At 68.5% G+C, this 55,105-nt stretch carries 57 protein-coding genes (2 of these 57 only partly in view); 34 read left to right on the top strand and 23 right to left on the bottom strand.

The genetic code is table 11. The features are described 5' to 3' along the window. Positions 1 to 714: the 5' portion of a transketolase gene (locus SJY11_RS23155; RefSeq protein WP_305692257.1), read on the bottom strand. 123 nt of this gene lie to the left of the window's left edge; only the first 714 of its 837 coding nucleotides appear in the window; it begins with the start codon at positions 712 to 714; the stop codon falls past the left edge of the window. Beyond that, positions 707 to 1,459: an SDR family NAD(P)-dependent oxidoreductase gene (locus SJY11_RS23150; RefSeq protein ID WP_326909149.1), complete on the bottom strand. Its 753-nt coding sequence runs from the start codon at positions 1,457 to 1,459 to the stop codon at positions 707 to 709. Before SJY11_RS23150 ends, SJY11_RS23155 begins: the two co-directional genes overlap by 8 nt. A gap of 214 nt (positions 1,460 to 1,673) precedes the next feature. Here SJY11_RS23150 and SJY11_RS23145 point away from each other — a divergent pair, with 214 nt between their 5' ends. Then, positions 1,674 to 2,570, top strand: coding sequence for a LysR substrate-binding domain-containing protein (locus SJY11_RS23145; protein ID WP_376989065.1), 897 nt, complete (start codon positions 1,674 to 1,676; stop codon positions 2,568 to 2,570). Between the two features lie 24 nt (positions 2,571 to 2,594). On the opposite strand, the gene SJY11_RS23140 is transcribed toward SJY11_RS23145, so the two are convergent. Continuing rightward, positions 2,595 to 3,488: a LysR family transcriptional regulator gene (locus tag SJY11_RS23140; protein WP_376989064.1), complete on the bottom strand. Its 894-nt coding sequence runs from the start codon at positions 3,486 to 3,488 to the stop codon at positions 2,595 to 2,597. 111 nt (positions 3,489 to 3,599) lie between these two features. On the opposite strand from SJY11_RS23140, the gene SJY11_RS23135 reads away from it, so the two are divergent. After that, on the top strand, positions 3,600 to 4,316 hold the full coding sequence (locus SJY11_RS23135) for an SDR family oxidoreductase (protein WP_376989063.1): 717 nt from the start codon (positions 3,600 to 3,602) through the stop codon (positions 4,314 to 4,316). Between the two features lie 13 nt (positions 4,317 to 4,329). Further along, positions 4,330 to 4,686 (top strand): Atu4866 domain-containing protein, encoded by a 357-nt coding sequence (locus tag SJY11_RS23130; protein WP_376989062.1) that lies wholly within the window; start codon positions 4,330 to 4,332, stop codon positions 4,684 to 4,686. 21 nt (positions 4,687 to 4,707) lie between these two features. Here SJY11_RS23130 and SJY11_RS23125 read toward each other — a convergent pair whose 3' ends face one another. Further along, positions 4,708 to 5,589 carry a LysR substrate-binding domain-containing protein gene (locus tag SJY11_RS23125; protein ID WP_376989061.1) on the bottom strand — a complete coding sequence of 294 codons (882 nt, stop codon included), beginning with the start codon at positions 5,587 to 5,589 and terminating at the stop codon, positions 4,708 to 4,710. Between the two features lie 238 nt (positions 5,590 to 5,827). On the opposite strand from SJY11_RS23125, the gene SJY11_RS23120 reads away from it, so the two are divergent. The 15 genes from SJY11_RS23120 to SJY11_RS23050 all read left to right on the top strand — a co-directional run bounded on the left by SJY11_RS23120 (position 5,828) and on the right by SJY11_RS23050 (position 23,796). Beyond that, positions 5,828 to 6,622, top strand: coding sequence for an SDR family NAD(P)-dependent oxidoreductase (locus SJY11_RS23120; protein ID WP_376989060.1), 795 nt, complete (start codon positions 5,828 to 5,830; stop codon positions 6,620 to 6,622). A gap of 13 nt (positions 6,623 to 6,635) precedes the next feature. Then, a complete protein-coding gene (locus SJY11_RS23115) occupies positions 6,636 to 7,895 on the top strand; it encodes a ribulose-bisphosphate carboxylase large subunit family protein (RefSeq protein WP_376989059.1) in 1,260 nt (419 codons plus the stop codon). Beyond that, a complete protein-coding gene (locus SJY11_RS23110) occupies positions 7,892 to 9,262 on the top strand; it encodes a four-carbon acid sugar kinase family protein (RefSeq protein ID WP_376989058.1) in 1,371 nt (456 codons plus the stop codon). Before SJY11_RS23115 ends, SJY11_RS23110 begins: the two co-directional genes overlap by 4 nt. After that, entirely contained in the window at positions 9,259 to 9,393 is a 135-nt protein-coding gene (locus SJY11_RS23105; RefSeq protein ID WP_376989057.1) for a hypothetical protein, read from the top strand. Before SJY11_RS23110 ends, SJY11_RS23105 begins: the two co-directional genes overlap by 4 nt. Positions 9,394 to 9,610: 217 nt before the next feature. Then, the gene (locus SJY11_RS23100) at positions 9,611 to 12,292 is read left to right on the top strand and encodes a methyl-accepting chemotaxis protein (protein WP_376989056.1); all 2,682 of its coding nucleotides are present in this window, start codon (positions 9,611 to 9,613) and stop codon (positions 12,290 to 12,292) included. A gap of 245 nt (positions 12,293 to 12,537) precedes the next feature. Beyond that, entirely contained in the window at positions 12,538 to 14,997 is a 2,460-nt protein-coding gene (locus SJY11_RS23095) for a methyl-accepting chemotaxis protein (RefSeq protein ID WP_376989055.1), read from the top strand. Positions 14,998 to 15,186: 189 nt separating this feature from the next. Beyond that, positions 15,187 to 16,332, top strand: coding sequence for an AGE family epimerase/isomerase (locus SJY11_RS23090; protein WP_376989054.1), 1,146 nt, complete (start codon positions 15,187 to 15,189; stop codon positions 16,330 to 16,332). Positions 16,333 to 16,461: 129 nt separating this feature from the next. After that, on the top strand, positions 16,462 to 17,505 hold the full coding sequence (locus tag SJY11_RS23085) for an ABC transporter ATP-binding protein (RefSeq protein WP_376989053.1): 1,044 nt from the start codon (positions 16,462 to 16,464) through the stop codon (positions 17,503 to 17,505). Positions 17,506 to 17,555: 50 nt separating this feature from the next. After that, positions 17,556 to 18,848 (top strand): ABC transporter substrate-binding protein, encoded by a 1,293-nt coding sequence (locus tag SJY11_RS23080; RefSeq protein ID WP_376989052.1) that lies wholly within the window; start codon positions 17,556 to 17,558, stop codon positions 18,846 to 18,848. A 20-nt stretch (positions 18,849 to 18,868) separates the two neighbouring features. Next, complete coding sequence (locus tag SJY11_RS23075) at positions 18,869 to 19,747, top strand: carbohydrate ABC transporter permease (RefSeq protein ID WP_376989051.1); 879 nt, start codon at positions 18,869 to 18,871, stop codon at positions 19,745 to 19,747. Next, positions 19,744 to 20,607 (top strand): carbohydrate ABC transporter permease, encoded by an 864-nt coding sequence (locus SJY11_RS23070; RefSeq protein ID WP_376989049.1) that lies wholly within the window; start codon positions 19,744 to 19,746, stop codon positions 20,605 to 20,607. The genes SJY11_RS23075 and SJY11_RS23070 overlap by 4 nt, the downstream gene beginning before the upstream one ends. A 30-nt stretch (positions 20,608 to 20,637) precedes the next feature. Next, positions 20,638 to 21,480, top strand: a complete 843-nt coding sequence (locus tag SJY11_RS23065) for an endonuclease/exonuclease/phosphatase family protein (protein WP_376989048.1) — start codon at positions 20,638 to 20,640, stop codon at positions 21,478 to 21,480. Between the two features lie 21 nt (positions 21,481 to 21,501). Then, a complete protein-coding gene (locus tag SJY11_RS23060; RefSeq protein WP_376989047.1) occupies positions 21,502 to 22,326 on the top strand; it encodes an inositol monophosphatase family protein in 825 nt (274 codons plus the stop codon). Positions 22,327 to 22,642: 316 nt separating this feature from the next. Then, entirely contained in the window at positions 22,643 to 23,215 is a 573-nt protein-coding gene (locus tag SJY11_RS23055) for a peroxiredoxin-like family protein (RefSeq protein WP_376989046.1), read from the top strand. 5 nt (positions 23,216 to 23,220) lie between these two features. Then, a complete protein-coding gene (locus tag SJY11_RS23050; protein ID WP_376989045.1) occupies positions 23,221 to 23,796 on the top strand; it encodes a TlpA disulfide reductase family protein in 576 nt (191 codons plus the stop codon). Between the two features lie 110 nt (positions 23,797 to 23,906). Here SJY11_RS23050 and SJY11_RS23045 read toward each other — a convergent pair whose 3' ends face one another. Together SJY11_RS23045 and SJY11_RS23040 are read right to left on the bottom strand one after the other, a co-directional pair. Continuing rightward, positions 23,907 to 24,737, bottom strand: a complete 831-nt coding sequence (locus tag SJY11_RS23045; RefSeq protein ID WP_376989044.1) for a hypothetical protein — start codon at positions 24,735 to 24,737, stop codon at positions 23,907 to 23,909. Between the two features lie 12 nt (positions 24,738 to 24,749). Further along, on the bottom strand, positions 24,750 to 25,274 hold the full coding sequence (locus SJY11_RS23040; protein WP_376989043.1) for a DUF302 domain-containing protein: 525 nt from the start codon (positions 25,272 to 25,274) through the stop codon (positions 24,750 to 24,752). A gap of 213 nt (positions 25,275 to 25,487) precedes the next feature. Between SJY11_RS23040 and SJY11_RS23035 the strand changes: the two genes are divergently transcribed. Together SJY11_RS23035 and SJY11_RS23030 are read left to right on the top strand one after the other, a co-directional pair. Beyond that, a complete protein-coding gene (locus tag SJY11_RS23035; RefSeq protein WP_376989042.1) occupies positions 25,488 to 25,640 on the top strand; it encodes an NrsF family protein in 153 nt (50 codons plus the stop codon). Between the two features lie 98 nt (positions 25,641 to 25,738). Continuing rightward, entirely contained in the window at positions 25,739 to 26,839 is a 1,101-nt protein-coding gene (locus tag SJY11_RS23030; RefSeq protein ID WP_376989041.1) for a YeeE/YedE family protein, read from the top strand. Positions 26,840 to 26,921: 82 nt separating this feature from the next. Here the strand turns inward: SJY11_RS23030 and treY are convergent, their stop codons facing one another. The 6 genes from treY to SJY11_RS23000 all read right to left on the bottom strand — a co-directional run bounded on the left by treY (position 26,922) and on the right by SJY11_RS23000 (position 35,689). Then, positions 26,922 to 29,735, bottom strand: coding sequence for a malto-oligosyltrehalose synthase (treY, locus tag SJY11_RS23025; RefSeq protein WP_376989040.1), 2,814 nt, complete (start codon positions 29,733 to 29,735; stop codon positions 26,922 to 26,924). Positions 29,736 to 29,755: 20 nt separating this feature from the next. Continuing rightward, on the bottom strand, positions 29,756 to 31,549 hold the full coding sequence (gene treZ, locus SJY11_RS23020) for a malto-oligosyltrehalose trehalohydrolase (protein WP_376989039.1): 1,794 nt from the start codon (positions 31,547 to 31,549) through the stop codon (positions 29,756 to 29,758). Positions 31,550 to 31,797: 248 nt separating this feature from the next. After that, positions 31,798 to 32,028 carry a hypothetical protein gene (locus SJY11_RS23015; RefSeq protein WP_376989038.1) on the bottom strand — a complete coding sequence of 77 codons (231 nt, stop codon included), beginning with the start codon at positions 32,026 to 32,028 and terminating at the stop codon, positions 31,798 to 31,800. Between the two features lie 129 nt (positions 32,029 to 32,157). Continuing rightward, positions 32,158 to 32,484: a hypothetical protein gene (locus SJY11_RS23010; protein ID WP_376989037.1), complete on the bottom strand. Its 327-nt coding sequence runs from the start codon at positions 32,482 to 32,484 to the stop codon at positions 32,158 to 32,160. Further along, positions 32,472 to 34,973, bottom strand: a complete 2,502-nt coding sequence (gene ctaD, locus SJY11_RS23005) for a cytochrome c oxidase subunit I (protein ID WP_376989036.1) — start codon at positions 34,971 to 34,973, stop codon at positions 32,472 to 32,474. The genes SJY11_RS23010 and ctaD overlap by 13 nt, the downstream gene beginning before the upstream one ends. Beyond that, complete coding sequence (locus tag SJY11_RS23000) at positions 34,970 to 35,689, bottom strand: cytochrome c oxidase subunit II (protein WP_376989035.1); 720 nt, start codon at positions 35,687 to 35,689, stop codon at positions 34,970 to 34,972. Before SJY11_RS23000 ends, ctaD begins: the two co-directional genes overlap by 4 nt. Between SJY11_RS23000 and SJY11_RS22995 the strand changes: the two genes are divergently transcribed. Next, the gene (locus SJY11_RS22995; RefSeq protein WP_376989034.1) at positions 35,636 to 36,154 is read left to right on the top strand and encodes a DUF2231 domain-containing protein; all 519 of its coding nucleotides are present in this window, start codon (positions 35,636 to 35,638) and stop codon (positions 36,152 to 36,154) included. The two genes, SJY11_RS23000 and SJY11_RS22995, sit on opposite strands and share 54 nt — an antisense overlap. Here the strand turns inward: SJY11_RS22995 and SJY11_RS22990 are convergent. Beyond that, positions 36,121 to 36,615: a CopD family protein gene (locus tag SJY11_RS22990; protein ID WP_376989033.1), complete on the bottom strand. Its 495-nt coding sequence runs from the start codon at positions 36,613 to 36,615 to the stop codon at positions 36,121 to 36,123. The genes SJY11_RS22995 and SJY11_RS22990 overlap by 34 nt on opposite strands. After that, positions 36,612 to 37,325, bottom strand: coding sequence for a cytochrome c oxidase assembly protein (locus SJY11_RS22985; protein WP_376989032.1), 714 nt, complete (start codon positions 37,323 to 37,325; stop codon positions 36,612 to 36,614). Before SJY11_RS22985 ends, SJY11_RS22990 begins: the two co-directional genes overlap by 4 nt. A gap of 253 nt (positions 37,326 to 37,578) precedes the next feature. Here SJY11_RS22985 and SJY11_RS22980 point away from each other — a divergent pair, with 253 nt between their 5' ends. Next, on the top strand, positions 37,579 to 37,701 hold the full coding sequence (locus SJY11_RS22980) for a hypothetical protein (protein ID WP_376989031.1): 123 nt from the start codon (positions 37,579 to 37,581) through the stop codon (positions 37,699 to 37,701). Positions 37,702 to 37,776: 75 nt separating this feature from the next. Here SJY11_RS22980 and SJY11_RS22975 read toward each other — a convergent pair whose 3' ends face one another. The 4 genes from SJY11_RS22975 to SJY11_RS22960 form a co-directional block, all read right to left on the bottom strand. Beyond that, positions 37,777 to 38,319 carry a Crp/Fnr family transcriptional regulator gene (locus SJY11_RS22975; RefSeq protein WP_376989030.1) on the bottom strand — a complete coding sequence of 181 codons (543 nt, stop codon included), beginning with the start codon at positions 38,317 to 38,319 and terminating at the stop codon, positions 37,777 to 37,779. Between the two features lie 284 nt (positions 38,320 to 38,603). Then, positions 38,604 to 39,335 carry a phosphonate ABC transporter ATP-binding protein gene (locus SJY11_RS22970; RefSeq protein WP_376989029.1) on the bottom strand — a complete coding sequence of 244 codons (732 nt, stop codon included), beginning with the start codon at positions 39,333 to 39,335 and terminating at the stop codon, positions 38,604 to 38,606. Next, the gene (phnE, locus tag SJY11_RS22965) at positions 39,332 to 40,156 is read right to left on the bottom strand and encodes a phosphonate ABC transporter, permease protein PhnE (RefSeq protein ID WP_376989028.1); all 825 of its coding nucleotides are present in this window, start codon (positions 40,154 to 40,156) and stop codon (positions 39,332 to 39,334) included. Before phnE ends, SJY11_RS22970 begins: the two co-directional genes overlap by 4 nt. A gap of 5 nt (positions 40,157 to 40,161) precedes the next feature. Next, entirely contained in the window at positions 40,162 to 41,025 is an 864-nt protein-coding gene (locus SJY11_RS22960) for a phosphate/phosphite/phosphonate ABC transporter substrate-binding protein (protein ID WP_376989027.1), read from the bottom strand. A gap of 147 nt (positions 41,026 to 41,172) precedes the next feature. Between SJY11_RS22960 and SJY11_RS22955 the strand changes: the two genes are divergently transcribed. After that, a complete protein-coding gene (locus SJY11_RS22955; protein WP_376989026.1) occupies positions 41,173 to 42,027 on the top strand; it encodes a metallophosphoesterase family protein in 855 nt (284 codons plus the stop codon). Between the two features lie 6 nt (positions 42,028 to 42,033). Here the strand turns inward: SJY11_RS22955 and SJY11_RS22950 are convergent, their stop codons facing one another. Together SJY11_RS22950 and SJY11_RS22945 are read right to left on the bottom strand one after the other, a co-directional pair. Beyond that, positions 42,034 to 42,663 (bottom strand): glycosyltransferase, encoded by a 630-nt coding sequence (locus tag SJY11_RS22950; RefSeq protein ID WP_376989025.1) that lies wholly within the window; start codon positions 42,661 to 42,663, stop codon positions 42,034 to 42,036. Positions 42,664 to 42,843: 180 nt separating this feature from the next. Next, entirely contained in the window at positions 42,844 to 43,785 is a 942-nt protein-coding gene (locus tag SJY11_RS22945; RefSeq protein WP_376989024.1) for a hypothetical protein, read from the bottom strand. 210 nt (positions 43,786 to 43,995) lie between these two features. Between SJY11_RS22945 and SJY11_RS22940 the strand changes: the two genes are divergently transcribed. The 9 genes from SJY11_RS22940 to SJY11_RS22900 all read left to right on the top strand — a co-directional run bounded on the left by SJY11_RS22940 (position 43,996) and on the right by SJY11_RS22900 (position 51,655). Further along, positions 43,996 to 45,474 carry a dihydrolipoyl dehydrogenase family protein gene (locus SJY11_RS22940; RefSeq protein ID WP_376989023.1) on the top strand — a complete coding sequence of 493 codons (1,479 nt, stop codon included), beginning with the start codon at positions 43,996 to 43,998 and terminating at the stop codon, positions 45,472 to 45,474. 16 nt (positions 45,475 to 45,490) lie between these two features. Continuing rightward, entirely contained in the window at positions 45,491 to 46,216 is a 726-nt protein-coding gene (locus SJY11_RS22935) for a TVP38/TMEM64 family protein (protein WP_376989022.1), read from the top strand. Between the two features lie 34 nt (positions 46,217 to 46,250). Next, positions 46,251 to 47,084, top strand: a complete 834-nt coding sequence (locus SJY11_RS22930) for a DUF547 domain-containing protein (protein ID WP_376989021.1) — start codon at positions 46,251 to 46,253, stop codon at positions 47,082 to 47,084. An 83-nt stretch (positions 47,085 to 47,167) separates the two neighbouring features. After that, positions 47,168 to 47,695 (top strand): rhodanese-like domain-containing protein, encoded by a 528-nt coding sequence (locus tag SJY11_RS22925; protein WP_376989020.1) that lies wholly within the window; start codon positions 47,168 to 47,170, stop codon positions 47,693 to 47,695. Between the two features lie 59 nt (positions 47,696 to 47,754). Then, the gene (locus tag SJY11_RS22920) at positions 47,755 to 49,113 is read left to right on the top strand and encodes a glycosyltransferase 87 family protein (RefSeq protein ID WP_376989019.1); all 1,359 of its coding nucleotides are present in this window, start codon (positions 47,755 to 47,757) and stop codon (positions 49,111 to 49,113) included. Further along, on the top strand, positions 49,110 to 49,292 hold the full coding sequence (locus SJY11_RS22915; protein ID WP_376989018.1) for a hypothetical protein: 183 nt from the start codon (positions 49,110 to 49,112) through the stop codon (positions 49,290 to 49,292). The genes SJY11_RS22920 and SJY11_RS22915 overlap by 4 nt, the downstream gene beginning before the upstream one ends. Next, on the top strand, positions 49,279 to 49,821 hold the full coding sequence (locus SJY11_RS22910; RefSeq protein ID WP_376989017.1) for a glycosyltransferase family protein: 543 nt from the start codon (positions 49,279 to 49,281) through the stop codon (positions 49,819 to 49,821). The genes SJY11_RS22915 and SJY11_RS22910 overlap by 14 nt, the downstream gene beginning before the upstream one ends. Further along, on the top strand, positions 49,821 to 50,525 hold the full coding sequence (locus tag SJY11_RS22905) for a TIGR04282 family arsenosugar biosynthesis glycosyltransferase (RefSeq protein ID WP_376989016.1): 705 nt from the start codon (positions 49,821 to 49,823) through the stop codon (positions 50,523 to 50,525). The genes SJY11_RS22910 and SJY11_RS22905 overlap by 1 nt, the downstream gene beginning before the upstream one ends. After that, the gene (locus SJY11_RS22900; RefSeq protein WP_376989015.1) at positions 50,522 to 51,655 is read left to right on the top strand and encodes an FAD-dependent oxidoreductase; all 1,134 of its coding nucleotides are present in this window, start codon (positions 50,522 to 50,524) and stop codon (positions 51,653 to 51,655) included. The genes SJY11_RS22905 and SJY11_RS22900 overlap by 4 nt, the downstream gene beginning before the upstream one ends. Positions 51,656 to 51,731: 76 nt before the next feature. Here the strand turns inward: SJY11_RS22900 and SJY11_RS22895 are convergent, their stop codons facing one another. Continuing rightward, a complete protein-coding gene (locus tag SJY11_RS22895) occupies positions 51,732 to 52,367 on the bottom strand; it encodes an NrsF family protein (RefSeq protein WP_376989014.1) in 636 nt (211 codons plus the stop codon). Further along, entirely contained in the window at positions 52,357 to 52,938 is a 582-nt protein-coding gene (locus SJY11_RS22890) for a sigma-70 family RNA polymerase sigma factor (protein ID WP_376989013.1), read from the bottom strand. The genes SJY11_RS22895 and SJY11_RS22890 overlap by 11 nt, the downstream gene beginning before the upstream one ends. Positions 52,939 to 53,154: 216 nt before the next feature. On the opposite strand from SJY11_RS22890, the gene SJY11_RS22885 reads away from it, so the two are divergent. Both SJY11_RS22885 and SJY11_RS22880 read left to right on the top strand, forming a co-directional pair. Continuing rightward, positions 53,155 to 54,102, top strand: a complete 948-nt coding sequence (locus tag SJY11_RS22885) for a radical SAM protein (RefSeq protein WP_376989012.1) — start codon at positions 53,155 to 53,157, stop codon at positions 54,100 to 54,102. Positions 54,103 to 54,133: 31 nt separating this feature from the next. Next, positions 54,134 to 54,586, top strand: coding sequence for a DUF302 domain-containing protein (locus SJY11_RS22880; RefSeq protein ID WP_376989011.1), 453 nt, complete (start codon positions 54,134 to 54,136; stop codon positions 54,584 to 54,586). 442 nt (positions 54,587 to 55,028) lie between these two features. Here SJY11_RS22880 and SJY11_RS22875 read toward each other — a convergent pair whose 3' ends face one another. Next, positions 55,029 to 55,105, bottom strand: partial view of an inositol monophosphatase family protein gene (locus SJY11_RS22875; RefSeq protein ID WP_376989010.1) — the final stretch only. It continues 718 nt past the right edge of the window; only the last 77 of its 795 coding nucleotides appear in the window; the start codon falls outside the window, past its right edge; the stop codon is at positions 55,029 to 55,031.

Genomic DNA, 55,105 nt, shown 5'->3' with positions numbered 1-55,105 from the left:
CGCCACGATCATGCGCGGCTGCGGGAGCGGATGCTGGCGCGCCCGGTCGAAGGCCTCGCGCACCGCCTCGATGTCGTTGCCGTCGACGCGCTGGGCATACCAGCCGAAGGCCTCGAGCTTCGGCACCAGCGGCTCGAAGCCCATCATCTGGGTCGAAGGCCCGTCGGCCTGCATGTTGTTGATGTCGACGATGGCGATCAGGTTGTCGAGCTTGTGGTGGGCGGCGGCCATGATCGCCTCCCAGACCGAGCCCTCGTCGAGCTCGCCATCCGAGAACAGGGTGTAGACGAAGCTGGGCGAGCCCTTCCGCTTGAGGCCGAGGCATTTGCCGACCGCGATCGACAGGCCGATGCCGAGCGACCCGCCGGACATCTCCATGCCCGGCGTGTACTGGGCCATGCCCGACATCGGCAGGCGGCTGTCGTCGGTGCCGTAGCTCTCCAGCTCCTCCTCGGGAATCACGCCCGCCTCGATCAGCGCCGCATAGAGCGCGATGGCGTAGTGGCCGTTCGAGAGCAGGAAGCGGTCCCGCCCCTCCCAGTCCGGATCCTCCGGCCGGTAGGTCATGGCATGGAAATAGGCGACCGAGAGAACGTCGGCGATGTCGAGCGCCTGGGCGATGTAGCCCTGGCCCTGCACCTCGCCCATCAGCACCGCGTTGCGGCGGATGCGATAGGCCCGGTCGGCCAGCGATGTATTCGGGCGGTCAGCCATGGATCAGCATGCCTCCGTTCACGTCGATCACGGCCCCCGTCACATAGGCCGACAGGTCGGAGGCCAGGAAGAGGTAGCAGCCGGCGACATCCGAGGCATCGCCGAGGCGACCGAGCGGAATGCCCTTGATGATGTCGGCCCGCATCGCGTCGGTCAGCTTGCCCTGCGTGATGTCGGTCTGGATCAGGCCGGGCGTGATGCAGTTGACGCGGATCCCGTCGGGTCCGAACTCCCGCGCCATCGCCTTGGCCAGGCCGAGGACGCCCGCCTTGGCGGCGGAATAATGCGGTCCGCCGAAGATGCCGCCGCCGCGCTGCGCCGAGACCGACGACATGCAGGCGATCGAACCTCGGCGACGGGCCTGCATGCTCGGCAGGAAGGCCTGGCTGAGGAACAGCACGCCCTTGGTGTTGATGTCGAGGATGCGGTTCCAGCTGCGCTCGTCGATCTCGAGCGTCTTCACCGGCTGGGTCACGCCCGCATTGTTGATGAGGATGTCGAGATGGCCGAAGGCGGCGAGGACGGTCGCGGCAGCAGCCTCGCAGGAGGCCTTGTCGGCGACATCGCAGGCGACCCCGAGATGCTCGGGGCCGAGTTCGGCCGCCGCGCTGTGCGCCGCCGCGGCATCGATGTCGAGAATGGCGACGCGCGCACCGTGGCGGGCGAAGAGCTTCGCGGTCGCGAGCCCGATGCCGCGCAGGCTGGCCGCACCCGAGATGGCGGCCGTCTTGCCCTCAAGGAGCATGCTGTTTCCTCCATTGAACCGCGCCCCTGGCGGAGCGTCTTCTTGGCATCAGAGAAGCAGCAGGCAGCCGGCATGGACAAACGGTCGTTTTTCAACCTAACGTGAATTGAATTCATCTGAAGGCGGCATTGCGTGCACGGATCACGTCGATTGGTGCCGGTGGCGTGAGTTGGCTGCAATCCTGACTTCCCGCTGGAAGCGAGATCAATCGTCCGTGCTGAACCAGATCTCCCTGTCGGCCCTTCGCGCCTTCGAGGCCGTGGCGCGGCGCGGCTCGCAGAAGGCCGCGGCGGACGAACTGCGGCTCTCGCCCAGCGCCGTCTCGCACGCGGTCAAGAACCTCGAACGGGCCATGGGCGTCCAGCTGATCGAACGCGACGGCCGCAATGTCCGGCTCACCGTCAATGGCGATCTCCTGATGCGCCATGTCTCGGCCGCCTTCGAGCATCTCGGCCGCGGCGTCGAGGCGGTGTCCGCCCGCTCGGGCCAGCGCGTCCTGCGCCTGCATGCGGCGCCTTCGATCGCGTCCGCCATTCTGGCGCCGCGGCTGTCGGATTTCCTCGGCCGGCACCCCGGCATCGAGGTCAGGCTCTCGGCCGGGACCGACTACACCCGCTTCACCACGGATGATTTCGATGCCGACGTGGTCTACGGCCCGGTCCATGCCGCCGGGGTGATCGCGGTGCCGCTCGGAAGCGAGACGGTGACGCCGCTCTGTTCGCCAGAGCTCGCCACAGCCATCGAGAGCCCGGCGGACCTGCTGCGCTGCAATCTGATCCTGAGCGACAACAAGCAGGTGCGCTGGCCGCACTGGTTCGAGGCCAACGGGCTGGCGCCGACGCTGCAGCACACGCTGCGCTTCGACCGCAGCTTCCTCGCGCTCGGCGTGGCGGCCGACGGCCTCGGCGTGGCGCTGGAATCGACGCTTCTCGCCCGCCGCGACCTCGCCAGTGGCCGGCTCGTGGCGCCGCTGCGCGGCCATACGGTCGATGTCGTCGATGTCGGCCATCACCTCGTCTACCCCCGCGAGACCCGGCAGGGTGGGCTGATCGGCCTCTTCTCCGCCTGGCTCGGCGACGAGATCGGCCGGCCCGGCAGCCTGCAGGTGTAGGGCCGCGGCTGTCGTGGAAGTGGCTCAGGCCGGGCCCTCCTTGAGATGGTCGATCAGGGCCCTGAGCTTCGGGGCCAGATGGCGGCGATTGGGATAGTACAGATAGAAGCCGGCAAAGGAAGGGCAGAAGGGCTGGAGGATCGGGATCAGGCGCCCCGCCTCGAACTCGGCCCGGAAGCTCTCCTCCATGCCGAAGGTGATGCCGGCGCCTGCCACCGCGAGCTTGATCATCAGCGCCATGTCGTTGGTCGTGATCTCCGGCGCGACATCGACAGCGAAGTCTCGCCCCTGCTCGGCGAATTCCCAGCGATAGGCTGCCATTCTCGGAGCCGGCCGCCAGCCGATGCAGCGATGCGCCGCGAGCTCGCGCGGATGGGCCGGGGCTCCGTGCGCGGCGAGATAGGCTGGCGAGCAGACCGCCGCCTGGCGTTGCGCGGGCGAAACCGCCACGGCGATCATGTCCTGCTCGATCACCTCCCCGAGCCGAACCCCCGCATCATAGCCTTCGGTGACGATGTCGAAGTCCTCGTCCGTCACGGTGATGTCGAGCTGGACGCCGGGATGGGCGGCGGCGAAGCGGGCGAGCAGCGGACCGGCGAGGAAGGATTCCGCTATCGATGAGACCGCGAGCCGCAACTGCCCCTGCGGCCGGCCGCGCAGGGTCCCGGTGTCGTCCAGGGCCGTACGGATCTCCGCGAGCGCCGGAGACAGCGAGAGGACGAGGCGCTCGCCGGCCTCGGTCAAGTTGACGCTCCGGGTCGTCCGCCGCACCAACGCGATGCCCAGGGTCGCTTCCAGCCGCGCGATGGTCTGGCTCACCGCCGAGCGCGAGACGCCGAGCCGGTCGGCGGCCCTGCGAAAGCTGCGTTCGTCCGCCACCAGCGCGAAGACCGCGAGCGCGTTGAGATCTGGTGCCATTGGTTAGATCTGCTTTCCAGTGAAGTAAGACGCGAGCGGCTTATCGCGACAGTGGCCCGAGCTTAGCTTTCTGCCAAGTCAACAGGGATTGTGCAGGAAGGGAGAGTCATCATGGCCATCGACAAGGTCGTCCTCGTCACCGGAGCCTCGAGCGGCATCGGCGCGGGCATCGCCCGTGAACTCGGCCACGCCGGCGCCACGCTCGCGCTGGGGGCCCGCCGCACCGACCGGCTCGAGGCGCTGGCCGTCGAAATCGGCGGAGCGACGCTGATCCGCCGGCTCGACGTCACCGATCGCGCCGATGTCGCCGCCTTCGCGCGGGCGGCCCGGGAGCGCTTCGGCCGGGTCGACGTGATCGTCAACAATGCCGGCGTCATGCCGCTCTCGCCCCTGGTCTCGCTCAAGCTCGACGAGTGGGACCGCATGATCGACGTCAACATCAGGGGCGTGCTCCACGGCATTGCCGCCGTCCTGCCCGAGATGACCGAGCGGGGCTCCGGGCACATCATCAACATTGCCTCGATCGGCGCGCTGGGAGTCGTCCCCACCGCCGCGGTCTATTGCGCGACCAAGCACGCGGTTCGCGCTATCTCCGAGGGCCTTCGTCAGGAGAACGACCGCATCCGCGTCACCTGCATCCATCCCGGGGTGGTCGAGAGCGAACTCGCCGACACCATCACCGATCCCGTCGCGGCCGAGGCCATGAGAGGCTATCGCGCCATGGCCCTGCAACCGGACGCGATTGCGCGGGCCGTGCGCTATGCGATCGAACAGCCCGAAGACGTCGACGTCAGCGAGATCGTCGTGCGTCCGACGCAGAGCCGTTGAGGGAGGGCGCGTCATGACCGACCTTCGAACCGCCGCGCTCATGCTGGCGCTCTCGACGACCCTGTCCGTGCCGGCCCTCGACGGGGTGGGCGCCTCGGCGCCCTGCCGCGCGGCCACGCAGCCGACGAGGGCGGGCGATCATCCCTATGTCGGCATGTGGGTGACGACCGATGGCCGCATCAGGCATGAATTGCTGCCGAACGGCCGCTACGACGAAGCCCGGGGAGCGCGCCGGAGTGCCTATCAGGGGCATTACGAGGTCGAGGGCACCTCTATCCGCTACTGGGACGACACCGGCTTCACCGCCGACGGCACCTTCGTCGACGACAACACGCTTCACCATGGCGGCATGGTGTTCCGGCGCGAATGAGGCCGCCGGCGAGAATCGCCTTCAGCTGCCCGGCGCGTGCATCGCCGCCTCGATCCAGCCGGCCAGCCGCTTCACGTCGGCGCGGCGGCGCAGATGCGGCGCGATCCAGAGATTGAGCTCGTGCGGCCCATCGACGAAGCCGAAGGGCGCGACGAGATGGCCGCGCGCGATCTCGCCCGCGACCAGGATTTCGGGCGCGATCGCGACGCCCAGCCCGCAGGCCGCCGCCTGGTTCTGCAGGTAGAAATGGTCGAAGCTGTCCTGCGGCTGCAGCGGCTCGCCGCGATAGCCGAACGCCTCCATCCATTCCCGCCAGGCATGGACCCGCGTCGCCGTGCCCAGCAGCCGCGCCCGCGCGAGGTCGGCGGGCGCGCTCAGACCCAGTCGTTGGGCATAGTCGGGATGGCAGACGGGGCCGACGCGCTCGCGCAGCAGCGGCCGGATGACCACCTCGTGGGGCGCCTTGAACATGGTCGAGCGGATCGCGAGGCTGATCTCGTCGCGCAGGAAGTCGACCTCGCCATAGTTGAGGTTGAGCCGGATCTCGACATCCGGGTTGGCGCGCTTGAACGCGCCGAGCCGGGGAATCAGCCAGTGCATGCTGATCGTGGCCGAGCAGGAGAGGGTGAGCGGCAGCGGCGCCAGTGCCGCCACGCCCTGCTGCATGCGCGCGAAGGCGTCTCCCAGCGTCGCGGCGAGACGCCCGCCCTGCTGGGTGGGCTCGACCGACTTCGGCAGGCGCTTCAGCAGCGGCACGCCGAACTCGGTCTCGAGGCTGCGGACATGCCGGCTGATCGCGCCATGGGTGACACCGAGTTCGGCCGCGGCGGCGGACATGCTGTTGAGCCGCGCCGTCGCTTCGAAGGCGCGCAGCGCGTTGAGGGGCAGGCGGAGCGATGCCATCGGGAGGGGGGCCTTCTGCTGTGAGAAAATCTTACAGCAGCCGGCGCCGATTTGGGATGTCGTTTTCGCTCGCCCCTGCCTAGCCTGTGCGCAACGATCAAGAACGAGCCGGGTCGGAGACGCGAGGCGTTGGGAGCCGTACGGCGCCCGGCTGAGACCGTCAGTCCGCCCGCAAAGAGGACACGTCCGCATGCCCAGGCCCGCCCCCCGGCGGCGCGGGCCGCGGTTGGAGGCGCGCATGGCTGGACGGCTTCAGGACAAGATCGCCATCGTCTTCGGCGCGGGCTCGGTCGGGCCCGGCTGGGGCAACGGCAAGGCGACGGCCGTCGTCTTCGCCCGTGAGGGCGCCCAGGTCGCCTGCGTCGACGTCAACCCCGCCGCGGCCGAAGAGACGGTCGCCATCATCACCGCCGAGGGCGGCCGCGCCAGCGCCCATGCCTGCGACGCCACGCGCTCCGACGAGGTCGCGGCGCTGGTCGCCGACATCATCGCCGCCCATGGCCGGATCGACGTGCTGCACAACAATGTCGGCTATGCCGGGATGGGCGGGCCGATCGAGCTCGACGAGGCCGACTGGCACCGCACGCTCGACCTCAACGTCACCACCTGCTTCCTCGCCGCCAAGCATGTGCTGCCGCATATGCTCGCCCGGAAGAAGGGGGCAATCGTCAACGTCTCCTCCGTCGCCGCGATCCGCTACACCGGCTATCCCTACAGCGCTTACTACGCGGCCAAGGCGGCGGTGAACAACTTCACCATGGGCTTGGCGCTGCAATATGCCCGCGACGGCATCCGCGTGAACGCGATCATGCCGGGCATGATGAACACGCCGCTGATCCACCAGCAGATCGCCGGGCAGTACGCCAGCACCGAAGAGATGATCGCGGCCCGCGACGCCGCCAGCCCGACGGGCAAGATGGGCACGGCCTGGGACATCGCCCATGCGGCGCTGTTCCTCGCCTCCGACGAGGCGGCCTACATCAACGGCGTGGCGCTGCCGGTCGATGGCGGCCTGACCTGCCGCGTGGCCTGAGAGGACGCGATCGATGCTGACCGATCGCTTCGAGGCCGACTATCTGCTGGAGACACCGCTCGACCCTGCCCGTGCTGCCGAGACCATGGCGGGCGAGCAGTCGAGCGGCACCTTCGTCGCCATTCCCGGGGAGACGCCGGAGCTGAAGGCGCGTGCCTCCGCACGGGTGGTGGCGCTCGACATCCTGGAGCGCGACGTGCCGGGCCGCTCGCTGCCCTCCAACGTCGCGCCCTCTCCCGGAGAGCGCGTCACCCGGGCGCGGGTGACCCTGTCCTGGCCGCTCGCGACGATTGGCCCCTCACTGCCCAACCTGCTCGCCACCGTCGCCGGCAACCTGTTCGAGCTGAAATGCGCCAGCGGTCTGCGGATCCTCGACATCCGCCTGCCCGCGGCCTTCGCCGAAGCCTATCCCGGGCCGTGCTTCGGTGTCGCCGGCACGCGGCGCCTCGCCGGTGTGGAGGGGCGCCCGCTGATCGGCACGATCATCAAGCCCAGCGTCGGGCTCGATCCGGCCGCCACCGCGGCGCTCGTCGACGAGCTCTGCGGTGCCGGAATCGACTTCATCAAGGACGACGAGCTGCAGTCCGACGGGCCGGCCTGTCCCTTCGACCAGCGCGTCGCCGCGGTGATGGCGGTGATCGAGCGCCATGCCGACCGCACCGGCCGCAAGCCGATGTTCGCCTTCAACCTCACCGGCGATCTCGACCAGATGCGCCGCCGCCACGACACGCTGCTCGCCCATGGCGCGACCTGCCTGATGGCGAGCCTGAACTCGGTCGGCCTCGTCGGGATGATCGAGCTCCGGCGCTTCGCGCAGCTGCCGATCCACGCGCACCGCAATGGCTGGGGCTATCTCTCGCGCCACCCGATGCTGGGCTGGTCCTATGTCGCCTGGCAGAAGCTCTGGCGCCTGGCGGGCGCCGATCACATGCATGTCAACGGCCTCTCCAACAAGTTCTCGGAGACCGACGAGAGCGTCATCGCCTCGGCGCGCGAATGCCTGACGCCGATGTTTGCCGACAAGCCCTGCACGGTCATGCCGGTGTTCTCGTCGGGCCAGACGGTGCGGCAGGCGCACGGCACCTATGCCGCGCTCGGCAGCACCGACCTGCTCATGACGGCGGGTGGCGGTGTGATGGCCCATCCCGACGGCGTTGCAGCGGGCGTGCGCTCGCTGCGCGAGGCCTGGGCCGCCGCCATCGCCGGCATTCCGCTCGCCGAGCACGCCCGCACCCATCCGGAACTCGGCCGGGCGCTGGAGATTGCGGCGTGAGCGCGCTGCGCCCCCTCCCGGCGGGGCCGCTCGTCGCCTTCTATGGCGATGATTTCACCGGCTCCTCCGCCTCCATGGAGGCGCTCGCCTTCGCCGGTCTGGAGACGGTGCTGTTCCTCGCCCCGCCGACGCCGGAGCGTCTGGCGGCCTTCCGGCATTGCCGCGGCATCGGCATCGCCGGCGTCGCGCGCTCGCGCAGCCCGGCCTGGATGGACGAGCATCTCCCGCCCATCTTCGCCGGGCTGAAGGCGCTCGGTGCGCCCATCCTCCACTACAAGGTCTGCTCCACCTTCGATTCCGCACCCCATATCGGCTCGATCGGCCGGGCGGCGGAGATCGGTGCGCGGCTCCTCGAGGGCTGGATTCCACTCGTCGTCGGCGAACCCGGCATGGGCCGCTTCCAGAGCTTCGGCCATCTCTTCGCGCTCGCCCATGGCCGCGGCTACCGTCTCGACCGGCATCCCGTCATGGCGCGCCACCCGGTGACGCCGATGGACGAGGCCGATCTCGGCCGCCATCTCGCCCGCCAGACCGACCTGCCGATCGGCCTCGTCGATTTCGTCGCGATGAAGCGCGGCGCGGGCGATGCCGCGCTCGACGCCGCGCTCGCGGAGGGCGCGGCCATCGTCTCGATCGACGTCATGGATGCGCAGACCCTGGAGGAGGCGGGCCGCCTGCTCTGGCAGCGCGGCGGACGGCCCTGTTTCACCATCGGCTCGCAGGGCGTCGAGGCGGCGCTCGTGGCGCATTGGCGCGCCGCGGGCCTGCTGCCTGCTGCTCCGACCCTGGCCACGCCGGGCGCGGTCGCGCAGATCGCCGTCGTCTCGGGCTCGGTCTCGCCCGTCACCGCCCGGCAGATCGCCACGGCGCAGGAGCGGGGCTTCGCGGCGATCCGCATCGCGGCCGAGCGCGCGGTCGAGCCCCGCGCCTGGGCGAGCGAGATCGAGACCGCGACCAGCCGCGCGCTGGCGGCGTTGGCAGAGGGCCAAAGCCCGCTCGTCTTCTCCGCCCAGGGGCCCGACGACCCCGCCGTGGCGCGGCTGCGCGAGGCGGTGGCTGTTGCAGGCCTCACGATCGAGGCGGTCAACGACCGGATCGGCGCGGCGCTCGGCACCATCCTCGATCGCGTGCTGCGCGAGGCCCGGCTGACGCGCGCGGTGATCTCGGGCGGCGACACTTCGAGCCATGCGGCAGCCCAGCTCGGCATCGACGCGCTGACCGCGATCGCACCGATCGCGCCCGGCTCGCCGCTCTGCCGCGCCCATGCGCCGGACCCGGAGCGGGACGGGCTCGAACTGGTGCTGAAGGGCGGCCAGGTCGGCGGCGACGGTGTCTTCGACGCCGTCCGCCGAGGCGGTGCCGGATGAGCGGGCCGGATGGAAGCGGACGCAAGCTCGCCGGCCCCAAGGCCGAGATGTTCCGCCTGATTCGCGAGGCGTCGGAGGGGTGGAACGGCACCGCGCCGGTGCGACCGTTCCCGGATCTGTCGCGGCTCTGAAGGGGTCCGGCGATAAGACTGGGTCGGTCGAGGATCGGGAATGAAATTAGATTAAAGTCGTACGACTTTAATCTAATTTCATTCCAAGCCATCGAGATCGCTCGCCTTTTTCGAAAATTCACCGGAAGCCCCGCGAATTCAAAGATTACCTTAGGTCATCGTTAACGCTCGGGGCCGATGGTTCGCCCAGCTGACGACACCTGTGGACCCCCCTCCCATGAAAATGCTGGCTACCCGGATCGCGTCCCTGACGGTGGGCGCGAAAATCGCCGTGATCATGGCGCTGATGATGCTGCCCGTCGGGCACCTGACGCTGCTGTTCGGGCAACAGGTCCGCAAGGATGTCGCGTTCTCGTCGCTCGAAGTCACCGGTGCTCGCCTGCTCGGCGACGTCTGGACGGCGCTCTCGGCCGGCACGGCGCCGAACACCGCTGCCGATCGCCTGTCGGGCGCGGCTCAACGGGTCAAGGCAAGGCAGGCCGAGGCCGACGCCCTGAAGGCCGGCGAGGCGTTGAGCACGTTCTCCCGGGCCCTGTCCGAGGAGAAGGACAAGGTGCGGATCGGGGATGCCGGGCAGGTGGCGATCCAGAAGATCGCCGACGGCTCGAACCTCACGCTCGATCCGGATGTCGATTCCTACTACGTCATGGACGTCGTCGCCGTCCGCCTGCCGGAGCTGATGGTCGCCCGGGCCGGGCTCGCCGCCGCCATGCAGCCGGTTCTCGTCGCGCAGGGCAAGGTCGCTCCGCGCCAGCACGATCTTCTCGTCCAGGCGGCGACCCGCTTCGACATCGCGCTTGCCGCCGTCCAGTCCTCGCTCGCCTCCGCCATCGCCGGCAACGCCGATGGCAGCCTCGGCGCCCGCCTGTCGGGGGTCCGCGGCGGCTTCGACAGCGCGAGCGCGCTCGTGGCGAAACAGGCTGCGGCCCTGCGCGAGGACTACGCGCTGGAGCGTGCACCATCGCTGCGCGCGCCCGATGCCGAGGCGGCGGCCATCGCCTTCGTTGCCGCGGCTGACGCTCTCTGGACGGCCGGTCAGGCCCAGCTGATCCGGCTCATCGACGCCCGCATCGACGGTTTCCAAAGCCACGCCTGGCGCGATCTCGCGATCGCCGCGGTGGCGGCGCTGATCGCCCTCGCCTTTGCACTGGCCTTCGTCCGGACGATCCGCAATCCGCTCGCCGATCTGGTTGCAACACTGCGCCGCCACGAGGCGAACGATTACGACACCCCCGTGCCCCATGCCGGGCTCAGCAACGAGATCGGCGCGATCGCCCGTGCGATCGACCAGGGCCGTCTCGAGGCCGGGCGCAGCGCCTTGACGGTCTCGGCGATGAACCAGTCGCCGACCATGCTGATGATCACCGATCCCGGCGAGAAGATCATCTTCATCAGCGCATCGCTGCTGCGGATGCTGAAGCAGCTGGAGCCGACCTTCCAGGCGGCCACGCCGGCCTTCCGCGTCGAGGCCATGATGGGCCAGCACATCGATTGCTACCGCAGCAACCCCAATCTGAAGCGCCAGCTCATCCTCGACAACGGCCAGGTCCGCAAGGTGCGCTACGATGTCGGATCCGAGGCGATCATGGTCGACATGGCCTATATCGCTGACGAAGGCGGCCGGATCATGGGCCACACCCTGATCTGGCGCAACGTCACGGCCGAGCTTCAGAGCGAGGCCGAGGTGGCGGCGGTCGTCGATGCCGCCCGCAGGGGCGACTTCTCGGCGCGGTTGTCGGTTGACGACAAGGATGGCTTCGTCCGCGACATCGCCATGGGCCTGAACCAGGTCTCGGCGGTGGTCGAGCAGTCGACGACCGAGTTCGCCCAGGCGATGCAGGCCATTGCCACCGCCGATCTGACGCGCCCGGTCTCGGGCGACTATCACGGCGTCTTTGCGACCCTGAAGACGGCGATCAACGAGACCGTCGACCGCCTGTCCTCGACCGTCCGCACCATCCAGCTGACCTCGGCCGATGTCGGTCTCGCCGCTCGCGAGATCAACATGGGTGCCGACGACCTGTCGAAGCGCACCGAGGATCAGGCCTCGAGCCTGGAGGAGACCGCGGCGACGACCGAGCAGCTTGCGGCCTCGGTCAAGGCCACCGCCCAGGCCTCGCGCCAGGCGGCGAGCGTCGCCAATGATGCGATGCAGGCGGCGCAGACCGGTGGCGCCATCGCCGGGAAGGCCGTCGACGCGATGTCGCGCATCGAGAGCGCCTCGACCAAGATCTCGGACATCATCCGGGTGATCGACGACATCGCCTTCCAGACTAATCTGCTGGCCCTCAACGCGGCCGTCGAGGCGGCCCGTGCGGGCGATGCCGGCAAGGGCTTCGCGGTCGTCGCGTCCGAAGTCCGGACGCTCGCCCAGCGGTCGAGCGAGGCGGCAAAGGACATCTCGGCGCTGATCTCTTCGTCGAACAGCGAGGTCGGCGAGGGCGTCAAGCTCGTCCGTCAGGCCGGCGAACAGCTCAGCCAGATCCTCGCCGCGTCCGAGAAGGTCGCGGCCACCATCGCGGAAATCTCAGCCGCCTCGGGCGAACAGGCCAGCGGCATCGACGAGATGAGCCAAGCGGTGGCGCATCTTGACGAGATGACCCAGCAGAACGCGGCGCTGTCGGAACAGAGCGCGGCGTCGGCCGGATCGCTCTCGGGCAAGATCGCCCAGCTCAACGACCTCGTCGCCGCCTTCAAGACCGGGCCCGACGACGGCCGGGCCGCGGCGGCGCCGGCGCCTGCCGGCGAGCCCGCCCGCTTGCGCCAGCTCGCGGAAGTCGCCTTCGCTCACAAGGCTCCGGCGCCCCGGATGGCGGCACCCGCACCGCGCCCGGCGCCGGCACCCGCCAGGAAGGTCGCCAACAGCCGCGCCGGTGATGCGGGCTGGGAAGAGTTCTGATGCCGTCAGGAGAGTGCTCCGCCGACCGACACGAGCCCTGCCGATCTGGGAGGGATCGGAACATCTCCCATAAACGCTGCAGTCTTTGCCTGGATTGCCAATGTCCGCACTCTCATGCGGCAGGGCGTAAATTGCTGCGACGGGACGGTAATTACTCGAGAAAATCGCGACGACGTTAATGAAGAATTGATCTGATTTGTATTTAGAGTGACCTAAGGTAACAGTTAAGAGGGGCTGGGATGTCGATGTTTCGACTTTTTCGGATTCGAGATATCAAGATCAACCTCAAGTTGGCGCTCGTCGTCGCCATTCCCCTCCTCGCCATCATGGCGCTTGTCATCAGCAACAGTGTGATATTGTGGGTGAAGGCAAAGGAAGCGCGTGAGATCGCGATGGTCGCACGCCAGTTGCCCAGGGCTGGTCAGGTCGTCCATGAGTTGCAGAAGGAGCGTGGATCGTCCGCCCTGTTCATCGGGGCGAAAGGTCAGAACTTCGCGCCCGAGTTGATCTCCCAGCGTCAGCAAACCGACACGGCGCTCGCGGCATTCGACAACATCTTCCGGTCTGTGGCTGCCGTCGAACTCGCGGGCCCGATGCTAGCGCAGCGTCCAGCGATCGAAAGCGCTCTGGGGGAACTGCGTGCGACGCGCCAACAAGTCGATGCGCTATCCATTCCCGTGGCCGAAGCGGCAGGGCGATACTCCACCGCCATCAGTCGGATCCTGATGCTGATCAGCAGCGTCCAGGATGTGGCGTCTAACCCCGCGCTCAAGGGAGATGCACGCGCTTATGCGATGATCATGGAAGGAAAGGAGCGCGCTGGACAGGAGCGGGCTTTGGGCTCAAACGCTTTCGCCGCGGGCCGATTCGAGGCCGCGCTGTTTCGAAACTTCGTTGGGCTGGGAGCGGCGCAAAGCCAGTTTTTCGAACAGTTCCGCTCCGCCGGAAACTCGGCTTCCATCGCGCTGCTCGACGCTGCCTTGGCCGCGCCTGCCTCGCAGGAGGTCGATTCCATGCGCCGCGCCGCCTATGCGGCGCCGTTCGGCGGCGACATTTCGAAGATCGCTGCGCCCGATTGGTTTCGCAAAACAACCGACCGCATCAACCTGCTGAAGGCCGTCGAGGACAAAGCGTCGGCGACCCTAGTGGAAACCGCGACGCGCGTGGCGGGCGATGCGTCTGGCAAACTGCTGATTTCGGGGGCTCTGGCCGCAGGTGTTTTGCTCACTTCGCTCATCAGCGCTGTCCTAATGGGTCGCAGTATCACCCGGCCGATCGGTCAGGTCATCGCGGATATGGATGCTCTCGCTCGCGGCGTGCACGATGTGAACATCACCCACGCGGACCAGAAGGACGAGATCGGAGCGATAGCCGTCGCGCTCAAGGTCTTCCAGGCCAATATTCAGCGCATTCGCGGACTCGAAGAGCTGGAGGAGGCCGCTGCGGTGCGCCTTGCGCGGGCGCAGTCGATGGAGGCGGTGGTGTCGGATGTCGGCAAGGTCGTGGCGGCCGCGGCTGCAGGCGACTTCTCGGCGCGTGTGCGCACCGACCAGGCCGATGAGCAGCTGAAGAAGCTTGTCGATGGCATCAACGAGATCAATGAGGTTGTCGAGCAGTCGACGACCGAGTTCGCCCAGGCGATGCAGGCCATTGCTGCCGCCGATCTGACGCGCCCGGTCTCGGGCGATTATCACGGCGTCTTCGCGACCCTGAAGGGCGCGATCAACGAGACGGTTGATCGGCTGTCTTCGACGGTGAAGACGATCCAGCTGACCTCTGCCGATGTCGGGCTCGCCGCCCGCGAGATCAACATGGGCGCCGACGACCTGTCCAAGCGCACCGAGGATCAGGCCTCGTCGCTCGAAGAGACGGCGGCGACGACCGAAGAGCTCGCCGCCTCGGTGAAGGCCTCGGCCCAGGCCTCGCGCGACGCCGCCGCGATCGCCGACGAGGCGATGAGGGCGGCGCAGACCGGCGGCGCCATCGCCGGCCAGGCGGTCGACGCCATGGCGCGCATCGAGAGCGCCTCGACCAAGATCTCCGACATCATCCGGGTGATCGACGACATCGCCTTCCAGACCAATCTGCTCGCGCTCAATGCGGCGGTGGAAGCAGCGCGCGCCGGCGATGCCGGCAAGGGCTTCGCGGTCGTGGCCTCCGAGGTGCGCACGCTGGCGCAGCGCTCCAGCGAGGCGGCCAAGGACATCTCGGCGCTGATCTCGTCATCGAACTCCGAGGTCGGCGAGGGCGTCAAGCTGGTGCGCCAGGCCGGAGAGGCGCTGGAGCAGATCCTGACCGCGTCGAAGAAGGTCGCGGCGACGATCGCGGACATCTCCGCTGCATCCGGAGAGCAGGCCAACGGCATCGACGAGATGAGCCAGGCGGTGGCGCATCTCGACGAGATGACGCAGCAGAACGCGGCACTCTCCGAGCAGAGCGCAGCCTCGGCCGGCTCGCTCTCGGACAAGATCGCCCAGCTCAACGACCTCGTCGCCGCCTTCAAGACCGGGCCGGACTCCGGCCGCGCCGTGGATGTGCCGATCCCTGCGAGCGAGCCCACCCGCCTGCGCCAGCTCGCCGAAGCTGCCTTCACCCAGACCAGGGCATCGGCACCCCGCAGCGCCGTCGCCCCGGCACCCCGGCCAGCCCCCGTCAAGAAGGCCGCCAACAGCCGCGCCGGCGATGCAGGCTGGGCGGAGTTCTGAGAGGCCACTCCATAGGCAAGCACATCATCAAGGCCCTGCCTAAACGGCAGGGCCTTTTTGTTGAGCAGGCGATGGTCTGATCGAGCGAAAATGCGACGGCGAATCGGCGATGATGCCGCCGCCCCGTGGCAACCGCGAGACCCCGGTCCGCCGGGGCGCTCGGACAGGGCGCGAGACGAGGAGTGCGACATGCGGGATTTCGAGGCGGATGTGATCGAGAACTGGCTCGTCGGGACGTTGCTCCCCGGCTGGCTCGGGCGGGTCTGGTCGGCCGAGTGGCCGGGCTATGTCGAGATGGTGTCGCCCGACGGTATCGCCGTCGAGAACGACGCGCGCAGCACGCTGGTGACGGCACGGCTGGCTTATGTCTTCAGCCATGCCCACCTCCTCGGCGTGCCAGGGGCGCTCGATGCGGCGCGTCATGGCATGGATTTCCTCTGGAGCCGCTGTCGCCGCCCGGACGGGCGTTTCAGCCATCGCTGCACCATCCGGGGCGAACCGGTCGATCCGAAGTCGGATTTCTACGACCTCGCCTTCGTCATTTTCGCCTGCGGCTGGTTCGCGCGGGCGAGCGGCGAGCGCATCTGGCTGGAGCGGGCCGAGACGGTGATGGGCTTCATCGAGGCGACGCTGGCCCATCCCGAGGGCGGCTTCGCCGAGGACATGCTGGGCAGTCTGCCGCGGCGGCAGAACCCGCATATGCACCTTCTCGAGGCCTGCCATGCCATGGCCGAAAGCGGGGGCGGCGACCGCTGGCTCGCCCGGGCCGAGAGCCTGGTGCGGCTGATGCAGGAGCGCATGCTCGACGCCGGCACCGGTTCGCTCGGCGAGTTCTTCACGCAGGACTGGCAGCCCGCCGCCGGCCGGGCGGGGCAGGTCCGCGAGCCCGGACACCATTACGAATGGACCTGGCTGCTGCATCACCACGACCGCCTGACGGGCGGGCGTCGCGCGCACGCGGCGGCGCGCGGGCTCTACGGCTTCGCCGACCGGCACCATGGTGCGGGCCCGGCGCACGCAGTCGTCAACGAGATCGCGCCCGACGGCAGCCTGCTCGACGGCGCCTGCCTGCTCTGGCCGCAGACCGAATATCTCAAGGCTCTCGTGGCGCGCATCGAGTTCGAGGACGACGCAGAGGCGGCGGCGCGTCTCGACCCGAATCTGGCGCTCGTCTTCGCGCGCTTCGTCGATCGCGGCAGCGGCCTGTGGATCAACCGCGTCGACGCGGCCGGTGCTCCCGACCGGGCGGCGGTTCCGGTTCGCGTGCTCTATCATCTGCTGCTGGCGCTGGTGGAGGTCGTGCGCGTCAAGCGGCTGGTCGCAACGCGGGGCTGAGCGAAAGGCGTCGGCGCGACGGTCGGACCGGCCTTGTGCTGCGGGGCCGTTCTGCGCCATATCGAGGATCGAGAACACAGACCCTGTGCCGGCTCAGTTTGGCATCTTGGGCGCCGGGCCGGATGACGCATGGTTTCTGTCGAGCTGAAAACCGTTTCGAAGACCTGGGGCGGCGCGGCGGCGGTCGACGAGGTCAGCTTCACGGTGGAAGGGGGCAAGCTCGTCGCGCTGCTCGGCCCCTCGGGCTGCGGCAAGTCGACGACGTTGCGCCTGATCGCCGGGCTCGAGGACACCAGCAGCGGCGCGATCCTGATCGGCGGCCGCGATGTCACCCGGGCCGAGCCCTCCCAGCGCGGGATCGCGATGGTGTTCCAGAACTATGCGCTGTTTCCCCATCTGACGGTGGCGCAGAACATCGCCTTCGGTCTCGAGGTCCGCAAGGTGCCGCGCGCGGAGCGCGACAACCGGCTGGCGCGCGCCGCCGACATCCTCGGGCTCCAGGGCCTGCTCGACCGCAAGCCCTCGCAGCTGTCAGGCGGGCAGCAGCAGCGGGTGGCGCTGGGCCGGGCCGTGGTCGCGGAGGCTCCCGTCTGCCTGATGGACGAGCCGCTCTCGAACCTCGATGCGCAACTGCGCGTCGAGATGCGCCGCGAGATCCGCGAGCTCCAGCAGCGGCTGGGGATCACCATGGTCTATGTCACGCATGATCAGGTCGAGGCGATGACGATGGCCGACCAGGTCGTGCTGATGCGCAACGGCCGCATCGAGCAGGATGCCCCGCCCGACGAGATCTACGAGAACCCGGCGAGCATCTTCGTCGCGCGCTTTGTCGGAACGCCGCCGATGAATGTCGTGCCGCTCCAGGCGGTCCTGGCGGCGGGCGGCGCCGGTCAGTTGACGCCGCCGCAGGGGCATGACCCGGCGACTCTGGCCGTCGGCATCCGGCCCGAAATGACCGCGCTGGGCGAGAGTGGCATCGCCGCCGAGGTCGCCGCGGTCGAATATCTCGGGGCCGATACGCTGGTCGAAACCCGCATCGGCGGGCATGGCTTCATCGTCCGGCGGGCGGGCAAGGTCCGCACCAGGCCGGGCGAAACCGTCTACATCACATTGTCACAATCGGCATTGCACTGGTTCGACCAGGCGTCCGAGCGCAAAGTGGTTTCGGGTTAAGATCCGTTCACAAGGGTCGGGCGCAAGTCACCTCATCAGGGAGAACACAGATGCACAGGCGTGACGTGTTGAGCGGTGCTGCGGCGCTCGCGGGATCCTTGGCCCTGCCGGGCCTCGCCCGGTCGCAGGCCGCGACCGAGGTTTCCTTCTTTTATCCGGTCGCCGTCGGCGGGCCGATCACCAAGCTGATCGACAGCTACGCCGCCGATTTCGAGAAAGAGAACCCCTCGATCAAGCTGAAGCCGATCTATGCCGGCACCTATCAGGAAACGATCATCAAGGCGCTGACGGCCCACAAGAGCGGCACGCCGCCGGTGACCTCGGTGCTGCTCTCCACCGACATGTTCACGCTGATCGACGAGGACGCGGTCGTTCCCTTCGACAGCTTCATCAAGACCGAGGACGACAAGAAGTGGCTCGCCTCCTTCTTCCCGGCCTTCATGGAAAACAGCCAGACCGGCGGCAAGACCTGGGGCATCCCCTTCCAGCGCTCGACCGTGGTGCTCTACTGGAACAAGGAGCTCTTCAAGGAGGCCGGGCTCGATCCCGAGAAGCCGCCGGCGAGCTGGGCCGAGCAGCTCGACTTCGCGCAGAAGCTGACCAAGAAGGACGCGTCGGGCAACGTCACCCAATGGGGCATCCAGATCCCGTCCTCGGGCTTCCCCTACTGGCTGTTCCAGGGCCTGTCGACGCAGGCCGGCGCGATCCTCGCCAATGCCGCCGGCAACACGACCAACTATGCCGACCCCGCCGTCGTCGAGGCGCTGCAGTACTGGGTCGACCTCGCGCAGAAGCACAAGGTCCATCCCCCCGGCATCGTCGAATGGGGCACCACGCCGAAGGACTTCTTCGAGAAGAAGGTCGCGATGATGTGGACCACGACGGGCAACCTCACCAATGTCCGCAGCAACGCGAAGTTCCCCTTCGGCGTCGCCATGCTGCCGGCCGGCAAGCGCCGCGGCAGCCCGACCGGCGGTGGCAATTTCTACCTCTCCAAGAAGGCCACCCCGGCCCAGCAGGAAGCCGCCTTCAAGTTCATCCGCTGGATCACGACGCCCGAGCGCGCCGCGAAATGGGGCATCGACACCGGCTATGTCGCGGTCTCGCCGGCGGCCTATGAGACGGCGGCGATGAAGGCCTATGCGAAGGACTTCCCGCCGGCGCTGGTGGCGCGCGACCAGCTTCCGCATGCGGTGGCCGAACTCTCGACGCATGAGAACCAGCGTGTCACCAAGGCGCTCAATGACGGGCTGCAGGCCGCGCTGACCGGGACGAAGACGCCCCAGAAGGCGCTGGAGGATGCCCAGGCCGAGGCCGAGCGCATCCTGAAGCCCTATCGCTGAGACGCAAGGTCCGCCTCGCGATGAACTCCCGCGCGACCGCCACGGTCCATGGCTGGCTGCTTCTGCTGCCAGCCATGGCCTGCCTGGCTCTCTTCACGCACTGGCCGGCGGTCGCAAGTCTCATCGAGAGCTTCTACTCGACACCCAAGGCGCGCCGCCCGGCGCGCTACGTCGGGCTCGACAATTACGAGCAGCTCCTCGCCGATCCGATCTTCTGGAAGGCGATGTCGAACAATCTCTGGTTCGCGCTCGGCACCATCCCCACCTCGATCGCGCTCGCGCTGCTGATGGCGGTCTGGGTCAACGACAAGATCGTCGGGCGGACCTGGGTGCGGATGGCGTTCTTCACGCCGACGATCCTGCCGATGATCGCGGTGGCCAACATCTGGCTGTTCTTCTTCACGCCGCAATACGGCCTGCTCGAGCAGATCGTCGGGCTGTTCGGCGGGCGCAGCACCAACTGGCTCGGCTCGCAGGATACGGCGCTGGCGGCGATCACGGTCGTCGCGATCTGGAAGGAAGCCGGCTTCTTCATGATCTTCTATCTGGCGGCCCTGCAGGCGCTGCCGCCCAGCCTCGGAGAAGCGGCCGCGATCGAGGGCGCCTCGCGCTGGACCTATTTCCGGCGCATCCAGTTCCCGCTGCTGATGCCGACGACGCTGTTCGTGCTGATCAACGCGGTGATCAACGCCTTCCGCATGGTCGACCATATCTTCGTCATGACGCGCGGCGGCCCGGACAACGCGACGACGCTGCTGCTGTTCTACATCTACCAGGTCGGCTTCAGCTTCTGGGATACGGCCTATGCGGCGACGCTGACCTGCGTGCTGCTGGCGCTGCTGGCGCTGGTCGCCTTCGTCCAGTACGGCATTCTCGAGCGCAGGACGCATTATCGATGAGCGCCGCTCCTCAGCCGGTCGTCACCGCGGCGCGCTCGGACCCTTATGCCCCCAAGGGCCTGGCTCTGACGCTGGAATCGACCGGGGCGATCCTGCTCGCGCTGCTCTGGGTGCTGCCCCTGGCCTATGCCGTCTGGGCGGCGATCCATCCGGCCGAGTACACCACACGATTCGTGCTGACGGCGCCGCTGACGCTCGACAACTTCACCCGGGCCTGGGCGGCGGCGCCCTTCGCACGCTATTTCCTCAACACCTTCATCCTGGTGACGATGATCCTGGCCTTCCAGCTCGTGCTGGGGACGCTGGCGGCCTATGCGCTGGCGCGGCAGGATTTCTGGGGCCGCGACATCGCCTTCGCGCTGATCCTGGCGCAGCTGATGATCATGCCGGACGCGCTGATCGTCGAGAACTACCGCACGCTGGCGAGGCTGGATCTGATCGACACGATCCCCGCCATCGCGCTGCCCTACATCGCCTCGGCCTTCGGCATCTTCCTGCTGCGGCAGACCTTCAAGACCGTGCCCAAGGAACTCGACGACGCGGCCCGCGTCGAGGGCGCGAGCCCGCTGCAGGTGCTGATGAAGGTCTATGTCCCGCTCGCGAAGCCGACCTACATCGCCTATGGGCTGGTCTCGGTGAGCTATCACTGGAACAACTTCCTCTGGCCGCTGCTGGTGACAAACTCGGTCGAGTCGCGGCCGCTAACGGTGGGCCTGCAGGTGTTCTCGTCGAGCGACCAGGGCATCGACTGGGCGGTGATCTGCGCGGCGACGCTGATGACCTCTGCCCCGCTGCTCGTCGGCTTCCTGCTCTTCCAGCGCCAGTTCGTGCAGAGCTTCATGCGCGCCGGCATCAAGTGACCAAGGCGCTGCCGCGATGAAGATGATCTCATGAAGCTCATTACCTGGAACATCCAGTGGGCCCGCGGCACCGACAACCGCGTCGATCCCCGCCGCATCATCGAGCACGCCCGCGCCATGGCCGATTTCGACGTGCTCTGCCTGCAGGAGGTTGCTGCGAACTTCCCCGATCTCGACGGCAATGACGACAGCGACCAGTTCGCGCTGTTCGCGGAGATGCTGCCGGGTTTCACGGCCATCGAGGGTATCGGCGTCGATGTCGATGACGGCCGGGGCGGGCGCAAGCGCTTCGGCAACCTGATCCTCACCCGCTACAAGGTGGCGCAGGCCCTGCGCCATCTCCTGCCCTGGGAGGCGGCGGCGACGCGCAACATGCCGCGCGTCCTGGTCGAGGCGGTCGCCGAGACGCCGCTGGGGCCGGTCCGGCTGATGACGACGCATCTCGAATACTCGTCGCCGGTGCTGCGTGCGGCCCAGGTCGAGGGCATCCGGGAAGCTCATCGCATGGCCGCGTCCCGCGCCCGCACACCGCGCGCTCCCGGCCCGCACACCTATGCGCCGACGCCCAACACGGCGAGCGCGATCCTCACCGGCGATTTCAACATGCGGCCGGATGACCCCGCTCTGGCGCGACTGATGGCGCCCTTCGACGACGGCACGCCGCCGCTGCGCGATCTCTGGCCCGTCGTGATGGGAGATGCACCGCCGCCCCCCACCGCCTTCATCGTCGACCAGACCTATGGTCCACCAGGCTGCCTCGACTATGTTCTTGCAACGCCAGACCTCGCAGGCCGCGCCCGCCGGATTGTCTGCGATGTCGACACGCGCGCCTCCGACCACCAGCCGATCCTGGTCGAGTTCGATGCCGGCTAACGGTCGGCGCGGGTGAGCACGATGTTGTTTTCAAGGAGCGATCTCGATCGGTTGAACGGCATCCTCAGCGAGGCGGCACGGCGCGAGATCATGCCGCGCTTCCGCAAGCTGGCGGCCGGCGAGGTGCGCGAGAAGGCGGCGCCGGGCGATCTCGTGACGGAGGCCGACGAGGCGGCCGAGCGCTTCATTTTCGCCGAGCTCGAGCGGGCCTTCCCCGGCGCGCTGCTCGTCGGCGAGGAGGCTGCGACGCGCGACCCGGCCGTGTTGGGGCGGCTGGCGGAGGCGGAGCTCGCCTTCGTCATCGATCCGGTCGACGGCACGCTGAACTACGCCTCCGACCTGCCGCTGTTCGCGGTCATGGCCGCTGCCATCGTCGGGGGCGAGACCGCGGGAGCGGTGATCCACGACCCCGTCCTGAACGACAGCGCGCTCGCTTTGCGGGGCGAGGGAGCCTGGCTGGAGGGCTCCGCGGGCAAGACCCGCGATCTGCGCGTTGGCAACCCAGTGGCCATGGCGGCGATGAACGGCATGGCGAGCTGGCAGTACTTCCCCGAGCCGATGCGCGGCGCGCTGCCGGCCCGCTTCCCCGCTTTCGCCAGCGTGGCGTCGCTGCGCTGCTGCGGCCAGGAATACCGCCTCGCCGCCGCCGGCCGCTGCGACTTCCTGCTCTATGGTGCCCTCAACCCCTGGGATCACGCGCCCGGCGTTCTGCTGTTCGGCGAGGCGGGTGGCCATGCCCGGATGCTGGACGGCAGCCCCTATGCCCCGGGGCAGCCATCCACCGGCCTGCTCTGCGCATGCGACCGGGAAAGCTGGCTGCAGGTCACGTCCGTCCTGATCGGATGAGGCGCCGCCGAGCGGGGTGGCGTTGGCCGTCAATCGTGACGGCGGGATCGCCGGTTGCGATCGCGCATTCTCTTGCCGTTGAGGAGAAGGGCGGACCGCCGCGGTCAGGGCGCGAGATCCGTGGGTGAGGCGATTGACGGCCTCGGTCAACTGCGCGTGAGGCTGTAACGGCGCGCGGCGTCGCCGCGAAAGGGTCTGTACAGGCTTGGCGTGACGCAGGGCGCGTTGCGCGGTCGGCATCTCGGCCGCTGCCGGAGTGCCGGCGGGTATCGACCGGGTCACGAGCGACGACGATGACGGAGAGGATTGCCCGCCGATGAGCGACATCAAGCCCCTGCTGCCCCGCACCGCGGTACCGAGCCTGGAACTGCGGCTCGCTCCCGATGGGGCCGCCTTTAGCCTCCATGCCGAGCGGCCTGCGCATTTCTCGCTGGTGGTGGTCTATCGCGGGCTGCATTGCCCGATCTGCAGGACCCAGCTGCGCGATCTCGAGGGCAAGCTCGATGCCTTCGCGCAGAAGGGCGTCGGCGTCATCGCGCTCTCGACGGACAGCGAGGAACGCGCCGCCCGCGCCAAGACAGACTGGGGCCTGCCGAGGCTGCGCCTGGGTTATGGCTTCTCGCTCAACGCGGCGCGCGAGTGGGGGCTGTTCCTGTCAGCCGGCCGCGGCACCACCTCGATCGGTGTCGAGGAGCCCGGGCTGTTTGCCGAGCCCGGCCTTTTTCTGGTCCGGCCGGACGGCACGCTCTACTTCTCCAGCGTCCAGACCATGCCGTTCGCGCGGCCATCCTTCGCCGACATCCTCGGCGCGATCGACTACGTCGTCGCCAAGGACTATCCGGCACGCGGCGAGGTGGCGACTCTCGATGACGGACTGGCCGCGTTCTGATGACGGTGACGCGCAGAACCGTCATGCTCGGCGCGGCCGCCGGCGCGCTCGGCGGCCTGCCGCCGGCCGAGGCTGGGGACCCCTATCCACCACCGTTCAGCACGCCTCACGCCCAGTTCACCGTGCTCGATCCGCGCGAAGAGGCGGGCCACATCCCGCTGCGCGATCTGGGCGGGCGGCGACGCACGCTCGCGACCTATCGCGGCAAGGCCGTGCTGCTCGCCTTCTGGGCGAGCTGGTGCCCGCCCTGCCGACGCGAACTGCCGATCCTGCACCGGCTCCAGAAGCAGGCGAAGAGCGAGCCCTTCGTGGTCGTGCCGGTATCGCTCGACCGCGATGCCGCAACGGCCGCCGCATACATCCAGCGGCTTCGCCTGACCGGGTTCACGAGTTTCATCGACACCGAAGGCGAGGTCGCCTCGGGGCCGAAATCGAAGGTCGCGACACCTTTTCCGCTCTATGGCATGCCGATGAGCTACGTGATCGATGCGCGAGGGCGCAGCGGCGGCTATCTGACCGGAGAGGCCGACTGGAGCGCGCCGGACGCACTCGCTCTGCTGCGCTTCTACGCCCGGTCCTAGGCGTCGGCGGGGAACGTCCGCTGTCGACCTGTTTCACATCACCCTCGCTCAGGACACTCGCGGGCATGGCTCGGAGGTCCCCGGTTCGGAGCGGCGCGGCCGGCTCGGCCTCAGTCCCGTCCGATGATCACGTCGAGGCGCTCGCCGGTGTCGGTCTCGATCGTTGCGCGCGGACCCCGCATGGCGGGGAAGCGGGCGATGCGCTGCTTGACGCTGGCTTTGCCGAGGACCACGGCGCGCCCGCCCTTGAAGCCGATCGCAGCCAGGTCCTGGCGCGATAGCGACGGGATGACGATCTCGGGCGTGCCGTCCCCGTCAATGTCCCCGATGCGCGCGAGATCGAGGTCGCGCTCGCCCAGGCGATGATTGGTGAAGCCGTCGATGCGCGAAACCTCGACGAGCGCCGCGCCCGCCAGACGGTAGAGGCGCAGCGAACCCGCCAGATGGGGCGTGACCACGGCCGCGAGCATGGACTGCCCCGAGCCGGTGAAATTCGCGACGCCGACGGGGTTGAGCCAGCGGTTGCGCTGGCCGATGGCCGGGCCCTCGGCGAGGGGCTCGATGGCGTGCCGGCCGATCCGGTAGACTGCGAGGGCGGCGCCGCGATCGAGATAGGCCTTGACCACGATCGCTTCCGGCTCCCCGTCGCCGTCGAGATCGGCCAGGCGGACACGGCGGTCCTCGAAGACCGCGTCAGCACCCAGGCGAAACAGCAGGCGTTGACCGTCCCGCTCGACGACGAACCCGCCGGCTTCGATCGCATCCCCCAGCACGCCATGGCCATAGCGTGTCGTCGGATCGACGAGATAGGCGGTCACCCCGGCGCTCCGGGTGACCTCGCCATCCGGCAGACGCAAGAGGTCCTGAGCCAGCACGCCGCGACCACAGCCGATGGCGAAAACGGCTGCCACGATCAGGCGGCCCACCTGGTGTCGAAACATGGGACCGCCCCCTCAGCGTTGAGCCGCCGCCTTGGCGATCTGGTCGAAAATCGCATCCAGTTCGGTCGCGACGGCCTTCAGATCGGGCGCGGCGCCTTCGAGATAAGGCCCGAAGACGGCGCTCGGCTTCCGGTAGGACAGGGTCGCGGTGCCGTCGGCATTCTCGGTGAGATAGAAGCGGATCGGGGCCTCGATGCCGGCCGGCACGCTGGCGGCCAGCATGCGGCGGGCGAAGTCGTTGCGGAAGACGCCGACGACGCGGTTGCCGGGAATGGTGAAACCCTGCGCCTTGGCGCCGTCCGAAGCGCTGGCCGCCGTCACCAGCCCCATCTTGTTGGCTTTGACGGCCTCCTCGAGCCGCCCCACCAGAACCGGGAAGCTGTGCGGCGTCGGCATCACCGCCCAGCCCTCCCGGGCGACGAGCGGGGCGGTCGTCCCTTGAGCCGCGGCGGGAGCCGCAGTGATGGCCACGGCCATGAGCGCAAGGGCGGTGGTGAAGGATGCGGCCAGAGCCAGCGAGACGACGCGGTGGTCCATGAGGTGAATTCCCAGAGGTTCGCTGGCGCTGTCATCAGGCCCACAACCTCGATACGCAGCGTCACCGCGGTTCGTTACGCACACACGCCTTCGTGATCCGCAGCTCGAGGCAAGAATGTCGTCCGTCTCGGCGGGGCTGTAACGAAATGGGCGCCGGCAACGAAGTGGGAACGTGGAAACCGGGGAACCGGCGATGATGCTTGAGCGGGTCTGATGCGCCTCCAACTCGTATACGATCATGCGGCCTTCTGCGCGCTGGACCGCACCGAAAAGAGCATGCTCGTCCTCCTGACCTGGCACTCGCTCGCCTGTCTGATCGTGGTGAGCGTCGGCGCGGTTCTGGGTCAGGGCCTGCTCGGATGGTGAGCGTCGTGGCCGGGACTGTCGCAGACCGGGAAGACCGTCCAGCCGAACCCGACGGACCGTTGCGCCCGGTCCAGATCACCGTCGCTGTAGCGGCCATCATGGCGATCGCTGGCGTGGCGGTCCTCGCGATCACCCACGCCACCTCCTGGCGCCTTCCCCTTCTGGCGCTGGTCGGTTCCGGCCTCGGCTTCGTGCTGTTCCAGGCGACCTTCGGCTTTGCCGGCAGCTTCCGCGCCGCGCTGGAACGCCGTGACTTTTCGGGCTTTCGCGCCCAGGCTCTGGCGCTGGCCCTGACGAGTTGTGTCTTCTTTCCGCTGCTGGCGGGGGGCGAGCTGTTCGGCCTGCCGCTGACGGGTTTCGTCACGCCGATCGGCGTCTCCTTCCTGTTCGGCGCGGTCCTGTTCGGCATCGGGATGCAGATCGGCGGGGGCTGCGCCTCGGGCACATTGTTCGCGCTGGGCGGAGGCAATGCGCGGCTGCTCATGACCTTGGCCTGCTTCATCGTGGGCTCGGCTGTCGGGGCTGCCCATCTCGGGTTCTGGTGGACCTTGCCCGTGCTTCCCAGCGGGACGGCGCAGGATTGGCTCGGTTGGCCGGTTGCCCTGGCTCTCCATCTGTCGGTCTTCGCTGCCGTCATCCTCTGGAGCCCCGCCTCCGACCGGCTGAGGGGCGGGCTAAGCAACGGCCTGTCCTGGCGGCGCTGGCTGCGCGAGCCCTGGCCGCTGGCCTGGGGCGCCGCGGGGCTCGCCCTCCTGAACATCGCCACGCTGGTCTTGGCGGGGCGTCCCTGGGGCGAGACGGCGGGCTTCACGCTCTGGGGATCGAAACTCGCGGCTATGATCGGCTTCGAACCCGCCGTCTGGCCCTACTGGCAGGGTGATCCCGGCCCGCTGGGACGCAGCGTCTTCTCCGACGTCACCTCCGTGATGGACTTCGCGATCATCGCCGGCGCCGCCGCGGCTGCAGGCCTGAGCGGCCGCTTCCTGTTCCGCGCCGGCGGCGATGGCCGCGCCTGGCTCGGCGCGATGCTCGGCGGATTCATGATGGGCTACGGCGCGCGGCTGTCGGATGGCTGCAACATCGGAGCCTATTTTTCGGCGCTGGCCTCGGGCAGCCTGTCCGGCTGGGTTTGGGTCGCGGCCGCGTTTATGGGCAGCGCGATCGGTTTGAGGCTGCGCCCTCTCTTTCATCTGGGCTGATCGATCAGCACCCGGGCGGGCTTCGTGCAAGCACGGTGCGATGGTGAATTCCTCCGGGTGCAGCCGCCGAGCCGCGTCCGAGTCAGCCCTTGCGCAGGACCGCGACCGGCAACCCGGCGAAGGCCTCTGACACCTCAAGGCCACCCTCACCGCCGCCGATCCTCGCACCGGTCAGGATATCCTCCCATTCGCCGGTTACGTCGGGGAGTGTCGCCCCGCGCCAATGCGGCCCGATCTGCAGGCTCTGCAAGGGCAACTCGGACCCGACCATACGGGTCACCAGGACGAGCCGCATGTCCGTGCGGTCGTTGCGGGAGAAGCCGACCAGACCGGCCGCGCGGGCGCCCTGGACCATCAGTGGCCGATAGTCGCCCTCGGCATAGAGGCGGGGCGCGGCGGCGCGGTCTGCCAGCAAGGCTGCGATGAGGCGCTGCTTGATCCGCCCATCCTCCCAGCCGTCGAGCAGGGCGGCGACGTCCGTCTCTGCCGCCAGTGCCCTGGCGCGGGCCGCGTAATCGACCGGCCGGCGGTTGTCGGGGTCGACCAGCGACAGGTCCCAGAATTCGGTGCCCTGGAACAGGTCGGGGACGCCCGGCAGCGTCAGCTTCAGCACGGTCCGGCTCAGCCCGCGCACCAGGCCGCGCCGCGCCATCTCCTGCGCCAGCGGACGGTAGCTGTCGAAAAACGCATTTCCCTCGGTGAGCGCAGCCGCGATCAGATCCTTGGCAGCCTGCTCGTAGGGCTCCTGCGGGTTGATCCAGCTCGTCCTTCGTTTGGCCTCGCGCAGCGCCTTCTCGACCCAGCCCTGCATGCGCTGGCGGAAGGCGTCGAGCGCCTCAGCGTCATCGCGGTCGAGCAGCTCGACGGGCCAGGATGCCAGCATCTGCTGCAGGATGAGCTGACGGTCGTTCGCATCCGGTTTGATGCGATCGGGCGCCAGTTCCAGGCTGAGCGAGCGCCAGCGCCGGCTCGCCTCCGCCCAGCGCTGCGGCATCTCCGTCAGGGTCAGAAGACGGGCGCGCCCGTCCTCGCCGCGCTTGGTGTCGTGGGTTGCGGTCGCGATCATCGCATGCGGCCAGGAGCGGCGGCGCACCGCATTGGCCTCATGGAAATCCGCTACTGAGACGCCGTGATGGCTCGGCTCGCCGCCGACCTCGTTGAGGGCGAGCAGCGGCCCGAAGCGGTAGAACAGCGTGTCCTCCAGGCTCTTGGCCGTGACCGGCCCGCTGAGCTGCTGGAAGCGGCGGCGAAAGCGCGCCAGATGCTCTGCCGGCGGCGGGGCGGTCATCGCCTCGCCGCCCTCGCCGAGGAGGAGCGCGGCGACGAAGCGATGCAGCGACGTGTCCGGCATCGGCGTGTCGGCGATCGCCGCCGCAACCGTCTCCTCGATCAGCGTCCGGTCCTCGGGCGACGGCTCGGTCGTGATGTAGCTGCGATAGACCGGCAGCCGCTCGATGATCTCCGTCAGCACCTGGCGCATCGCGTGGATGGTGTAGTCGCGGCTGCGCCGGTCGCCATGGGCGAGCCTTGCGAGGTCGGACACCAGCACCTCGAGTTCGCTGGCGAAGCTCGCATGCAGCGTCTCCCGCTTCGCACGCCGCAGCAGTTCCTCGAAGCTGTCCTGCTGGCCCGTGATCTCGCGATAGCTCTCCTCGATCGCCACCGCACCGGCGCGGTCGACCAGGACCCCGTCGATCAGGTTGAGGACCTCGTAGCCGGTGGTGCCCGACATCGGCCAGGGCCGCAGCGTCTCGCCATGGCCGAGGATCTTCTCGACGAGGATGTAGAAGCCGGGCCCGAGCTGCGCCTGCAGCGCCTGGACATAGCCTGCCGGATCGGCGAGCCCGTCGACATGGTCGATGCGCAGGCCCTGGATGCGGTCGGCCCGCACGAGGTCGAGGATCAGCGCATGGGTCCGCTCGAAGACGGCGGGCTCCTCGACGCGCACCCCCGCCAGCGTGTTGATGTCGAAGAAGCGGCGATAATTGATGTCGCTGGCCGCCACGCGCCAGTTCGCCAGCCGGTAGCTCTGCATCTCGAGGATGCGGTGGAGCGTGTCGAAGCTCTCCCGGATGCCCCTGGCGCCGTTGACGAGATCGAGCGCCCGCTCGGTGGCCTCAGCCAGCTCCGGGGACTCGGTGAAAACCTGCTCCAGCCGCTGCTTGAGCGCCTCGCATTCCGCCACGAGGCCGTCGGGACTCGCGCCGCCGGGATTTTCCGACAGCGCGCGCATTCGTGACGAGATCGCCAGCAGCTCCCGGTAGTCAGGCCTTTCATGGTCGGCCACCAGAACGAGCACCCGGTCCAGCAGGATCGGATAGCTCAGCGGGCTGATCGGGAAGCGATGCTCGAAATGCCAGATGCTGAAGCCGCCGCCGCTCTCGTCCCGCTTGAGCGCGAGCTCGCCCCCCTCGAGCGCGTCGCCATAGCGCTTGCCGAGGAAGGGCAGCACCAGCTTGCCGTTGGCGCCGAGCCGCTCCCAGTCGATGTCGAAGGCGATGGCGTGGGGCGAGAGCTGGCCCCATTCGATCACCGAGAGCCACCAGGCGTTGTCGGCCCCGCCGATGCCCATGTGATTGGGAACGATGTCGAGGATCAGGCCCAGCCCCTGCTGCTTCAGCGCGTCCGACAGGCGCATGAAGCCCTCCTCGCCGCCCAGTTCGGGATTGATCCGGGTATGATCGACGATGTCGTAGCCATGGGTCGAGCCCGGCCGCGCCGTCTGCACCGGCGAGGCATAGACATGGCTGATCCCGAGACGGACGAGATAGGGCAGGATCGCGACCGCGTCGTCGAAGGTGAAGCCGGCATGGAACTGCAAGCGATAGGTGGCCCGCGGCGGCGGCGCCGCGAGGGCCGTCGCTTCGCCTGCTTCACCGGTCGGGTTCCGAGCCACAGCGCCCTCCTGATGCGAGGTCACGAGCGGGCCACCAGGAAAGCGCCGGTCCAGGGCTGAAGGCGGATATCCGATCCGGCTTCGATGCCGGGGCTGGCCCAGATCATGCCCGCAGAGCCGGGGCCATCCATGACCGCCTCGCCCGCGCCGAAATGCGCCACGAAGCGCAGGGTCCCGCCTGCGAAATCCCAGCGAATGTCGAGTGTGTCCGGGCCGGGCCGTCGGCAGTTCGCCCCTCGAAACGGCGTCCCCGTCAGCGGCGCCACCTGGTCATGCCTCAGCTGCAGCAGGGCCTTCGTCTCCGCCAGCACCTCGGCATGCGGTGAGCGCGTGATCTCCGTCCAGTCGAGGCGCGAGCGCGCGAAGGTTCCGGCGTCCGTGGGGTCCGGCACCTCCTCAGCCGCAAAGCCGCCGAAGCTGCCGAACTCCCGCCGCCGCCCGTCCCTGACCGCCTTGGACAGCTCCGGATCGGCGAAATCGACGAAATACTGGAAGGGCGTGGATGCCTGCCATTCCTCGCCCATGAACAGCAGCGGGATCTGCGGGGAGAGCAGGAGCCCGGCGCGGGCCAGGGATAGTTTGGCGGGATCGGTGAGGGCGCCGATGCGCTCGCCCTGGGCCCGGTTGCCGACCTGGTCGTGGTTCTGGAGGAAGTTGACGAAGGCGGAGGGGGGCAGATGCGCGGACGGTTCGCCCCGGACCGCACCCTCATGCGCCGAAAATTCGCCCTGATAGGCGAAGCCCTCGGCGAGGCAGCGGCCGAGATGTCCGGCCGGGTCGTCATAGTCGGCGTAGTAGCCGTCGCTCTCGCCGGTCAGCAGCCGGTGCCAGGCGTGATGCGTGTCGTCGGTCCATTGTGCGCTGTGCAGGACGGGCCGGCCAGCCTCGTCGCGGTCGAGCCAGCGCGCCTCGTTGGCGGCGTTCTCGAGCACGAGATGGATCTCGCGCTGCGGCAGGCCCGCCCGGACGCGCTCGGCCAGCTCTCCGATCACATGCCGGCTGCTGTCGTCGGCGATGGCGTGGACCGCGTCGAGGCGCAGCCCGTCGAAATGGTATTCCTCCAGCCAGTAGAGCGCGTTGTGGACGAAGTAGTCACGCACGATGGCGGCGGTGGCGCCGTCGAAATTGATCCCGGCGCCCCAGGCGGTCTGGTGCCTCTCGGTGAAGAAGGACGCGGCATAGGTCGGCAGGTAGTTTCCCGACGGGCCGAAGTGATTGTAGACCACGTCGAGGAACACCATGATCTCGCGCCGATGCGCCTCGTCGACCAGGCGCTTCAGGTCGTCGGGCGTGCCATAGGCGTGGTCGGGCGCATAATGCAGCACGCCGTCATAGCCCCAGCCGCGATCGCCCGGAAAATCTGCCACCGGGAGCAGTTCGAGCGCGGTGATCCCGAGATCGCGAAGGTGGTCGAGCTTGGCTGTGAGCGCCGCGAAGGTGCCTTCGCGCGTCGCGGTCCCGACATGGGCCTCGTAGATCACGGCGTCCTCCCAGGGGCGCCCTCGCCACTCGCTATCCGTCCAGGCGAAGGCGGTGGGATCGACCACCTGGCTCGGCCCGTCGATGTCGTCGGGCTGGAAACGGGAGGCGGGGTCGGGGATCGAGAGCCCGCCCTCGATCCGATAGCGATAGAGCGAACCGGCACGGGCCAGCGGGTCGGTCAGCCGGTGCCAACCATCCGCCTCGGCGTTCATGGGCCGCTCGGCCCCGTCGATCATCAGGGTCACCTCGCGCACGGAGGGCGCCCATAACGAAAACCGGACGGCCCCGTCGGCGACCTCGGCACCGAAGGGCATGGAGTGGGCGCGGCGCATGAAAGATATCCTGTCGGGGTGGCGGGGCTGGTTTGCTCCCGCCAACAGCAACACGGGATGCCGCCGGCAGTTCCGCGAACCCCGGCCTCGCCTCACAGCTTTGGGCCGGCGAAGGGCTGCGCGGGAGCGGAAAAGCACAGCGGTTTCGCTGCCCGGGTCGGATCAAGGGCTGCCGCCTCAAGGCGTGTTCAAGCCGATCCGCAGCGGCAGCGGCACGCCGTCACCATGAGGCCCGGATCTCTGGGGCTTCAGGCGTCCAGAGATCCGACGAACACCTCGCAGCCGTCGTCGCACGCAACCGACACCAGAATCAGTCCGGCGACCCTGGCACAGCTGGTGCAGCCATAGCCGCCGACCTTGTTGTGGTCCTTCTTTAGACCGCCGGCCGTCGTGACGGCGCGCTGCTCGATCGCGTGCTGGCCCAGCGACTTGACCGAGCTCCGCCCGTTGGTGGGTTGGTCATAGGACTTGTCGCGCACGCGACGGTCTATCCTGTCCTCCTGAAAACCGTTGAAGGCCCAATCGACGCGCGGCAGGAAGGTTCCCCCCCGGGATGAAGTGTCGCAATCCACGCCTGATGGCGTTGGGCGGCGGCCGGCAATCGGCGCCTACAGGCAATGAGCCGGCAGGAGCACGGGCGCGCCCATCAGGGCGATCCCGCCGACGCCGGCCCAGCCGCCGATCAGTCCGGCCTGCCGCAGGAGGCGTTCGTTTCCGGCATCCCCGGGGCGGCTGCCCTTTCGCAGCACGACGACCGCCGCCGCGAGAAACAGCAACCAGAGCGGGATCAGCGCGAGGTTGAGGGCGGTCAGCGGCCCCAGGACGACGCGTTCACCCCAGCCCATTCCGCATCCCAGCCCATGGGCGGCATAGATCGCGTTGAAGCCCAGCGCCCATACCAGCAGCCCCCCGACAAGGCGTTTCACCAGTGCCATGACGCGGCTCCGGGGATCGCAATGGCGACGAGACAAAGCAGCATCGCAAACAGGGTGTAGTGCAGCCAGAGCCTGACGATGCGGGGTTCGAGCAGGCGAGCGGGCGAGACGTGGCCGGTGCCGATGCGGCGCATGACGAAGGCGAGCGTCACGAGCGCGACGAAGCCATGCACGCTGCCATAGCCCACGAGCATCCAGGTCACGGCGCCATAGGCATGGTCGCGCGGCGACGGAAGCCCGAGCCAGCCGAAAACAAGCAGAGCGAGCAGTCCGACCAGAAGCGCCCCGAAGGCGCCGGCATAGGCGCGGATGGCGTCCTGCAGCCGCCCGTCCTGCGCGGCCGTCAGCGCCGACCGCTCGGCCAGGAATGCTGCCAGCGCCGCGAGGAAAACGACGACGGTGGCGGCCAGCGAAGGCTGTGCCAGCTGTGGCGGCGGCCAGCCCGGCCCGACCGTGGCGAGGAAGGCATAGCCGAACAGAAGGGAGGCGAAGAAGGTCGCGTCGGTGATCAGCGCGAAGATGCTGCCCCACCAGCCGGGTGCATCCTTCGCTTCATGGTGCGGCGGGACCGCTTGGCCGAGGCCGATGGGAACGGCCCCCAGATCGGCTTGCGCGCCCAGTGCGGATGCCCAGCGCCAGGCGAGCGCCGTCACCGCCAGGAGGGCGGCCGGTGCGAGCCAGTAGACGCCCAGCAGCAGCGACAGGAAGAAGACGCCCAGCGTCAAGGCCGTGACGATCGGCAGGCCCGAATTGCCCGGCAGGATGACCACTTCGGTCACCTCGCCGCTGATCATGTCGACGCCGGTCGTCTCACGCAGGCCACTGCGACCGCGGCCCAGATAGCCTTCCCCCTGGGCGAGACTTCTGGCGAGCCTGTGATGCCGGTCGAGCGGTTCGCGCGACTCGACATGCGGCAGGCTGGCGAAATTGTAACTCGGCGCCGGGATCGGCATCGCCCATTCGAGCGTCGAGGCGCGCCAGGGATTGCGCGAGGAGCGCCGCCCGAAAGCGATCGCGAGACCGACATCGATGACCACCGTGGCGAAGCCGAAGGTCATGACGAAGGACCCGATCGAGGAGAACAGGTTGAGCCATTCCCAGCCCAGCCCGGCTTCATAGGTCGAGACGCGCCGGGGCATGCCCAGCAGCCCGGTCAGGTGCATGACCAGGAAGGTGGCGTTGAAGCCGACGAAGATCAGCCAGAAGGCAAGTTGGCCGAGCAGCGGGTGCGAGCGGCGGGCGGCGAGGCGCGGCAGCCAGTAGTACAGCCCCGCCAGCATCGGGAAGACGAAGCCGCCGACCAGGACGTAATGCAGATGCGCCGTGACGAAGGCGGTGTCGTGCACCTGCCAGTTGAACGGCACCATGGCGAGCATGACGCCGGTGAGCCCGCCCAGCAGGAAGGTGAAGAAGAAGCCGGCGATGTAGAGCATCGGCAGGCGCATCTGCGGCCGGCCCGCCCACATCGTCGCGAGCCAGGCGAAGAGCTGGACGACACTCGGCACGGCGACCAGCGCCGAGGCCGCCGAAAACAGGGCGAGCGCGAGATGCGGGATGCCGGTTGCGAACATGTGGTGGACCCAGAGGCCGAAGCTGAAGAAGCCCAGGACCAGGATCGAGCCGACGATCCAGCCATAGCCGAGCAGTGGGTGGCGGACCATCACGGGCAGGACGGTCGAGACCACGCCGGCCGCCGGCAGGAAGATGATGTAGACCTCCGGATGGCCGAAGAGCCAGAACAGGTGCTGCCAGAGCAGCGGATTGCCGCCGCGCTGCGGATCGAAGAAGGGCCAGCCGAAGGCGCGCTCGATCTCGAGCAGCGTCGAGGCCAGGATCAGCGGCGGGAATCCGACGACCATCATCAGCGCCGTGACGAGGATGTACCAGGCGAAGATCGGCATCTTGCCGAGCGACATGCCCGGCGCCCGCAGCTTGAGGACGCTGACGGTGATCTCGATCGAGGCACAGACCGCCGACACCTCGACGAAGGTGATGCCGAGCAGCCAGACATCGGCATTGATGCCCGGTGTGTAGGTCTTGGAGGCGAGCGGCGTGTACATGAACCAGCCGCCGTCGGGCGCCACGCCGAGGCCCATCGCGACCAGCAGGATGAAGCCGCCGAAGAGGTAGCACCACCAGCCGAAGGCGGAGAGCCGCGGAAAGGCCAGGTCGCGCGAGCCCAGCAGCTTGGGCAGCATGTACATCGCCAGCCCCTCGAAGAAGGGGATGGCGAACATGAACATCATCAGGCTGCCATGCATCGTGAAGATCTGGTTGTAGATCTCCGGCCCGACGAAGGCCGAGCGCGGCGTCGCCAGCTGCGCCCGGATCAGCATGGCCAGCAGGCCGCCGATGCAGAAATAGATTCCGGCGGCCACCATGAAGCGGATGCCGAGATCGCTGTGATTGACGCTGGTCAGCACGCCGCGCCAGCCGCGTGGCACGCCCCAGATCGCGTCCAGTTCGCCATGGAGCTTGAGCGCGCTCATGGCTGCCCGCCCTGTTCGAGCCTCTCCCAGGCGGCTGCGTCATGGGCGACGACGGCGAAGCTCATCTGCGTGTGGCCGATGCCGCAGAACTCCGCACAGACGCCGCCATAGCGCCCGGGGACGTCGGCGCGGATCAGGATGCGGTTGCGCGTTCCGGGGATGGCGTCGATCTTCCCGCCGAGACGCGGCACCCAGAAGCTGTGGATCACGTCATGGCTGGACACCATCACCGCGACGGTCCGACCGGCCGGGATGTCGAGAATGTCGGTCCGCGAGACGGAACCTGAAGCCATCTGGCGGGTAAACTGCCAGCGCCATTGCTGCGCGGTCGCCTCGACGGTGAGGGCGGGAGTCTCGCGGGCGCCCGTGATGCGCTCCCCGAGCACGACCGCATAGACGGTGGCGACGGTCAGCAGCGAGAGCGGAAAGACCAGTCCGCCGCCAATCAGGAACAGCCGGAGCGACACGCTGTGACCGCGGTTGCGGCGCAGGGCGAGAAGGAACAACCCGAAGATGACGACGAAGGACAGCGTGGCGAGCGCCAGCAGAACCGACATCAGCGTGAAGATGCCGCCCGCAGCCGGCCCGGCCGGATCGAGCGCGGAGAGCGGGCCGCTGCACCCTGCGCCGACCAGTCCCAGCCCCGCGATGGGAAGCGCGCGATGAGCCGGGACACAGGAGCACAGCCGATCGACCGGGCGCTCGATCCGCTTCATGCCGAAAAGGTCTTCAGCGACACGGAAACGCGGGTCGCCCTGGCCGGACATCCCATCCACGCCATGCTCGTGGCCTTTCCGATCTCGCTGACGATGTGCACGCTGGGTGCCGATGTTTTCTACTGGTGGACCGGCGACGTGTTCTGGGCGCGCGTGGCGCTGTGGGCGATCGGCGCCGCCTTCCTGATCGGCCTGCTCGCCGGCGTGTCCGGCACGGTCGAGTTGCTCATGGTGCCCGGCATCCGCAGCCGGCCCCCGAGCTGGACGCATTTTGTGATCGCGGTGGCGCTGCTGACGATGCTCGGTGCGAATTTCGGCCTCCGGCTGGGCGGTTATGAAGAGGCAGTGCTGCCCTTCGGCATCCTCCTCTCGGCGCTCTGCGCCGGTTTCACCGGTCTGACGGGTTGGCATGGCGGGAAGCTCGTCTTCGACTACCGGCTCGGTGCCGGCGGCAGCAAGAGCTGACGGTTGAGGGGCTGGCGCAGCCAGTCGGGCATCATCGCCGCGTCGAGATGGGGCTTGGCCAGGACGGTGAAGAGAATGCCGCCCATTGCCGCCATGCCGCAGAGCATCAGCAATCCCGGTGGAACCGCCGGGCGCGCATAGCCTTCCTCGCCGAGACGGGCGACGCAGTGGCCGAGATAGGTGTGCAGGACGACGAGGGCGCCGACCTGCAACAGCTTCGCCAACATCCAGGGCTCGAAGACCCAGCGCGCGAAGAGCAGTCCCCCGCCAGCCACGGTGGCGACGACGGCCGCCGGGCTGATGCAGAAATTATAGGCGAAATGCGCGAAGACCCGCATCCGTGCCGCCTCCCCGGAGCGCACGGGGTTGTCCGCACGCGACAGCAAGAGCGGCAGCAGAAGCAGGCCGGAGCACCACAGCGCCAGCCCGCCGATATGGAGAAACTTCAGGGCGGCGATCATCCGAATGAAGCCCGCTCGACGCGCCGGCCAGCCAGGAGCGCCAAGCCGCCATAGACGAAGAAGGCCGGCACCCACATCAGCAGCCCGGCGAGTTGCTGGTCCTGCAGCGGGTCGAGTCCCCAGAGCAAGGCGGCCGACCCGTGGACCTCGTAGAGCGGGCGCGGGGCAAGCGTCAGGAGGGCGCCCAGCAACCCCATCTGCCCCGCGCCGGCGCCGATCGCGAGAACGGCCCCCAGCGCTGGCGCGCTGGGCGAGAGCACCGCGCGCCAGAACCAGACGAAGCTCATCAAGAGCAGGATCTGGAGGGCCCAATAGACCAGGTGGTTGTGATAGGCCGCCTCATAGAGCGCCGGCCAGTGCCAGAGCCAGAGGGCGAGGCTCGACAAGGCCAGCGCGGGCGCAATCGCCGGAGAGCGGAGCCGGGGCAGGGCGACGGCCAGCAGCGGCGCGACGACGGCTGCCACGAGAAGATGATGAAGCCCCCGCGCGGCAAACAGGGCGGATGCCAGCGCGCAGAGCGGCGACACAAAGACGATGGCGAGACCTGCGATCCCGCCCCACCAGGCGAGCCTGTCGGGCTTGTTCACGCGCAGGCCAAAAAGCACCGCTGCGCTGAGGGCCACCAACAGGAGGGCGTCATCGTTCCAGCTCGCCGCGATGGCAGCCGGCGTCGGAGGCCATCCGCAATAGGGCTCGTTCGCAGATGACACCAATCCCCTCCCCAAAGCCCGGATGCGCAGCCCGCAACGGTGCCCGAAGAAGCGAACGCCTCCTGCGGCGAGAGGTTCCGATGAGGTCCGTCCACCTTGCGTCCCGGCGGTCTGATGCACCATCCCGCCAGGGGCTCCCGCGGTGGGCCTTCCGCAGCTTGACGCCGACGTTGCGGGGGGCGCGCCCATTCGACATGGCGGCTTGACGGGCGTCGCCCCCTGGTCCCGATCGGACACATGATGGGAGCTTTCCGTGATCAACGGCCCCCTTGTCCTGCTGGGCGGCCTTGCGCTGTTCGGGCTGGCGGGCCTCGCCGTCGCGGCCCATGAGCAACTGGGAGCCGCATCATGCCGCTCGACATCGGCCTGGGGTTGACGGTGGCGGCGCTGCTCCTGGCCCATCCGCTCACGGCGCTGCTCTGCGTGAACCGGCGGCCTGCGACGCGAAACCCTACTCGTCGACGGCCCGTCGTTCCCGCGCGATCTCGCGATAGAACGCCTCCGCGGTCACGCCGATTTCGGTGGCGATGACGTGCCATTGTCCGCGGGGCGGCAAAGCGCCGTTCCAGGCGATCCAGGCCTCGAGCCGCGCTTTGACCGTCTTCAGCGAAAGGATCTCCGACAGGAGCCGCGCGCGCTGAACTTCATGTGCCAGATGGCTGGCCCAGGCGGAAGCGACGGCGGCATCCGTCTCCAGCGCCCGCAGCAGGTCCGGCTTGAGCACCATCCCTGTCCTCACGGGTGTCTCGGCGCGGGCATCGCAATGATAGCGGGTGGAATACAGCGACGCCTCGGCGAGCACCGCCCCGGGCCGCGCGCGCTGCAGGATCAGGGCGGCGCCGTCGACCTGATGGCGGATCAGGTGCGCCGTGCCTTCGCGCATGATGTGCAGGCCAACCACGCTGTCGCCCCGGTGGAAAAGGGCCGCGCCGGCGGGAAACGCGCAGTCGTGCAGGGGCAGGCGGGCGAGGATGGGGGCGAGGGTCGCGAACATGATCGCAATCATGTTCGAGGACGCTGCGACATGCAAAGCGTCTCTCACACAGGAAAGACCATCATGATCCGCGCACGTGCCCTCGTCGCCTCGCTCGTTCCGGCCGCTGCGCCGGGTGTCGAAGCTATGAAGGTTGTTCATCTGGGCGGGACTGAGAGTTCCGTTTGAGAATGCTCACGGATGGACGATACGGCGCAGCATGAGGCGTCCGAGGGCGACGTGGATCATGGCTTCGGAGACGTCGAGGCGCTGTGCGTTGTCTTGCTCGTCATGGCTCCGCCTTCTCAGGAGTTGGAGCCTCCGACAAACTCAGGGCAGTTCATGTCGCCTGCGGAGACAATCTGGCCCGATCGCATGTGAAGGGTCCGGTCGGCGAACTCTGCCGCCAGATGAGGCTGATGCAGAGTGCAGAGCACGGCAAGCCCCCTCGACTTCGCCAGCCCCCGCATCAGCGTGAGCACCATCCGTGCCGCGTTCGGGTCAAGGCTGGCCACCGGTTCGTCGGCGAGAAGGACCCGGCTGTCCTGCATCAGGGCGCGTGCGATCGCCACCCGTTGCTGCTGTCCGCCCGAGAGCGTGTCGGCGCGCTGGTCACGCTGCGCATCGAGATCGACAGCGCGCAGCGCCTCCTCGGCCTGCTCGCGCAGCGACCTCGGATAGCGCCCCAGCGCCACCCGCCACAGCGGCAAGGACGGCAGCCGGGCCGTCATCACATTCGCCAGAGCGGACCGCCGGCGGACGAGATTGAACTGCTGGAAGACGACCCCGATGCTGGCGCGGGCGCGCCGCAAGGCCGAGGGGCCCAGCGGGTCGATCGCCTGCCCACCGACCCGAATGGTGCCTGCATCGGCCTCTGTCAGTCGCGCGATGCAGCGGAACAATGTCGATTTCCCCGATCCGCTGGGCCCCAGCACCGCCACCACCTCGCCGGCCGCGACGTCGAGCGTCACGCCCGACAGGGCGATCACGTTGTCGAACCGCTTCGAAAGCCCGGATATGGCGAGCGCCGGCGTCATGACAGTCGCCGCCGCAACCAGGCGCTCAACTGGTCGATGGCCGTCACCATGGCCAGGATCACCAGCAGGATGGTCAGCACGCGGTCGAACTGCAGCAGGTCGACGCTGTTCTTGAGTTCCTGACCGATGCCACCGGCTCCGACGACGCCGAGGACGGTCGAGGCGCGGACGTTGAACTCCCACATGTAGAGCAGGATGGACGAAAGCTGGGGCAGCGCGTCCGGCAACTGGGCATGCAGAAAGACCCGCAGCCGTCCCGCGCCGCTCATGCGGGCCGCCTCAACCGGTCCGGGCTCCGTCGTCTCGATCGTCTCGGCCCAGAGCTTGGCGATCGAACCGGCCGTATGCAGTGCCACGCCGAGCACGCCGGCGAAGGGACCGAGCCCGACAGCCGCGACGAAGATCAGCGCGAACACGAAGGAATCGATGCCCCGCAAGGCGTTGAGCAGCCAGCGCGCCGGCAGCGCCAGCAGCGGCGTCACCCCGATGTTCCGGGCCGCCAGCAGGCAGAGCGGAGCGGCGATGATGGCACCGAACGATACACCGACGGTCGCCATCGCGACGGTTTCCAGCCCGCGCCGGGCGAGCACATCGATCTCGCTGAGGTCGGGCGGCCATGACCGCGCGATCCAGCCGGCCAGGCGAGGCAGGCCTTCCCAGAGGCGCAGGACGTCGACTTCGGCCACATGCAGGCACAGCGCATAGAAAGCGACACCGAGAACGAGCAGCGGAACGAAAGCGGTCCGGCGCGCCGTCGCCGAAGCCAGGCTGTGCTCGCCTTGCCGCGGGGCAGGGCCATCCGCATCCTTCACGATGTCCATGGGCTTCAGGACTTCGCCTTCAGGCGGCCGACCGCGATGCCGGCCGCCTCGATCGGCCGGTAACTCTCGTGATCGGCGCTCACCCAGCCGGTGTAGCGCGGCGGCATGATCGTGCGCGCTTCCTCCGGCGTGATGGCGGTCACGATCTCCTGGATGTGAGCTGTGGCATCGGGATCGAAGCCGGCGCGGACGACCAGCGGGTCGTTCGGCAGCGGCTCGGATGTCCAGACGATCCGGACCTCGTCGCGTCGGACCAGGCCACGCTCCGCCATGCCGTTGAAGTTCCGGTCGAAATCGGTTGCGAGATCGACCTGGCCGTTGGCGACGGCGATGACGTTGGCCGGATGCGATGCCCCGTCGCGGTAGCGGAAGAAGGTCTTCGGGTCGATGCCGCGGCTCTGAAAGTAATGCGTCGGGATCAGCCAGCCGGAGGTGGAGCCCACATCGGCGAAGGAGATCCGCAATCCCCTGGCTCCCTCCGGCCATGAGCCGATCGTCAGGCCCGGCCGCGCCAGGATGATCGCGTGGTAGGAGGGCAGACCGTCATATCCGACGGTGGCGATGGCGCGCGCGCCGCCCGCATGATGGGCGAGCACATAACCCCAAGGCCCCATCCAGGCGATGTCGGCCTGCCCGTTCGCGAGCGCGACCGAGATGCCGGCCCAGTCATTGGTCACCACGAGGTCGTAGGGCCGCCCGAGGCGCTCGGCCAGATGCCGGAAGAACGGCTCGAACGCCTTGCGCGTATCGCTCGGTGACGGCTGGAACGGGCCGACGGCAAAGCGCAGGCGGCTGTCCTGCGCCAGCGAGATCGCGGGCGCGGCGATGGCGGCCGAGCCGGCCAGAATCAAGGAGCGGCGGTTCAACATCGATCATCCTCAGATGGCGCCGGACCTGACCGGGCCCTGGAGGGCCATCTGTTTCCGGCCTGGCGGGCACAGAGACGTTACGGGCGCGGGGCCTGTAACGTTACGCGGCGGTGGAGCGAATATCGGATCGTGACGGACAGGGATGACATGACGCGCGATCGGACATGGCTGCTCTTCGGCGGCCCCTATGGGAACCTGCAGGCCACGCAGGCGCTGCTGGCGGAGGCCGGACGGCTGGACATCTCTCCGGACAGGATGCTCTGCACAGGCGATCTCGTGGCCTATTGCGGCAATCCGGTCGAGACGATCGATCTGATCCGCGACAGCGGCATGGCCGTCGTCGGCGGCAATTGCGACGAGCAGCTGGGCGCGAGCGCGAGCGACTGCGGCTGCGGGTTCGAGCCTGGCAGCGCCTGCGCCCGATTATCGGCCGCCTGGTTTGCCTTCGCCGACAGTGTCGTCAGGCCCGACCAGCGTCGATGGCTGGCCTCGTTGCCGGGGCGTATCGACCTGAGGATCGGCGGGCGGACCCTCGCGGCGATCCACGGCTCGGCGCACTCCATCAACAGCTTCATTTTTGCAGGCACGCCCGAGGGCGAGAAGCGCCGCAGCCTCGACGCCCTCTGCAGTGACGGCGCCGTCGGCGGCCATTCGGGCCTGCCCTTCACCCAATTTCTCGGGGGGCGACTTTGGCACAACCCGGGCGTCATCGGTATGCCGGCCAATGACGGCACGCCGCGGGTCTGGTTCAGCCTCGTCAGGGAGACAGAGGCCGGGCTCGCCATCGAGCACCGGGCGCTGGCCTATGACCATGAAGGCGCACAGGCGGCCATGCGCGGCGCGGGGCTTCCCGAAAGCTACCGCGAGGCGCTCGCGACCGGGCTCTGGCCCAGTCTCGACGTCCTGCCCGAACGCGAACGCGCCGAGACGGGACGACCGATCACGGAGACGTCGACGCTCTGGCCGGCGCACCGGCCCGCCCTGGCGCTCCAGGCGGTCTGACCGGATTCAGGACGCCCGCAGGCTCTGCAGCAGGGTGAGTCTCAAATGCAGGAAGGTGGTCCGGAACCAGCCCTTGTCGCGATACTTCCGGGCGCTGGTCGTGATCGTCGCGCCGACCGGCTGAATCGCCAGGCCTGCGCGCCGCGCGTCGCGGACCAGCTGGTGGTCCTCGCCATGGGCCGCGGTCTCGTCATAACCGCCAAGGGCATGGAACGTCGCGGCAGGCAGGCACAGCGCCTGATCGCCGAAGGGCAGGCCGATCACCCGTGAGCGGAAGCTGACTCCGCCTTCGGTCAGACGCATCAGGGCGCCGCCGTCGAACCGCAGGTCGAAATAGCGCACCGCGGCGCGCGGCTCCTGCAGCCGCTCCAGCAGCCGCGGCACGGCGTCGGCGCCGAGAGTCGTGTCGGCATGCACGAACCAGAGATGGCGACCTCGGGCGACCGAGGCCGCATGGTTCATGCTGGAGGCGCGGCTTCCGCCGCGGGCGAGAACGATCTCAAAACTTTTGGGAAGCATTGCGAGCAGCGCTTCGGGAATGGCCTCATGCTCGGCCAACGGGATGACCACCGAGACGAGCGCGCCCTCGGCGTTCGGTTCGGGCGGACAGACATCCAGCGTCACTGCATCGCGCATGATAGACCCGCATCCCATGTCGAAGGCCGCGAGGCCCGTCGAGGGCAATTTGTGACTTCGACGCCGTGCATCGTCTCGTTACAACGCCACGCTGATGGGCGCGTTGCCTCGACTGGCCGCCCCCCTTGATCCAGCAAGCGCGGGGGGAAGGTCAACCTCATAAAGCAGGGCGCGGGCCCTTCAGATCAGCAGCTCGGCCCAGCCCTTGAAGCGGCGGCGGCCTGAACCGTCGACCCGTGCAACCTCGCCGCTGACCACCGACATGGCGAAACCGCCGGTCGTCCAGTCGGCCACCTCCTCGAGCGCATCCGTCGTGGCGTGAAGCGTCCAGCGTGTGCCGCGATGGCTGAACCCGGCCTGCCAGCGCGTTGGCCAGCGATAGGTCCTGTCCGGTGTCGGGCGGCTCTCATCAATGGCGAATGCAATGTCCGACAGCGCGCCCTCGCCGTCGAAGGTGGCCATGCCACTCTCCCTCGGTGTGCCGGGCTGAACGCGCTCGTGATAGCGCAGGTACAGATCGCGGCCATCCTCCGTAAGAAGGTAAAGACCGTTGAAATTGCTCCAGTTCGCTCCGAAATCGCTGGTGAAGCGGTTATATCCGGTCCGCGCGATGAATTCGAAGATGACCCGGCCAGCAAGCTGGCGCCCCTTCCAGCGCAGCGTCGCCGGCGCGGCACCGATCCAGTAGTCATTGCCTTGCGTCTGGCGTCGAAGGATCGGTGTCAGCCCCTCCACCGCCATATCGATGTCGTTGACGGCGCTCACCATCCGCATGCCGCCGCCGACGGTGCCGCGAAACTGGAAATGCGCGGAGTCGGGGATGGTCTCCAGGATCTTTCCCGGATTGGGATAATGCGCGCTGCCGACGATGGGCACGACGCCATCGCCTTGCGCATACATCATGATCCAATGATCCGCGAAGAACCGGTCCCCCGTCTGGCCACGGTTGTTGTCGTGCGCCAGATAGACGGCACCCTGCGCATCCGCGCCGACGAAGGAAAAATAGTCGGAATGGTATCGCCTGATCTCGTCCGCGCGGGTGGGCAGCGGCCATGCTGCCGTAACGCTCGCACCGGCGGCCATGAGTTGCCGGCGATTGAGGCGTGGTGTGGAATGGTCCATGGGCTATCGTCCGGATGATCACCAGAGAATTGCCGGAGGACGGCCTCACGCAATTCACATCTTGTTGACGTGAGAAAATCTGCCGAGCGATCTGCCGTACAGGGTTGAAACCATGGCGCACGCCACACGAAACCGTGAACCGCGTAACGTTGCGCGGATCCGGCGCGAACACGCTGTCGAACCCGAAGCCTCCGTCCTGAAGCGACCCCCATGGCTGATCCTGCACCTGCCTCGCTCCCGCCGAAGCGCCCCTTGCGGCAGGACGGAGTCCTGAAAGCCGATCTCTGCATCATCGGTGCGGGTTCCGGCGGGCTGTCGGTCGCGGCCGGCGCCGTGCAGATGGGTGCCTCTGTCGTCCTTATCGAAAAGGGCGAGATGGGCGGCGATTGCCTCAACACCGGCTGCGTGCCCTCCAAGGCGCTGATCGCTGCGGCCCATGCCGCCCATGCCGTTCGTGACGGCCAGCGCTTCGGTGTTCATGCCGCCGAGCCCGAGATTCGCTTCGAAGAGGTTCACGCCCATGTGCATGGCGTGATCGGGGCGATCGCGCCGCATGACAGCGTCGAGCGGTTCGAACAGCTTGGCGTGCATGTCATCAAGGCGGCGGCGCGCTTCCTCGACCGGGATAAGGTCGAGGCCGGCGGGGAGACGATCGCGGCGCGCCGCTTCGTGATCGCGACTGGCTCGCGCGCCGCCGTGCCGCCGATCCCTGGCCTGCCGGACGCCGGCTATCTCACCAATGAGAGCGTCTTCGAGCTGCAGGAGCGTCCCGAGCATCTCATCGTCGTCGGTGGCGGACCCATCGGGATCGAGATGGCGCAGTCCTTCCGTCGCCTGGGTTCGCGGGTGACGGTGATCGAGAAGTTCGGCATCCTCGCCAGGGATGAGCCGGAGGCCGTCGAGGTCGTCCGCGCCGCGCTCGTCCGGGACGGCGTGACGCTGCTCGAGCAGGTCGGCATCAGCGAAGTCAGACGCGACGGCGCGGTCGTGACGGTCACGCTCGATGGAGACAGCGCGGTCGGACGCAGCGTCGCGGGCAGCCACCTGCTCGTCGCGGCGGGCCGGCGCCCGAACGTCGAGAACCTCGGCCTCGACGCGGCCGGCGTCTCCTTCACGCCGAAGGGCATCACGGTCGATGCGCGCCTTCTCACCAGCAATCGCCGGATCTTCGCCATCGGCGACGTCTCGGGTGGCCCGCAATTCACCCATATCGCGGGCTATCATGCCGGCATCGTCATCCGGAACGCCCTGTTCGGCTTGCCCGCCAAGGTCGACTACACGGCCTTGCCCTGGGTGACCTATGCCGATCCGGAACTCGCCCATGCCGGCCTCACCGAGGCGGAGGCGCGCAAGGGCGGCCATGACGTCCAGATCCTGACCTGGTCCTTCGCGGTCAACGACCGGGCCCAGGCGGAGCGTGCCACCGAGGGGCTGGCCAAGGTCGTGCTGGGTCGCAAGGGCCGGATCCTCGGCGCCACGATCGTGGGGCCGCGCGCGGGAGAGCTGATCGGCACCTGGGCCCTGGCCATCTCGTCCCGCCTCCGCATCGGGGCCGTGGCGAGCGCCGTGCTGCCCTATCCGACGCTGTCGGAGATCTCGAAGCGGGCCGCCGGCAGTTACTACACGCCGAAGCTCTTCGGCTCGACCACGCGCCGCGTCGTCGGTTTCGTCCAGCGTTTCCTGCGCTGATCCGGAGAAGCAGCTCATGATGACCCGCCTTCTCACCGACCGGCGCCTCTGGCTCGCCCTGGCCGCGCTCGCCCTCATCCTCATCGTCCGGCAGACCGGGGTTGCGAGCTATCTCTCGATGGACACGCTCAGGACCCATCGCGTGACGCTGACGAACTGGGTCGAGGCGAACCACCTGGTCGCCGCGCTCGCCTATGTCGCCGTCTATGTCGCCGCCGTCGCCTTCTCGATGCCCGGCGCGGTCTTCCTGACGCTGTCGGGAGGGTTTCTGTTCGGAGCGGTGTTCGGCACGCTGCTGACCGTGATCGGTGCCACGATCGGGGCGACGCTGATCTTCCTGTTCGCCAAGACCCTCTTCGGCGAGAATGCGCTCGACCGGTTCGGGGCGCCGGCCGCCAGGCTGGCGGAGGGCATCCGCCAAAATGCCGCCTCCTATCTGCTCGTGCTGAGACTGGTGCCGCTCTTCCCGTTCTTCCTGGTCAATCTGGTGCCGGCCTTCGTCGGCGTGCCGCTCGCGACCTATGTGCTCACCACATTCTTCGGGATCATGCCGGGAACGGCGGTGTTCTCGCTGGCGGGCGCGGGGCTCGGCTCGGTTCTCGATCAGGGCGGTGCTGTCTCGCCCGGCTCCATCCTCACGCCACAGATCATCGGCGGCCTCGTGGGGCTCGCCGCGCTGTCGCTGGCTGCCATCCCGATCAGGAAGCGCCTCGCGGCCCGAGAAAACCAGACCCGGGCGTAACGTCCGCCTGCGTCCATCCGTAAGGAGAGCCATGATGACCGTCGATATCCGATCTCACGGGCTGACCCGGCGCGCCACGCTCGGCCTCGGCCTCCTGGTCCTCGCAGGCCCTGCATGGGCCCAGGCGGGGGATGCCGACGCCGCCTATGACCGGCTCCTGAAGCGCTATGTCAGCGCCAGCCCCGATGGCGTCAACCGCGTCGACTATGCCGGCTGGCGGGCCAACGCGGCCGACCGCACCGCGCTGGACGGCTACATCACGGAGCTTTCGCGGCTGAAGCCCTCCGCCATGGCCCGGGCCGACGCCTTCTCCTTCTGGGGCAACCTCTACAACGCGGTGACGCTGAAGGTCATCCTCGACCGCTACCCCGTCGCCTCGATCCGCGACATCAAGAGCGACAACTGGCTCGATCCGAAAGCCTATACGGGGCCCTGGCGCCAGCCGCGTGTGACCGTGGAGGGCCGGCGGCTGTCGCTCGACGACATCGAGCACGACATTATGCGCCCGACCTTCAAGGACCCGCGGGTGCATTACATTGTCAATTGCGCCTCCTATGGCTGCCCCAACCTGATGAACCGGGTCTGGCGGGCGGCGACGCTGGAGGCCGATCTGGACGCTGCTGCGCGTGCCTTCGTCAACCATCCGCGCGGCGTCACGGTGCTTGCCGACGGCGCGCTCCGGGTCTCGTCGATCTACAAATGGTTCATCGCGGATTTCGGCGGCAATGACGCCGGGCTGATCGCGCATTTCCGCCAATTTGCCGAGCCGGCGCTGGCCCAGCGCCTCACCGGCTCGCCGCGGATCGCCGACGACGACTATGACTGGTCGTTGAACGGCCTCCGCCCCGTCCCGGCGCCGCGCGGCTGAGCCCGCAGATGACCGACCGGTCCATGACGCCACGCTTGAACCTGAGACGGCTGCTGCTGGGAGCCGCGACGGCTGCGGTCCTGGTGGCGGGCGCGGCCATCTTTGTCGTGACGACCCAGCCCCGGCTGGCTCCCTGGACGCTCGATCCGACCGATCCGCGCGTATCGCTGGAGGATGTCGAGCGGGAGGTATCCCGACGCCATCCCGTTCCGGACGTCGAACCCGCGGGCCTGGCCGCCATGCTGGCGCGCGGCGAGGCCACGCTGTTCGACGTACGCACGCAGGAGGAGTTCGATGCCGGCCACCTGCCGGGCGCGATCCGGATCGAACCCGGCAGCTCGGCCGCCGAGATCCTCAGCCTTCACCGCGATCGGCTGGGCGATGGGCCGGTCGTGTTCTATTGCGCCGTCGGCGTGCGATCCTCGCAGTTGATGACGGCGACGCTGAAGCAGATCGCCCCCCACGCCAGCGCCGGCGTCTACAATCTGCGCGGCGGGATTTTTCGTTGGACGGCGGATGGCGGCGCCTTGGTGAAAGGCGAGGGGCCCGGCAAAGCGCATCCCTTCGACGAAAGCTGGGGCCAGTTGCTGGCCAGGACGACACCGCGTTGACGGCCGCTACAGTTCCAGACGTCTCCGTCACGGGTCGATCCGCCTGGGATCGCAGCGGATTGACGCTGCTCGCCATGCTCGGCGTCTGCATCATGGTGCAGACGGTGATCGCGATGGTCTGGGGCGCGGCGCCCGGCTCACGGCGAGACGCCTGGCCGGTCGCGCTGTCGCTTGGCCTCATGCTGTCCCTGTCGTCCGCGGGGCTGCTCTGGGCGGTCTGGCGGGCGCGCGACATGCCAACCGGCCTGGTACTCGGCCTTGCCATCGCGGCAGCCGGCGTCCTGATGCGCGTGCCCTATTTCGGCGCGGGGCCGATGCTTGAGGACGATCATTTCCGCTACCTGCTCGACGGAGCCATGGTGGCGCATGGCCTGAGCCCCTATGCCCACGCTCCCGAGGCGCTGCTGCGGAGTGCGGACGGCACCCTGGCGCCCCTGGTCGAGGCGGGGCGGGCTGCGATCACTTCGATCAACTTCCCCGAGTTGCGCTCGATGTATCCCGGCGGGGCGCAAGTGGCGTTCGCGCTGGCCCACCTGATCGCGCCCTGGAGCCTCGACGGGCTGCGCGTCGTGTTCTTCGGCGCAGAGGCGCTGGCGGCGGTTCTGATCTGGCGGGTTCTGGTTTCGACCGGCCGCTCGCCGCTGCTGGTCGCCCTCGTCTGGTCCAATCCGCTGATGGCCTTCTGCCTGACCGGGCAGGCGCATGTGGACGCCGTGCTCGCGCTGCCGATCCTCGCCGCACTGCTCGCCGCCCATCGTCGCGCGGCCGCAATGGCGGGCCTCGGTCTCGGGATAGCGGCTGGCGTCAAGCTGTGGCCGATCCTGCTCGCGCCGCTGGTCGCGCGGGCGCTGTGGCCCGACCGTCGGGCGCTGGCAGTCTTCGCGCTGGCGCTCGGAGCAACGACGCTGGCCCTCTGCGCGCCGCTGTTCTGGGCCAGCCTCTCCGCCAATGCCGGGCTGACGGCCTATGCCGGCGGCTGGTCCGTCAACAATGCACCTTACGCCTGGGCCTCCTACCTCTTCCTCCAGCTCTTCGGGCCGGGCACAAGCGAGGTTGTGCTGCGCGCTCTGGTCGTCCTGATGGCGGGAGCAGCGAGCCTCGCGGTCGCGGCGCGCCGACCTGCAGGCCTGGAGCCCCTGATCGCCCGCGCCGCTATTATCGCTGCGGTCCTGTTCTACCTCTCGCCGGCCCAGTTCCCCTGGTATGCCGCCTGGTTCCTGCCCCTGGCGTCGGCCGGCGGAGCATGGCCCTTCGTGGCCGCATCGATCGGGCTGCCGGTCTACTACCTGTTCTTTCCGCTCGCGGCGGCCGGCCTGCGTGATCTGCACGGCTACGGCCTCGCCTTCCTGCATCTTGCGCCGGTCCTTATGGCGGCTCTCCTGATCCGCCGGTCGTCAGTCGCCGGAGCGTCGGCATGAGCCTCAAAGGCGTGCGGATCGGCGTGGTCATACCGACCCGGAACGAGGCGCAGGCCTTGCCCGTGGTGCTGCGGGCCATGCCCGCTTTCGTCGACGCGGTCGCGATCGGCGACCATCGCTCGAACCGACGGGACAGCCCAGATCGGGCGCGATCACGGCGCCATCGTGGTCGAGGTTGACGGCCCCGGCTATGGCCGGGCCTGCCTGGCCGCGATCGCCGCTCTGCCGCCCGTCGATGTCATCGTATTCATCGACGGCGACGCCGCCGACGATCTCTCCGCCATGATCCGCCTCGTCGAGCCCATCGTCGACGGACGGGCCGACTTCACGCTGGGTTCGCGCGTCTTGGGGCGGCGCGAAAGCGGCGCGCTGACGCCCCAGCAGGTCTTCGGCAACTGGCTCGCCTGTTCGCTGATCCGGCTGGTCTGGGGCGAGCGATTCACCGATCTCGGGCCGTTCCGCGCTGTCTCATGTCGCGAGTTCGAGCGGCTGGGAATGGCCGACCTCAATTTCGGCTGGACGGTCGAGATGCAGATCAAGGCGGCGCGCAAGCGCCTCAGGACGATCGAAATCCCTGTCGACTACCGGCGCCGCATCGGCGTCTCCAAGGTCTCGGGGACGCTCGGCGGCGCGGTCAGGGCGGGCGTCAAGATTCTCTGGGTCATCGGCCGCGAGGCTCTGCGCCCGCCGCGCCGGGAGACGCCCTGATGCTGAGCGAGGCGCCGATCGGGTTCGGCCTGATGTGCAAGCCGCCGCGGCCCGGCACGGCCAAGACCCGGCTGGCCGCGGCCATCGGCCCCGACAGGGCGGCGCGCCTGGCGCGCGCCTTCCTCGAGGATTGCGCCGCCGCCGCCGTCGCGGCGGCCCGCCTGCAGCGGCTCGACCTTGCGGCGTTCTTTCGCCCGGCCGACGCCGCGGCCGAGATCGGCGCGATCCTCGGCCCAGGATGGCCCCTGGAGTTTGCCGACGCCGGCGATCTCGGTCCGACGATGCACGATGTCCTCGCCCGGCTGCTGCAGCGCTGCCCGGGTGGCGCGATCATCATGGGCGCGGATGTCCCGCTGATCACCGGCGAGGTCATCGCCGCCTCCTCACGCAGCCTTCGCGAGGGCGATGACCGCCGGATCGTGCTGATCCCGAGCGTCGATGGCGGCTATTGCCTGATCGGCGTGCGCTCGCTGAAGGCGGCAGCCTCCCTCTTCGCACCGATGCCATGGAGCACCTCGGGTGTGCTGCGCGAGACGCTGAGCCGCGCCGACGCGGCCGGCCTGAACGTGCAGATGCTGCCGCCGCAACGCGACATCGACGAGGCCGCCGATCTCGACTGGTTGCGCGCCAGCCTGGCGGGCGGCGGCGAAGCGGCGGCCTTCACCCGCGCCGCTCTGGCGGGCATGGCGGAGGCACGGCCATGACCGGGCACCGGCTCGTTCTCGTCGGCGGGGGGCACGCCCATGTGCAGGTCATCCGCGCGCTGGCGCAGCGGCCCGAGCCCGGCATGACGATCACGCTGGTCACCGACCGGTTGCTGACGCCCTATTCGGGCATGCTGCCGGGTCATGTCGCCGGGCTCTACAGCCATGCCGAGATGCACATCGATCTCGGCCGGCTGGCCGGCGTCTGCGGCGTGACGCTGGTCCAGTCCGCGGCCGCCGCCATCGACCGCGCCCGGCGGTCGCTGACCACGGAGAATGGTGACCGCGTTCCCTACGACACGCTCTCGCTCAATATCGGCATCACGCCCGATCTGTCGGGCATCGCCGGCGCCGAGGAGCACGGCATCCCGGTCAAGCCCATCAGCAGCTTCATCGCGCGTCTGGACGCGCTCCTGGAGGCGGCCGCCAGGGCCGATGGCCCGCGCCGCATCGTCCTGGTCGGCGGGGGCGCGGCCGGGGTGGAGCTTGCGCTGGCGTTGAAGGCGCGGCTGACGGGGCTCGATCCGAAGGGCCGGCCGTTCTGGATCGGTCTCGCCGCGAGCAGCGGGCTCGTCGCCACGCTCAATGACGGCGTGCGCCGGCGGGCGAGAGCCGCGCTGGCCCGTCACGGCGTGACCCTGCTGGACGATTTCCGTGTCGTCGAGATCAACGCCCAAGGTCTGCGCGCGCAGGACAAGCGTTTCGTCACGGCCGATGCGGTGCTCGTATCCACCGCCGCGCGGGCTCCCTCCTGGCTGGCCACGACCGGGCTTCCCACGGATCGCCATGGTTTCGTGCAGACGGCGCGGTGCCTGACCTGCATCGACGATCCCGCAGTCTTCGCCGTCGGTGATTGCGCGACCGTGGTCGAGGAGCCGACGCCGAAAGCCGGTGTCTTCGCCGTCCGACAGGGTGCGGCGCTCACCGCCAACCTGCGCCGCAGGGCACGCGGCGAGGTGCTGGCACCGCATCGGCCGGACCGGAACTATCTGACGATCCTGATGACCGGCGACGGGTCCGCCATCGCCGGCCGTGGCGGCTGGTTCGCGGTCGAGGGCCGGTGGGTCTGGCGCTGGAAGGACTGGATCGACAGACGGTTCATGCGGCGCTTTTCGGAATTTCGGCGCTGACCCTTGCGGGAGCATCGCTCCCGTGGCGCCGTCATGTCCGGGTCCATCGAAACGGACGAGCCGGCAGGACTGCGCGTCACCAGCGGAGCAGTGCGCGGCCGAGCGCCGCGCCCGCCAGGCCGACGATCAGGGCGGCGAGGCTGTACCAGGTCGCGACGAAGAGCGGGCTGTCCTCGTTGCAGAACAGCCCGTAGGCGAGGATGGCGAGGCCGGCGGAGGCGAGGCCGGCCAGCGCGCCGGCGGCGACAGGCTCGGTCGTGGCTCCGCGCCGGAGGATCGTGAGCGAGGCGATCAGCGGCAGGGCCGCCAGGGCCGGAACCAGCGTTAGGCAGGTGACGATGCCCTTGCCGAAGAGCCTCGCCCACCAGCCGTCGAGACCGTAGCGCAGGAGATCGGTCGCCACGACGAGGCCGAGGAACCCGACGACGGCGAGGAGCCATTTCGAGGCCGCCGAAGCCTGGGCCTCCGGCCGCGAGAGGTCGAGCGCGCCCGAGATCGCGCTCAGGGCGATCAGCGCGCCGAGCATCAGCTTCAGCAGCGTCGGCGCCAGGCCCGCCGTAACGAGATCGGGGCGCACGCCGGTGAGCGCCAGAAAGCCGGCACCTGTGAGCGCAGCCGCTGCCGGCCACCAGCGCAGCAGGATCGTGCTGACGGGTTTCGGCTGGTTCGGCAGATCCTGAACCAGCACGTCGATCATGTCGTCAGTCCGCATCGGCTCTCCCCTTGAAGGTCCGGGCCAGCTGTTTCAGGGCCCGATGCAGCGCAACCCGCACCGCACCCTCGCTCATGCCGAGTTGACCGCCGACCTCGGCTGCGCTTCGTCCGGCGAGCGACACCTGCTCCACGATCTGACGCTGGCGCCCGTCGAGGACCGACAGCATGCGCTGCACATCGAGCTGGCTCTCGCCGCCGTCATCAGGCGCGGCGAGGGTTTCGACGGCGTCGTCGAGATCGACCTCGCCGCGCGCGCCCACGCGGCGCAGGAGGTCGATCGTCTTGTGTCGCGTCACGGCGTTCAGCCAGGGTGTCAGCGGCATCGACCGATCCCAGGTCGCGCGCTTCAGATGGACGGCGAGAAGCGTTTCCTGAACGATGTCCTCGACCTCCGCCTGTCCGCGCCCCGAGCGCGCCAGACCATGCCGCACCCTCCCGCGCACATGCGGAACGAGGGCGGCCAACAGCGTCTTGTAGGCGACCTGATCGCCATCGAGCGCCAGTCGCATCAGGCGGCTCCATTCGTCTTCGTGGTCTGGCTTGCGTTCTTGCACGCCGCTTCCATTCATTCGGGCCGGACTGCCGTTTTGTTACAAGCGACCGCGCCACTCCGCAAAGCAGCTTTGCGTGAGGCGGGCGCGTGGAGCCCGGTCAGCCGGGGCGGCCCGCCTTCCACCCCCCACCCGGTGCGTTGCGCGCCGAGCCTCACGACAAAAAGTTCGGGGACGCCGTAACGAAGCGGTCGCCTTGCGCGTATCTTCACATGAATGACGCCGGAGCCAGATGTGAACGCGCCAACCCTTATCACGGCCAAGTTTGTCGATCCTGTGCGGACCGCCAAGGGCGAGCGGCGCGCGCGCGTCCATCTCAAGCGGTTGGAAACGCTCTGGTTCAATACGGGCACGCTGTGCAACATCACCTGCCAGAACTGTTACATCGAGAGCTCCCCCAGCAACGACCGGCTGGTCTACCTCTCGCTGGCCGATGTCACGGCCTATCTCGATGAAGTGCGGGCCGAGCGGCTGCCGGTCCGGATGATCGGCTTCACCGGCGGCGAACCGTTCATGAACCGCGACATGATCGCGATCCTGACGGAGACGCTGGAGCGTGGGTTCGAGACGCTCGTGCTCACCAATGCGATGCGGCCGATGATGCGGCGCCAGGAGCAGCTCAGGCGGCTGCGCGAGGCCCATGGCGGGTTGCTGCGCTTCCGTGTGTCCCTCGACAGCCATCGACCCGACATCCACGACGCGGAGCGGGGTGCGGGCTCCTTCGCCAAGGCGATGGAAGGCCTGCGCTTCCTCTCGAGGGAGGGCTTCCAGATCGAGATCGCCGGTCGGCATCTGGACGCCGAGCCGGAGACGGTCGCACGCGCGGGTTATCGCGAGCTGTTCGATCGCGAGGCGATCGCAGTCGACTGCGACGACCCGGTCCAACTGGTGATCTTTCCGGAGATGACCCCCGACGGCAACCCGCCGGAGATCACCGAGGCGTGCTGGGGCATTCTCGACAAGAGCCCGGACGACGTCATGTGCGCGACTTCGCGAATGGTCGTGCGGCGCAAGGGCGCCGATGCGCCGGCGGTCGTGGCCTGTACCCTGATCGCCTATGACGAGCGGTTCGAGCTCGGCCGCACGCTGAAGCAGGCGGATGTCCCGGTTCCCCTGAACCATCGCTATTGCGCCACGTTCTGCGTCCTGGGCGGTGCGGCCTGCGGCGTGAAGAAGTCCTGATCCCCAAAACCTCGCAGTCGGAGTTCACCAGATGACACGCGCATTGGCCATGAGTCTTGCCGCCCTGCTGCTGACGAGCGCGACGGCGCTGTCCCAGAACCTCGCCACGGTCGAAAGCCGGTTCGCCGTGAAGGAGACCTCGGACCGGCTGGCGGCCGAACTCGAGAAGCGCGGCATCCGCATCGCTGCGCGGATCGACCACGCCGCCGCGGCCAAGGCCGCCGGGCTGGAGATGCCGCCGACCGAGGTCATCATGTTCGGGAATCCGCGCCTCGGCACGCCGTTGATGCTGGCCCAGCCATCGGTCGCCATCGAACTGCCGATGAAGATGCTGGTCTGGCAGGACGGGACCGGGAAGGTCATGATCGCCTATACGCCGCCGTCGGCGCTGAAGGAGCGTTATCGGATCACCGGACAGGACGAGCCGCTGACCGCGATGGCCGGCGCGCTCGCCGGCCTCGCCAAAGCCGCCGGCGGTCAGTGACCGACTTCAGGGGCAAGACGATCCCACTGCGCGGAGCTGCCGCCATATCCGCGGCTGGCGCCCCGGCCGTCATGGTCGCCCCACTCTCGACCAGCGCCGCAGTGACTGCCTGCCGCCGACATCGTGTGTGGCGGCGGCGTGGCTAGCGTTCATGCGGCGAAGGGCGTAGCTCAGCGCTGGTGCGCCGGTAACGGTTCCCGGCTTCGATGGGCTCGGCATTGATCTGGGAAAGTAGCATAGCAGACTTTGGCGCTCTGGGTGTCGCTGCCCAGCAATGTCGTGAAGCTTGGCTGCGAGGTGCGCCGAGCTCGGCGACGGAGCGAGCCTGCAACGGATCGACTGAACCGTGCGATGGTAGGGATGCGCTACCGAGTCTGAGAGCGCTCCCGTGGCGTTCTTTCGTTTCAGGCCAGACGACGATGACTGTCGTGGCTCTTGCCTTTCACCGTTGAGGCCAACCGAGCGCGGCGAGAGTCGCGTGACGTAGCGTCGGATCGCCAACAGCGAGCATCCCGTTGG

Source organism: Allobosea sp. R86505 (assembly GCF_042466375.1).
In the GTDB taxonomy this organism is placed as follows: domain Bacteria; phylum Pseudomonadota; class Alphaproteobacteria; order Rhizobiales; family Beijerinckiaceae; genus Allobosea.
This window is presented reverse-complemented; position numbering and strand designations above follow the sequence as displayed.

Excerpts from the sequence above, each read along its gene's own strand:
- SJY11_RS23150 (WP_326909149.1), bottom strand. The coding sequence starts at position 1,459 with ATGCTCCTTGAGGGCAAGACGGCCGCCATCTCGGGTGCGGCCAGCCTG.
- SJY11_RS23140 (WP_376989064.1), bottom strand. The coding sequence starts at position 3,488 with ATGGCACCAGATCTCAACGCGCTCGCGGTCTTCGCGCTGGTGGCGGAC.
- SJY11_RS23135 (WP_376989063.1), top strand. The coding sequence starts at position 3,600 with ATGGCCATCGACAAGGTCGTCCTCGTCACCGGAGCCTCGAGCGGCATC.
- SJY11_RS23130 (WP_376989062.1), top strand. The coding sequence starts at position 4,330 with ATGACCGACCTTCGAACCGCCGCGCTCATGCTGGCGCTCTCGACGACC.
- SJY11_RS23125 (WP_376989061.1), bottom strand. The coding sequence starts at position 5,589 with ATGGCATCGCTCCGCCTGCCCCTCAACGCGCTGCGCGCCTTCGAAGCG.
- SJY11_RS23120 (WP_376989060.1), top strand. The coding sequence starts at position 5,828 with ATGGCTGGACGGCTTCAGGACAAGATCGCCATCGTCTTCGGCGCGGGC.
- SJY11_RS23115 (WP_376989059.1), top strand. The coding sequence starts at position 6,636 with ATGCTGACCGATCGCTTCGAGGCCGACTATCTGCTGGAGACACCGCTC.
- SJY11_RS23105 (WP_376989057.1), top strand. The coding sequence starts at position 9,259 with ATGAGCGGGCCGGATGGAAGCGGACGCAAGCTCGCCGGCCCCAAGGCC.
- SJY11_RS23100 (WP_376989056.1), top strand. The coding sequence starts at position 9,611 with ATGAAAATGCTGGCTACCCGGATCGCGTCCCTGACGGTGGGCGCGAAA.
- SJY11_RS23095 (WP_376989055.1), top strand. The coding sequence starts at position 12,538 with ATGTTTCGACTTTTTCGGATTCGAGATATCAAGATCAACCTCAAGTTG.
- SJY11_RS23090 (WP_376989054.1), top strand. The coding sequence starts at position 15,187 with ATGCGGGATTTCGAGGCGGATGTGATCGAGAACTGGCTCGTCGGGACG.
- SJY11_RS23085 (WP_376989053.1), top strand. The coding sequence starts at position 16,462 with ATGGTTTCTGTCGAGCTGAAAACCGTTTCGAAGACCTGGGGCGGCGCG.
- SJY11_RS23080 (WP_376989052.1), top strand. The coding sequence starts at position 17,556 with ATGCACAGGCGTGACGTGTTGAGCGGTGCTGCGGCGCTCGCGGGATCC.
- SJY11_RS23075 (WP_376989051.1), top strand. The coding sequence starts at position 18,869 with ATGAACTCCCGCGCGACCGCCACGGTCCATGGCTGGCTGCTTCTGCTG.
- SJY11_RS23070 (WP_376989049.1), top strand. The coding sequence starts at position 19,744 with ATGAGCGCCGCTCCTCAGCCGGTCGTCACCGCGGCGCGCTCGGACCCT.
- SJY11_RS23065 (WP_376989048.1), top strand. The coding sequence starts at position 20,638 with ATGAAGCTCATTACCTGGAACATCCAGTGGGCCCGCGGCACCGACAAC.
- SJY11_RS23060 (WP_376989047.1), top strand. The coding sequence starts at position 21,502 with ATGTTGTTTTCAAGGAGCGATCTCGATCGGTTGAACGGCATCCTCAGC.
- SJY11_RS23055 (WP_376989046.1), top strand. The coding sequence starts at position 22,643 with ATGAGCGACATCAAGCCCCTGCTGCCCCGCACCGCGGTACCGAGCCTG.
- SJY11_RS23045 (WP_376989044.1), bottom strand. The coding sequence starts at position 24,737 with ATGTTTCGACACCAGGTGGGCCGCCTGATCGTGGCAGCCGTTTTCGCC.
- SJY11_RS23040 (WP_376989043.1), bottom strand. The coding sequence starts at position 25,274 with ATGGACCACCGCGTCGTCTCGCTGGCTCTGGCCGCATCCTTCACCACC.
- SJY11_RS23035 (WP_376989042.1), top strand. The coding sequence starts at position 25,488 with ATGCGCCTCCAACTCGTATACGATCATGCGGCCTTCTGCGCGCTGGAC.
- SJY11_RS23030 (WP_376989041.1), top strand. The coding sequence starts at position 25,739 with ATGGCGATCGCTGGCGTGGCGGTCCTCGCGATCACCCACGCCACCTCC.
- treZ (WP_376989039.1), bottom strand. The coding sequence starts at position 31,549 with ATGCGCCGCGCCCACTCCATGCCCTTCGGTGCCGAGGTCGCCGACGGG.
- SJY11_RS23010 (WP_376989037.1), bottom strand. The coding sequence starts at position 32,484 with ATGGCACTGGTGAAACGCCTTGTCGGGGGGCTGCTGGTATGGGCGCTG.
- ctaD (WP_376989036.1), bottom strand. The coding sequence starts at position 34,973 with ATGAGCGCGCTCAAGCTCCATGGCGAACTGGACGCGATCTGGGGCGTG.
- SJY11_RS22995 (WP_376989034.1), top strand. The coding sequence starts at position 35,636 with ATGAGCCGGGACACAGGAGCACAGCCGATCGACCGGGCGCTCGATCCG.
- SJY11_RS23000 (WP_376989035.1), bottom strand. The coding sequence starts at position 35,689 with ATGAAGCGGATCGAGCGCCCGGTCGATCGGCTGTGCTCCTGTGTCCCG.
- SJY11_RS22990 (WP_376989033.1), bottom strand. The coding sequence starts at position 36,615 with ATGATCGCCGCCCTGAAGTTTCTCCATATCGGCGGGCTGGCGCTGTGG.
- SJY11_RS22975 (WP_376989030.1), bottom strand. The coding sequence starts at position 38,319 with ATGTTCGCGACCCTCGCCCCCATCCTCGCCCGCCTGCCCCTGCACGAC.
- SJY11_RS22970 (WP_376989029.1), bottom strand. The coding sequence starts at position 39,335 with ATGACGCCGGCGCTCGCCATATCCGGGCTTTCGAAGCGGTTCGACAAC.
- phnE (WP_376989028.1), bottom strand. The coding sequence starts at position 40,156 with ATGGACATCGTGAAGGATGCGGATGGCCCTGCCCCGCGGCAAGGCGAG.
- SJY11_RS22960 (WP_376989027.1), bottom strand. The coding sequence starts at position 41,025 with ATGTTGAACCGCCGCTCCTTGATTCTGGCCGGCTCGGCCGCCATCGCC.
- SJY11_RS22955 (WP_376989026.1), top strand. The coding sequence starts at position 41,173 with ATGACGCGCGATCGGACATGGCTGCTCTTCGGCGGCCCCTATGGGAAC.
- SJY11_RS22950 (WP_376989025.1), bottom strand. The coding sequence starts at position 42,663 with ATGCGCGATGCAGTGACGCTGGATGTCTGTCCGCCCGAACCGAACGCC.
- SJY11_RS22945 (WP_376989024.1), bottom strand. The coding sequence starts at position 43,785 with ATGGACCATTCCACACCACGCCTCAATCGCCGGCAACTCATGGCCGCC.
- SJY11_RS22940 (WP_376989023.1), top strand. The coding sequence starts at position 43,996 with ATGGCTGATCCTGCACCTGCCTCGCTCCCGCCGAAGCGCCCCTTGCGG.
- SJY11_RS22935 (WP_376989022.1), top strand. The coding sequence starts at position 45,491 with ATGATGACCCGCCTTCTCACCGACCGGCGCCTCTGGCTCGCCCTGGCC.
- SJY11_RS22930 (WP_376989021.1), top strand. The coding sequence starts at position 46,251 with ATGACCGTCGATATCCGATCTCACGGGCTGACCCGGCGCGCCACGCTC.
- SJY11_RS22915 (WP_376989018.1), top strand. The coding sequence starts at position 49,110 with ATGAGCCTCAAAGGCGTGCGGATCGGCGTGGTCATACCGACCCGGAAC.
- SJY11_RS22905 (WP_376989016.1), top strand. The coding sequence starts at position 49,821 with ATGCTGAGCGAGGCGCCGATCGGGTTCGGCCTGATGTGCAAGCCGCCG.
- SJY11_RS22900 (WP_376989015.1), top strand. The coding sequence starts at position 50,522 with ATGACCGGGCACCGGCTCGTTCTCGTCGGCGGGGGGCACGCCCATGTG.
- SJY11_RS22895 (WP_376989014.1), bottom strand. The coding sequence starts at position 52,367 with ATGCGGACTGACGACATGATCGACGTGCTGGTTCAGGATCTGCCGAAC.
- SJY11_RS22890 (WP_376989013.1), bottom strand. The coding sequence starts at position 52,938 with ATGAATGGAAGCGGCGTGCAAGAACGCAAGCCAGACCACGAAGACGAA.
- SJY11_RS22880 (WP_376989011.1), top strand. The coding sequence starts at position 54,134 with ATGACACGCGCATTGGCCATGAGTCTTGCCGCCCTGCTGCTGACGAGC.